Here is a 57,193-nt window from a genome sequence, read left to right as displayed (position 1 = left end):
CTGCGCAGTCTTCCCGTGGCCCTGCTGGGTGCGATGATGATGACCGGTACCGCTCAGGCGGTCGATCCCGAGGACGCGATCGAGTATCGCCAGGGCGTGTTCAAGGCCTTCAGCTGGAATTTCGGCCCGATGGCGGGCATGGCCCAGGGCGAGATCCCGTTCAACGAGGAGATGTTCCTGGAGCGTGCCGATCAGCTGGCGCGCCTGGCCGACATGCCGTGGCAGGGCTTTACCGAGGGCTCCGATCTCGGTGAAACCGATGCCATGATGGAGGTCTGGGAAGATCAGGAGACCTGGGAACAGAAGATCGCGGACTTCGAAGAAGAGGTTTCGCGCATGACGGCCCTGATCGATGAAGGGGCCGATGAAATGCAGCTGCGCCGTCAGGCCGGCGAGATCGGCCAGTCCTGCAAGGCCTGCCACGACAGCTTCCGCGCTGACTGATCGGCAGGCGGGGCCACCCGGCGGTATACGCCGCCGGGTCGGCCCGTGCCGAACGGAGACATACCGGGGCCGGTCGCTGCTGCGGCGGGCCTTTCTGGTTGGGGGCGCGAACCGTGCCCGGGCCGGACGCGACTTCAGCGTAACCCGGGGGTCGTGGTGTCCTCCGCCGGGTCCACCCGGATCTCCAGCGATACGTCATTCCGGGCGCGGGTAGTGCGGCGGCGAACGGGCGGGTGAACGTCGCGGGCGTCGCTTTCCAGCCGCGAACGGATTCCGGCAAAATCGTGCCAGCTCCCGGGCTCCAGGGTGATCTCCGTTGCGACCCGTTCGTGCTCGGCGCCGCGCTGCAGGGGTGTCTGATGGAGATGGGTGATCGCCACACGCACGCGGCCATCGGGTTGCATGCGGGGTTCCACGGCGAAGCCGCGCGCCGTGTCGCGATAGATGGGTTCGATGGCTACGCCGGCACGACCGGCAAACAGGCGGTAACCGGCGGGCAGCGTCTCCCCGACCATCAGAACGGCGCGCCCTCCGTCGCGCAGCCGCAGGAACTGCTCGCGGTCCTCGTCTCGCCGGGTGGTAAAGCGCCGGATACGGCCGGCGGTTTCGTCGTCGTGGTCGTGGCGGCGGCGCACGCGCAGGATCAGATCGGGGGACGCCCGGTCGAGCTCCGCCACCATCTGGCGGATCTCCTCGATCTCGTGCGCCGGCGCGCGCACCAGAAGGCGGAAGCCATCCGGCTGCAGGGTGGCGCCGGGGAACAGTTCGCGCAGGTCGTGCACCACGGCTTCGGCCCGGCGATTCTGCAAGTCGATGACCGTGACACGGTCGGCCGCGTCGCGAGCCGTGGAACGGAGAGGCAGGGCGAGGAGGCAGGCGGCCGCGCTCGCCCGCAGGAACCGTCGGCGTCGGTCAGAGATGGACACGTCGCAGTTCGTCCGAATCCCGGCCGGCTTCCCAGCTCGCTTCGAATTCCTCGGCGCGGCGCCGGGTCCGGCCTCGATGATCGGTTTCACCCCGCAGGATGCGCTGGCTGCCCGAACGCGTGAACTGCATCCAGCCGGACTGATCGGCGATGACCGTCATCACCAGAGGTGCGTTTTCGTCGGGGTCCAGCACCCGCACGGAGACCGCGGTGGTCAGGCGCTTGAGCGTGCCGACCAGTTCGGGCAGACGGTCCTTGAGTGCCAGGTCGTCGTCCACCAGCAGGCGAATGTCGGTGGAGCGGTGGCGCTGGGCCATGCGCGCGAGGGTACGGGGGAGGTCGTCGTCCGCGACTTCTTCCAGCAGCGGTACCGGAGCGTGGATCCACAGGATCCGCCCGGCGTTTTCGCTCATCTCCCGCAGCATTTCGCGGGCCTGCTCGCGCGGGTCTTCCGTGTTCATGCCTTCTCCTTTGTCATCCGGCCCGCCTCATCCGGCGCGGGCCATGGAATTCCGGATGCGCCGCAGCATGCGCCGGTGGGGGATGCCGGCATCCTCGAACGTGTCACTGATGATAAAGAAATCGTGACGGGCATAGAATCCCAGGCGAGTCGCCTGGGCGTTCAGCCAGACTTCGCGCCAGCCGTGGCGGATCGCCGCGTTCAGGGCGCATTCGAGCAGATGCGATCCGATGCCGTGACCGCGCCAGGGCCGGCGCACGGCCATGCGTCCGATCTGGCCGCTGGGCAGCAGGCGCAGGGTGCCGATGGGTTCGCCCCCGGGTTCCTCCGCCAGCCAGTGCAGGGCCCCGGCGTCGAGGCCATCGAATTCAAGGTCTTCGGGCACCTGCTGTTCCTCCACGAAGACTTCGCGGCGAATCAGGGACAGTGCCTTCCGGTCGGCAGGCCAGCTGGCCTCCCGAAAGTTGATGCGCTGGGACATAACCACCTCCTCCTCGTGGCCGGTTACCCAAAGGCCACGCCGGACAGACGAGTCTAGTTCAGACTCGCGTTCCCTGCCCGTGAGGCAGTCCGCGTTCCGGGCGTTCCATGACGGTCTGCATCAGGTCGACCCGAGCGGAACTGAAACCGATTTCGCAGTACGCCAGGTAGTAACGCCACATGCGCAGAAAAGCCGGCGAATAACCGAGCGCCTCGATCGCCCCCCGGGTGCGCATGACCTCGCGGTACCAGTGCACCAGGGTGCGGGCGTAGTCGGCACCGAAGAACGCGCGCTCGGTGACCTGCAGGCCGGCAGCGGCCGCCGCGTCGCCGAAGCGCGCCGGGGTCGGGAGCATGCCGCCGGGAAACACGTACAGCTGGATGAAGTCCGCGTTGTGGCGGTAATAGTCGAACGCGGCTTCCTCGATGGTAATGACCTGAACCGCGGCTCGCCCGCCGGGCCGCAGGCAGCGGTGCACCTGCTCGAACCAGGTGGACCACCAGCGTTCGCCGACGGCCTCGAACATCTCGATGGACACGACGTGGTCGAAGGCCTCGTTCAGTTCGCGGTAGTCCTGCAGACGCAGGTCGACCCGGTCCGCCAGTCCCGCCTGCCGGATTCGTTCGCGGGCGTACGCCAGCTGCTCGTCGGACAGGGTGACGCCGGTCACCCGGTAGCCGCGCCGGGCAGCGAACTCCGCAAAGCCGCCCCAGCCACAGCCGATCTCGAGGATGTGGGCGCCGGGTTCCGGAGCCAGGCGCGTCAGCAGACGTTCGTATTTCTGCTCCTGGGCGCGCTCCAGGGATTCGTCGCCGCGACAGAACAGCGCGGCGGAGTAGCCCATGCCGCGATCCAGCCACAGGCGGTAGAAGTCGTTGCCGAGATCGTAATGGAAACGGATATTGGCGCGGCTGCCCCGGCGCGAGTTCCGTCGCAGCCAGTGGCGCAGGGCATCCACTCCGCGTTGCCAGGCGGGGCGCTGGTAGACGCGGCCGAGCCGCTGCTCGTTCTCCATCGCCAGACGCAGCAGGGCATGCAGATCGGGCGTGGTCCATTCGCCGTTGATGAACCCCTCGGCGAAGCCGATGTCGCCGTGGCGGGCCAGTCGCACAAGCGTGGCCCACGGCCGCCGCAGGTGCCAGACCGCCTCGCTGCCCGGGCCCTGCCCGGCGATCTCGCGGCGTTCGCCATGCGGACCGATCAGGGTCAGGTGACCGTGGTCCAGTCCATGGATACGCCGCGCCAGCAGGTCCAGGGCCCGGCCCGCCGCGGACCGGGACATGGCCGGAAGCCGTTCGCTGCGTTGCAGTTCCATCAGCTCATCTCCTTTTCGGGCGGGTCGGGGCGCGGGTGGTAGCGCCCGCCGCGCCACCAGATCTTCAGGGCCTGCCAGTGGATCAGGAACAGGACCTGGAGGGTCATCCAGGGCATGCGGGCCCACTGGCGCAGCAGGGCCGCGTCGGTCATCGGCCGGACATGGCCGTGCTGGGTGGCGACCAGCAGCAGCCGGTCGTCCTGGTACTCGCGGATCGCCACGCGCATCGAGCTGCCTTCGCGCAGTTCGGGCGCGGTCACGGCGAACGCGTAGCGTGCGTCCATATCGATGAACGGCGAGACGTGAAACACCTTGTCCTTCTCCGCGCGCAGCATGCCCCCCGCGCTGTCTCCGGCCGGCAGCAGATAATGGTGATGCTGGCCGAAGGTGTTGCGGACTTCCAGCAAAACGGCCTGCAGATGCCCGTCGATGTGATGGCAGTACCAGATGCTCAGGGGGTTGAAGGCATGGCCGAGGACCCGGGGCGTGGCCTGCAGAAGAATCGCGCCGCCATCAGGTTCCAGTCCGCCCTCGCGCAGCCGGGCCTCGACCCACGGCCGCCAGGGCGTGCCGTCGCGGCGGCCGTGGTCACGGGTGTGCAGGCTGAACAGGTTGAAGCGATCCAGCGAGAACCAGCGGCGGTTGCGCGCCAGATCCTCGACGCGGTCGATGTCGAACAGCGCGCTCACCAGCCGGTAGCGAAAACGATAGTCCGGCCCGTGCAGGCGACGGTGCATGACATGGCCGGGAAGCAGGGCGGCATCCATCAGGTTTGTCCCGTCACGGTGCGGACGGAGGTTCCCGCGGGTTGCCTGGTGTCCGCCCGGGGAGCAGCCAGGGGTTCGGAACCCGCCGTCCAGGGCATTTCCAGTCCCAGTGCGCGCCCCACGCTCCGTGCCGAACGCAGGCCATCCTCGTGAAAGCCGTCGCCCATCCACGCCCCGGCGAAATACAGGCCGTCCTCGCCCTGGTGTTCGGCCAGTGCGGCACGCGCCCGTTCGGCCGGTGCGTCCATCACCGGGTGTTCCCACAGGAACTCGCCCAGGGTCAGCGACGGATGCGGGTCGTGCAGGGGATTGAGGCTGACGATGTAGTTCTCGCGACGCTGCAGCCGGTGCAGGGCGTTCATCCAGTAGGATACCGAGACACCGCGTTCGCCGGTTGCGCGTGCGCGAGAGAGGTAGTTCCACGAAGACCAGACCCGCCGGGAGCGCGGCATTAACCGGACGTCGGTATGCAGCAGGGCGCGGTTTTCCTGAAACTGGCAGGCGGCCAGGCGAGCGCGGGTGGCTTCGGGGCCGCCGTCGAGCAGCCGGCGGGCATCGCCCGCGTGGCAGGCGAACACCACGCGGTCGAACTCCTCGGGTTCGCCGGATCCGTGCACCCGCCACTGCGAGGCGCGAGCCTCCACCGCGGATACCGCGCCGTGCGCCACCGAGCCGGGGACCAGACGCTGCGCCAGACGCCGGACGTAGCTGCGCGAACCGCCGACCACCGTGCGCCACTGCGGGCGATCGCGCAGATCCAGCAGACCATGATTGAGGAAGAAGCGCAGGAAGCTGGCCGCCGGGAATTCGCGGATGCGCGCCGGCGGACACGACCAGATGGCCGCGCCCATCGGCAGCAGATAGTCTTCGGTGAAGCCGCGCCCCAGGCGATGACGGGCCAGGAACTCGCCCAGCGTGCCCTCCGGCATCTCCTGACGTGCATTCAGTTCGTGGCCCAGGCGGTTGAAGCGCAGGATATCGGCAACCATCCGCAGGAACCGCGGACGCAACAGATTGGTGCGCTGGGCGAACAGCGTGTTCAGGTTGTTCCCGGCATATTCGATGCCGGCGGGTTGTTGCGAACAGGCAAAGCTCATGTCCGTGGGACGGGTCTCGACGGCCAGCTCCGCGAACAGGCGGGTGAGCAGCGGATAGTTGCGTTGGTTATAGACCACGAACCCGGTGTCGATGGCGGTCGGCCCCTCGGGGTCGGCCACATCCACGGTATGCGCATGGCCCCCGAGCTGCGGCGCCTGTTCGAACAGCCGAACGTCGTGGTGCTGCTGCAGGATCCAGGCCGAGGCGAGTCCGGAAATACCGCCGCCGATGACGGCGATGCGCTGTCTTTGCATGTCCGGGCTCTCCAGCGGCCGGGGTTGATATCTATCTTATACAATACCTGTACAATGGCTGTAAATGATGCCGAAGGAGACGAGCATGGCGGAGACCAACCCCGACTGGCCCGAACCGGTGCGCCGCGCACTCGACGAATACCCGATCGTACTGGTGACCTCCGGTCTCAGCGACACCCGCGAAGCGGAAGCCCTGCTGGACCAGCAGCGGCCCGGCGAGTGGACCCGCCTGGAATGGGGCATGGGGTCGGCCGGGAACCGCGCGGCGTTCCACCAGTTGCAGCAGGCCACCGGCATGCGCATGCTGCCCCTGGTGGTCACGCGGGAAGGCGCCCTGGGCGGGGTGCCCGAACTGCGCGCCTGGCTGGGCGAAGCCACGCCGGACACGCCGCGGACCGACGCGCGGGACCCGGTCCTGACCGTACTGGGCGCCGGCGGATTGATCCCGTTCGTGTTCTTCGGGGCAGGGGCATGGATCGCCCATCCGGAATGGCAGGCTTTCGCACTCAACGCGCTGGCGCTATATGGTGCGGTCATTCTGGCGTTTCTGGGGGCGATTCACTGGGGCATCCACCTGGCGGACCGTTCCCATCGCGTGGGGCCGCTTTCGGGCCCTGCCTGGGCGGTCATCCCGCCCGTGCTGGCCTGGCTGGCGGTCCTGCAACCGTTGCCCGAGGCGATCATGACCCTGGCGGTCCTGTTCCTGGGCGTGTTGTGGGTGGACCGGCTGAGCCTGCGTGACCGGCGACTGCCGCCGGGCTATCTGACCCTGCGCATGGTGCTGACCACCGGCGCGATCCTCTCCCTGGCCGCGGGCCTGGGGGCGGTCACGGTCGGTTGATCCGATCCGCTCTGATCCAAGGAGAACATGATGGACGCCGCTTCGCACAGCGACGAGGAACCCGATAACCGCACGCCGGCCAGCGAACTGGCCGGGCACTACCGCGAGATCCTGGCCGGGCTCGGCGAGGACCCGGAACGCGAGGGCCTGAAGGACACCCCGCTGCGTGCCGCGAAAGCCATGCAGTACCTGACCCGCGGCTACGAACAGGACCTGGACACCATCGTGAACGGGGCTCTGTTCACCTCGGACAACGACGAGATGGTCCTGCTGCGCGACATCGAGCTGTATTCGCTGTGCGAACACCACGTGCTGCCGATCATCGGCAAGGTGCACGTGGCCTACCTGCCGGACGGCAAGGTGATCGGCCTGTCCAAGATCGCACGCATCGTCGACATGTTCGCCGCCCGCCTGCAGATCCAGGAGAACCTGACGCGTCAGATCGCCGAGGCCCTGCAGCAGGTCACCCAGGCCAAGGGCGTGGGCGTGGTGGTGGATGCCCGCCACATGTGCATGACCATGCGCGGCGTGGAAAAGCAGCACTCCTCGATGGCCACCTCGGTCATGCTCGGCGCCTTCCGCGAGGACTCGCGCACCCGGCGCGAATTCCTCAACCTGATCGGTCGCAGCTGACAGTTACCCGCAGCCCGCCCGGTTCGGGGGCAGGCACTACGGGGCAAGGGGCTCCGGTTCTCCGCCCGGGGCCTCGATCCCGCGGTGGTGCAGCAGGGTCCCGGAGGCCTGCAGCAGGGCGGTGCGGGCCTGGCGGAAGGCCACGATGCTGTCGGTGCGCTCCAGGCGACTTTCCAGCAGGTCACGCTGCGCCCGGGCCAGGGCGAGGGCGGTGCCGGTGCCGGCACGGAAACGGGCCTTCTCCACGCGCAGCTGTTCCTCCTGAAGCTTCACCGTCTCCTCGCGGGCGTTGATCTGCTCGCGCAGGCGCGCGGCCTCGAACCAGGCCGCGCGCACGTCCTCCACCGCCAGCTGCTCCAGGTTGGCCAGGGTCTCGTGGACCTGCTGGCGGGTCAGCCGCGCGCGGCGATGCTCGGCCTGCGCCGCGCGCTGCCCGATCGGCAGCTCGAACTCCAGACCGGCGGCCAGATCGTAGCCGGAGCCGCCATCGCCGGTGGCACTGGAGGCAAGGCTGTCGGCATAGCCCGACTGGCCCAGGGTCACGAAAAAATCCAGCCGTGGGAGCAGGCCGTTGCGGGTACGCACCAGTTCCAGCTCGTCGCGACGGGCCCGCACCCGCGTCTCGTTGAGGTCGGGCCGGTGGTGCCGGGCCAGGGCCACCCAGGTCTCCATAGGCTCCAGGGAATAACGCTCCAGCTCGGGCTCGGAGACCGGCTCCAGCCGGGTATCCCACAACCCGCCCTGGCCGTGAATGCGGCGCGCGAGCGCGTCCTGTGCCACCGCGCGATCGCTGCGGGCGTCGATCAGCCCCTGGCGGCGCAGCGCGACCTCGGCGCGCGCCGACACCTCCTCGGTCTCCGGCAGGTCGCCGGCGCGGATCCGGCCGCGGGTCTCTGCCAGCTGGCGTTCGGCCACCTCCAGCGCCTCCTCGAAGATCCCGACCCGCTGGCCGGCGAGGACCAGATCCCAGTAGCGCGCCTCCACGTCGTTCAGCAGTTCTTCCACGTAGCCGCGCAGCTCGTGTTCCGAGGCGCGCACGTCCAGCCCCGCCTGTTCCAGCCGGACCCGGTTGGATTCGATGCGTCCGCCGCGCAGCAGCGCCTGGGTCAGGGTGACCCCGCCGCGCGCGGTGTACTGCGCCTGGTCCACGCGGTTGCTGTCGCTGCGCTGACTACGCACGGACAGGGTGAGTTCGGTGCCGGTCGGCAGCTCCTGGCGCAGCCCGACCTCGCCACTGCGGCGGGTCGAGACCACCTCGTCGGTGACCCCGATCTGGTCGAGCTGGCGCACGCTGCGGTCGCGGCCGGTCTCCACCTCGGCGAACAGTGCGGGGTCGAACACCGCCTGCTCCTGGGCGACAAAGGTGTCCTGGATCGCCGGCTGCAGGCGTTCCGCGCGCAGCCCGGCGTGGTTCTCCAGCGCCGAGGTCACCGCTTCCTCCAGCGTCAAAAGAAGCTGGTTCCCGGTATCGCCGGCGGGAGTCCCGCCCGACGGGGCGACGCCTTCGGGCACCGCCAGTACCTCGTCCGGCAGATCGAGCTCCAGCGCGGAGGCGGCGGGTGCGGCCAGCAGCCCGGCCAGGCCCGCACCCGCGAGCAAGGCGACCATCGTGGACGGTGAGCGGCGATCAGTCATGGGCATCCACCATGCGGTAAACGGGCGGTCGTTGCTGCGAGCGGCGGTAGAACAGCAGATAAAGGGCCGGAATCAGGAACAGCGTGATCAGCGCGGAGGACAGCAGGCCGCCGATCACCACCCGCGCCATCGGTGCCTGCGCCTCGCCGCCTTCGCCCGCGCCAATGGCCAGCGGGAGCAGGGCGAGGATGGTGGTCAGGGTGGTCATCAGGATCGGTCGCAGGCGTTCCCCGGCGGCGGTGATGACGGCCTGCACGAGCTCCATGCCGTCCGCGCGGTGGCGCCGGGCCATGCGGTCCACCAGCAGGATGGCATTGTTCACCACGATCCCCACCAGCAGCAGGATACCGATCAGCGACTGCACGTTCAGGGTGGTGCCGGTGACCCGCAGCGCGAGGACCACCCCGATGATGGCCAGCGGCACCGAGAACATCACGATCAGCGGGTCACGCAGCGATTCGTACAGGCTGGCCATCACCATGTAGACCAGCAGCACCGCCAGCAGGGTGCCCAGCAGCAGCTCCGAGAACGCGGCTTCCTGTTCCTCGATGTCGCCGGTGACCGAGTAGTCGATCTCCGCCGGCAGCGGGATCCCCTCCAGCGCCGCACGCACGTCCGCGGCCACCTCGCCCAGGGAACGCCCGCCGATGTTGGCGTGCAGGGTGCTGATCCGCGCCTGTTCGCGGCGCTCGATCGAGTCCGGCCCGATCGCCCGGTCGAAGTCGACCACGCTGCGCAGGGCCACGCGGTCGCCGTCATCGTTGCGCAGGGTCAGGTCGCGCAGGTCATCCAGGGTGGCGGTGACCGCGTCGCGCAGCTGCACCCGCACCGGGACCTCGTCTCCGGCCGTGCGCAGGGCCCCGGCACGGGTACCACCCAGGGCGGTCTCCAGGGTCTGCGCAATGGCCTCGACTTCCACGCCGAGGTCGGCGGCCCGGTTGCGGTCGATGCGGGTGGCGAACTCCGGCTGGCCACCGTCCTCGGCGACCCGTGTGTCGGTGATGCCGGGGACGTCGTCCAGTGCCTGTTCGAAGCGTTCGGTAACCGCGCGCATGGTGTCGAGATCGAAGCCGCGCACCTCGACCGCCAGGCTCTCCTCGTCGTCGCCACCAAAGCCGCGGAAGAAGATTCCGCCGCGCGCCCGCACGCGGATCTCCGCGCCGGGGGGATCGCCCAGCGCACTGCGCAGGGCATCGGCAATCTCTTCGGACGAGCGCTCGCGGGCATCGCGCGGGCCGACATTGATGCGCATGTTGGCGGCCGCCGGCGACGAGGCGCGGAAGGCCGAGGCGCCGATACTGTTCACCAGGTGCTGCAGTTCGGGTACCTCGTCACGGACCTGCTCTTCCAGATCGAGCATCACCGTCTGCAGGTCGTCCAGTGGCGTGCCCGGCTCCATCGACAGGTTCACGCGGATCTCGCCCTCGTCGGTGGCGGGCATGAACTCGGTGCCGACTCCGCGCAGCCCCGCCAGCGCGATGATCAACAGCGCCAGGCTGATGCCCACCACCGACCACGGATTATCCAGCGCCGGACGCAGCGCCCGCGCATAGGCCCGTTCCATGCGCTCGCGCATGCGCGGCGCGGACGCGGGGCGGCGCATGCGCGCCATCAGCATCGGCACCAGGGTCAGCGCGACGATCAGGGAGGCGAACAGGGCAAAGGCCACCACCACCGCCAGGGGCCGGAACAGATGGCCGGCCAGCTCCTCCGCAAAGAACAGCGGCAGGAAGATCGCCAGGGTGGTCAGGGTGGAGGCGACGATCGCCGGTGCCACGCGCCCGGTGCCCTCGGCCGCCGCGGTGGTGGGCGCGAGGTCGGGAACCTGTTCGCGTCGCCGCGCGATGCTCTCCATCACCACGATGGAGTTGTCCACGATCAGGCCCACGCCCAGCGCCAGCCCGCCCAGGGTCATCAGGTTCAGGCTGTGGCCGCCGAAATGGATCAGCGCGAAGGTCGAGATCACCGCCAGCGGGATCGCGGTCGCGGCCACCAGGGTATAGCGCAGGTTGCGCAGGAACAGCAGCAGCACCAGCATCGCCAGCGCCGAGCCGTAGAGGATCGCCTGGCCGACGTTGGCGATGGAATTGCGGATGAATCCCGACTCGTCGCTGACCGCGCTGATGCTTGCCTGCGGGAAATCACGGTTGATCGCGCGCAGTTCGGCGTGCACCCGGTCGGCGACCTCGACGGTGTTGGCGTCGGTCAGCTTGCGGATCGCCAGCACCACGCCGTCCTCGAAATCCACCCGGAAGCGGCGGGTCTCGCGTTCGTGGGTGTCGAGCACCCGGGCCACCTGGTGCAGGCGGGTGCGGCCGTCCTCGTCGCGGTGGACCACTACCTCGCCGATCTCGTCCAGCGCCTCGAACTGGGCCGGGGTGCGCAGGTTGAACTCGCGGCGGCCATCCCGGATCGGCCCGCCCGGCGCGATCACGCTGGCCCCGGTCAGGCGCGAGCGGATGTCGTCCAGCCCCAGATCCAGCGCGCGCAGGCGGTCCGGCTCGACCTCCACCCGGACCTCGCGCTCAAGTCCTCCGCGCACGTCCACCGCGGCCACCCCCGGCAGGCGCTCCAGGCGCGGGCCGATGCGGTCGTCGATCAGCCCGTGCAGGTGGATCGCGTCCAGTCCGCTGGCCACGCCCAGCAGCATGATGGGCGAATCTGCGGTATCGAACTGGCGCACGCGCGGGCGCTCCGCGTCGTCCGGCAGGCTGCTTTCGATGCGCGCGATGCGGTCGCGCAGGTCATCCATCGCCGCGCGCAGGTCGCTGCCCCAGGCGAGGGTGATGCGCACCCGCGAGTTGCCCTCGGCCGAGGTCGAGCGGATCTCCTCGACCCCGGTGACCGCGGCCGCGGCCTGTTCGATCGGCCGGGTCACCAGCTGTTCCACTTCCTCCGCGCCGGCGTTCGACCACGAGGTGTTCACGGTCATCACCGGCAGGGCGATGTCCGGCAGCAGGGCGACCGGCAACCGGGTGAGGGCGGACAGCCCCAGCACCAGCACGATCAGCGCCACCATGCTGGTCAGCACGGGGCGGTGAACCGTCAACTGCGCCGGATTCACTGGCCGGACCCCGTCGCGTCGTCGCGGATCCGCAGCGGGGTGCCGTCACTCAGCAGATGCTGGCCCAGCACCACCACCCGGGTCCCGGGTTCCAGTTCGGGTTCGCGCAGTTCGATCAAATCGCCGTCGCGTACCCCGGTGGTGACCGTGTGGCGGCGGGCGACCGGTCCGTCATCCCCGTCTTCCCCGACATCCTCGACCACGAAGATGACCGCGCCGGCCTCGCGGTGCATGACCGCGTCGCGGGGGATGGCGAGCCTTTCCGCATGCCGGTCGAGTTCCACCGACAGCTCCGCGAACATCCCCGGCCGCAGGCGTTCGTCGTCATTGGGCAGCTCCACCTCCACCCGGGCCTGACGCGAACCCGGACGGAACTCCGGCGCGATGCGCGAGATTTCCCCGTCGAAGCGTTCCCCCGGCCAGGCCGGCGTGGTCACCTCCACGGGCATGCCCCGCTGCAGCCGGGCGTAGTCGCCCTCGGTGACGGACAGCACCGCGCGCATGGGGGTCAGCCGGACCAGCGTCAGCAGTGTGTCGCCGGTGCCCACCAGCGCGCCACGATCGACCTGGCGTTCGGCCACGTAGCGGGTGGCTCCGGGTTCTCCGTCGTCGTTGCGATCGGCGTGAATCCGGGTGTATTCCAGCTGGATGGCCGCCGAACGCACGGCGGAGCGGTTCTGCCGCAGGCGCGACTCGGCCAGCGCCACCGCGGTGACCGCCAGCTCCCGTTCGGTCTCGGCCGCCTCCAGCTCGGAGGACGATGCAATCCCCTGTTCCCGCAGGTCGCGGGTGCGAGCCAGCTCCCGACGCGCGGCCGCCTCGCCGGCGCGAGCCTCGGCCAGCCCGGATTCGGCCACCGCCAGCTCGGCCTCGGCACGCTCCAGTTCCTGTTCGAACTCCTCGGCATCCAGGCGCAGCAGCAGATCCCCGGGTTCCACCCGGTCGCCCAGTGCCACCGCCACCTCGCGCACGTGGCCGGTGACCCGGGGCGTGATCTCGATCCGGTCACCGCCTTCCAGCGAGCCGGTGAAGCGCCGGCGCTCGACCAGCTCGCGGCGCTCGGCCTCGGCGGTCACCACCGCTACCGGCCGTGCGTCACCCCCGCTACGCCGCTCGGAGCCGTCGGGATCGCCGCCGCCGGGCCACCACCACACGGCCACGGCCAGCACGGCCAGGGCCACGAACAGAACAGGGATCACGGACAGACGACGCATGGCAACCCGGGCAGGGACGAGGACGAGGCAGGATTGTACCTTGCCCGCCACCCCCTGAACGTCCCGTGAATGCCCGATGAGTGCGGGGATCGACGTAACGCCGACGTGGCCCCGCGTGCCGCGATCAATCCGTCACGATCGATGGATGCCCGTGCAGGCGAATCTCAGGCTCGGGCACAAGCGGCGAGGGGGCGGGGCTCGCAGCCTGTGCCCGACGGTCCGGTCGCGACGCGCGTCAGCGCCGGTCGCCGGTGGCTTCGGCGGCCATCTGTTCGTAGCTGGTGTGGCGCACGTTCTTGCCCTTGACGAAGTAGACGACGTATTCGCAGATGTTGCGGGCGCGGTCGCCGATGCGTTCCAGGGAGCGGGTGGCCCAGACGATGTCCATCAGGCGGGGGACCGCGTCGGGGGCGGCGGTCATCTGTTTCATCAGTTTGTGGGTGACGGATTCGTACAGGCTGTCGATCTGGATGTCCTGCTGGGCGACCCGCACCGCCTGCTCGGTGTCCATGCGGGCGAAGGCGTCCAGCGCGCCACGGGTCATGTGGCGCACGTGTTCCCCCATTTCCGCGAGATCGCTCATCGGGGCGGTCTGGCGGTCGGCTTCGAGCAGATGCAGGCCCATGCGGCCGATGCGCTCGGCCTCGTCGCCCATGCGCTCGAGGTCGGTGATGGTCTTGATTACGGCTATCACCAGGCGCAGGTCGGAGGCAGTGGGCTGGCGTCGGGCGAGGATGTGCGTGCACTGCTCGTCGATTTCCACCTCCATCGCGTTGATGCGGTAGTCGGTGGTAATCACGGTCTCGGCCTGTTCGGTGTCACCCTCGACCATGGCGTTCACGGCATCGGCCAGCTGCTGTTCCACCAGTCCGCCCATTTCCATCACGCGCTTGATGATGTCTTCCAGCTCCTCGTTGAACTGCTGGGAGATGTGCTGCTTGAAGAAACTCTTGTCCATGGCGTGGGGCTCCTCAGCCGAAGCGGCCGGTGATGTAGTCCTCGGTCTGCTTATTCGCGGGCGAGGTGAACAGGGTGTCGGTGTCGGCGTATTCGATCAGTTCGCCCATGTACATGAAGGCGGTGTAGTCTGATACGCGCGCGGCCTGCTGCATGTTGTGGGTGACGATGACCAGCGTGTAGTCCTTCTTGAGCTCGATCATGAGCTCTTCGATCTTCAGCGTGGCCAGCGGGTCCAGCGCCGAGCAGGGCTCGTCCAGCAGCAGTACCTCGGGATCGATGGCGATGGCGCGGGCGATCACCAGGCGCTGTTGCTGGCCGCCGGACAGGCCGAAGGCGTTCTCGTGCAGGCGGTCCTTGACCTCGTCCCACAGGGCCGCGCGGCGCAGCGACTTTTCCACCACGTCGTCGAGCCGGCGCCGGTTCTTCACGCCCTGCAGGCGCAGGCCGTAGGCCACGTTCTCGTAGATCGACTTGGGGAAGGGGTTGGGTTTCTGGAACACCATGCCCACGCGGCGGCGCAGCTCGGGCACGTCGACATCGGCGCCGTAGATGTCCTCGCCGTCGAGGCGAATGGTGCCCTCGATGCGGGCGGCGTCGATCAGGTCGTTCATGCGGTTGAAGCAGCGCAGGAAGGTGGATTTGCCACAGCCGGACGGGCCGATAAAGGCGGTGATCCGGTTCTTCGGGATGCGGATGTCGATCCCCTTGAGCGCCTGGTCGTCGCCGTAGTACAGCTTCAGGTCTTCTGCGGTCAGGCAGATGTCTTCGCGATCGATGTTCAGGTCGCGCGGGGCCTGCTCCTGGGGCAGGTTGACGGCGTGGGTCCGGGTGTCACTCATTTCGGGTACTCCATGGGGAATGGGGTTCGACACATCGCGTCGGCGCGAAGCGTGCGGCAGCGGTCCGGAAAAGCACCGTCATCGCGAGCGCCGCAGGCGCGTGGCGATCTCCGGGGCGGACGCCGCAGGCGACTGGAGCGAACGTCGGGGTTGCGTCGCGAGGTTGCCGCGGCCCCTGCGGGGCCTCGCAATGACGGGGAAAGCCAGGCGTCATCGCGAGGCGCGCAGCGCCGTGGCGATCTCCGGGGCGGACGCCGCCGCAGGCGACTGGAGCGAACGTCGGGGTTGCGTCGCGAGGTTGCCGCGGCCCCTGCGGGGCCTCGCAATGACGGGGAAAGCCAGGCGTCATCGCGAGGCGCGCAGCGCCGTGGCGATCTCCGGGGCGGACGCCGCAGGCGACTGGAGCGAACGTCGGGGTTGCGTCACGAGGTTGCCGCGGCCCCTGCGGGGCCTCGCAATGACGGTGCCTGAGAGAGACGTTGAACATGGCCCGTCTCAGTCGCTTTCCGCGCGGTATTTCTCGCGCAGATGGTTGCGGATGGAGATGGCGGTCAGGTTAAGGACGACGATCAGCAGCACCAGGATCAGGGCCGTGGCGTACACCAGCGGTCGGCCGGCCTCGACGTTCGGGCTTTTGAAGCCCACGTCGTAGATGTGGTAGCCGAGGTGCATGAAGGCACGGTCCAGGTGCAGATAGGGGAAGGTGCCGTCCACCGGCAGGTTGGGCGCGAGCTTGACCACGCCCACCAGCATCAGCGGTGCGACCTCGCCGGCGGCGCGCGCCACCGCGAGGATCAGGCCGGTCATCATGGCCGGCGCGGACAGCGGCACGATCAGCCGCCACAGGGTCTCGGCCTTGGTGGCGCCCAACGACAGGGAACCGTGGCGTATGCTGCTGCCGATCCGCGTCAGGCCCTCCTCGGTAGAGACGATCACCACCGGCAGGGTCAGCAGGGCGAGCGTCAGCGATGCCCAGATGATCGCCGGCGAGCCGAACGTGGGCGAGGGCAGGGCATCCTGGAAGAAGATCTGGTCGATGTTGCCGCCGATCAGGTACACGAAGAAGCCCAGGCCGAACACCCCGAACACGATCGACGGTACCCCCGCCAGGTTGTTCACCGAGATGCGGATGATGCGCACCAGCGGGCCCTGTTTCGCGTATTCGCGCAGGTAGATCGCGGCGAGCACGCCGAACGGGGTCACCACGATCGACATCAGGATTACCATCAGCACGGTGCCGAAGATCGCCGGGAGAATGCCGCCCTCGGTATTCGCCTCGCGCGGGTAGCCGGTCATGAAGTCCCAGAAGCTGCCGACGTAGTGGCGCAGCTTGGCGGCCGTGCTCATGTCGTTCGGCCACCAGGCGTTCACGATCTGCGACAGTGCGATGGTGGTGCGCTGGCCATCGGCGGTCTCCAGCACGATGGCGTAGCGGGCGACTTCTTCGCGCAGGGCGTTGCGTTCGGATTCCAGCTCGGCGTATTGGGCGTCCAGGGCCGCCTGTTCCTCGTCGAGTTCCTGGTGGCGCTGCGCGCGTTGTTCCTCCGTCAGCGAGGTATCCCGCTCGAGGCCGCGACGGTCGAGCCGCACCCGTTCCATCTGATGGTTGACCTGACCGATCTCGACCCGCTCGATGCGTTCGAGCTGCTGCACCAGATCGCGGGTCTCCCGGATGCGTTGTTCGAAGGCGGTGCGTGCCGCTTCGCCTTCGGCCACGGTCTCGCCGTCCTCGCGGTATTCCCGGATGAAGCCGAAGAAGTCACCCCATTGCAGGCGTTCCAGCACCACGGCGTCGCGCGGGGTGCGGCGTTCGGACATCGCGTCTTCGAGATACCACCGGAAGTCGCGTGAACCCAGGTCGCGGTTGCCGCGCTTGATCAGGTGGCGCACGACGATTTCCTGACCCTCCGGTACCTGAAAGCCGGCTTCCCGCGCGGCTTGGGCGGTCATGGTCTCCGAGCGTGCGAGCTCGCCCATCACCCCCCGGGGCTCGCTGTCATCCGCGGGCTGGTATTCGAACTCGATGACCTCGGACGGCCAGAAGAACGACAGGCCATTCACCGCGATCATGGTGATCAGCCCGAAGACCATCACCAGTGAGGCGGCGATTGCCCCGGCATTCAGCCAGATCCACGGAGTGCCGGACTGGAACCAGTGTTTCATCGTTGTTCCTTACAGGGTGCTGTATTTGTTCCGCAGGCGCTGGCGCACGATCTCGGCGATGGTGTTCACCGTGAAGGTGAGGGCGAACAGGACCAGCGCGGCCAGGAACAGGATGCGGTAATGGGTGCCGCCCACCGCGGTCTCGGGCATCTCCACCGCGATGTTCGCGGAGAGCGTGCGCATGCCCTCGAAGATGTTGAAGTTGACCACCGGCGAGTTGCCGGTCGCCATCAGCACGATCATGGTCTCGCCGACGGCGCGGCCGAAGCCGATCATCACCGCCGAGAAGATCCCCGGGCTGGCGGTCAGCAGCACCACGCGCACCACCGTCTGCCAGGGGGTGGCGCCCAGGGCGAGCGAGCCCTGGGTGAGGTGCTTGGGCACGTTGAAGACCGCATCCTCGGAGATCGAGTAGATGGTCGGGATTACCGCGAAACCCATCGCGATGCCGATCACCAGGGCGTTACGCTGGTCGTAGGTGTAGCCGGCGTCGGTCAGCCACTGGCGGGCATCCCCGTTGAACATCCAGATTTCCAGATGCGGGCTGATGAACACCGCGAACCAGCCCACCAGCAGGATCACCGGGATCAGAATCGCGGCTTCCCAGCCTGCGGGGATCGCACGGCGTACGCCCTCCGGCAGGACCCGCGTCCAGACGAAGGCCATCACCAGCATGGCCAGCGGGAGCAGGATCAGGATGCTGGCTACCGCGGGCAGGTTGGCCTCGATGAACGGGGCCAGCCACAGGCCCGCCAGAAAGCCCAGGATGACGGTTGGCAGGGCCTCCATCAGTTCGATACTGGGCTTGGTCAGGCTGCGCATGCGGCTCGACATGAAATATGCGCTGTAGATCGCCCCCATGATGGCCAGCGGGGTGGCGAACAGCATGGCGTAGAAGGCGGCCTTGACCGTGCCGAGGGTCAGCGGCACCAGCGAGAACTTGGGCTCGAATTCGTCGGTGGCGGATGACGACTGCCACACGTAGTCGCCCCCAGAACGGCCCTCGTACCAGACCTTTTGCCACAGCACGTGGAAGGAGACTTCCGGGTGCGGGTTGGACAGGTCGTTCACGAACCAGGTCTCGGCATCGTCGATCGCAATCAGCATCCGATTGCGCGGGTCGATGTACGCGCGGTAAAGGGGACGGTCGCTGATCGTTTGCTGGAGCAGGGTGCGCTGCGAGGTCGGGTAATGGACCGCCAGGGCGCCCGAGGCATCGGTGGTGGCGAACCCCTTGCGGATGTATTCCGGCTGGGTGTTGGTGACCGCATCGGCATGTTGCGGGAAGTCGCGGACGCGGGTGATGCGGTTCACGTTGTCCTCGTCGCGCACCAGCATGTACTGGGCGACCGAGCCATCCGAGCCCCCGACCACGACGGAGACCGTCCCCAGGATGTATTCCAGCGAGGTCACCTCGGCATCGTCCCCGCGCACCACGCGCTTGCTGTCGATGAGCCGGGCGTTGCGCGGGGTGCTGATGTCAAAGAAATGCAGCCGGCCCCGGTCGTCACCTACCATCAGGTTGCGCCCGGTGATGTCGACCAGGATGCGGGTCGGCGTCGCGCCCTCGGGCAGGGAGGGCAGGTCGTGGGCTGAACGGGTGACCTCGGTCTCGCCGGTCATCATCGAGGTGCGTTCCTCGAAGTTGACCAGCCGCAGGTCGCCGTCCTCGGTGGCTGCGGCCACCCGCACGCCGCTGGAGCCTCGCTGGATGCCGACCACGTCGATGGCCCGGCCCTCGGAGTCCACGTCCAGCAGCGCCGAATCCTCGTCCCCCAGGGGGTACACCAGGCCCGGATCGTATTCGCGACCCTGCGGCGTAAAGCGTTCGTTGTATTCGTATTCGATGGCCAGCACCTGGCCGTTGTCCAGACCGGCCGCGACCAGGCGCGTGCGCGGTTCGGCCATGCTGAAACTGGTGACCCGTACGTCATCCGGGATCGGCAGCGGCTGTTCGCTTACCACCTCGCCGCTGTACGGGCGGAAGAAGACCGCCCGACGGTCTTCGGTCAGACGCACGGCCATTTCGCGATGCCGATTGACCGCCAGGTGGATGGTCCCCGTGTCGGCCCCGCCGGGCGCATCGTAGGCCGCGCGTTCCTCCAGCGAGGCGCCCTGGAACATCGGGAGGGTTTCGCTCAGGAGGTAGACGAACATCAGGGTCAGGGCGCCGATCACGGCCAGACCGAAGAATCCGATCAGGTAGCGGGCCGAGGTGTCCTTGGCGCGGCGCCAGCGCTGGAAGCGGTCGAGAGTGGTGTTCGCGATGGTGCCGGGCATTCGGTTCCCCTGAAATATCGACGGGCGCGTGACGGTCGTTGGCATGGATCCTAAGGGCGGGTTGTGACAGTCCGATGACACTGCGGTGACAGGCATTTGAACGCGCAGCGGCTCGAGGAGAGAGGCATAAACGAAAAAGGCCCGGACAGTGTCCGGGCCCTGATGCCTCCCCATTGCGGGAGGTGCACCGGTTATTCGAGGCCGAGGGCCTCGCGCTGGCGCTTGGCGACCGTCTCGGGCAGCGGGACGAAGCCGTCACGCACGACCACCTCCTGGCCTTCCTGCGACAGCACCATCTTCAGGAACTCCGCCTGGCGCGGGGCGAGGCCGTCTTCCGGGTGGTTGTTGACCGCGACGTAGAGGAAGCGCGACAGCGGGTAGTCGCCGGAAGCGGCGTTCTCGGCAGTCGGCTCGTACAGGGCATCCTCGCTCTCGCCGAGGGCGATGGCGCGGACACCGGAGGTGTTGTACCCGATACCGGAGTAGCCGATGCCGTTGAAGGACTCGGCAACACCCTGGACGACCGAGGCGGAACCCGGCTGTTCGTTCACGGCATTCTTGAAGTCACCGTCGCACAGGGCGTGCTGGCGGAAGTACCCGTAGGTGCCGGAGACCGCGTTACGCCCGTAGATGGTGATGTCGCGGTTGGCCCAGGAGCCTTCCAGGCCGAGCTGGCCCCAGCGGTTGATGTCCTCGGCACCGCCGCAGCGGCGGGTGGACGAGAACGCCGCGTCCACCTGTTCGATCGACATCCCCTTGATCGGGTTGTCGCGGTTCACGAACACGGCGATGGAGTCGATGGCCACCGGCACCAGGGTCATCTCGTAGCCGTGGCGCTCTTCAAACGAGGCCTGCTCGCTGTCACGCGGCTGGCGGGACATCGGGCCGAAGTCGGCGGTGCCCTCGGTCAGGGCGGGCGGGGCGGTGGAGGTGCCGGCACCCTGGATCTGGATGTTCACGTTGGGGTAGAAGTCCTGGAACTCCTCGGCCCACAGTGCCATCAGGTTGTTCAGGGTGTCCGAGCCTTCGCTGGACAGGTTGCCGGAGATGCCGCTGACGGTCTGGTAGGCCGGCAGGTCCGGGTCAACATCGGCCATCGCCGGTGTGACGGCAAGGGCGGCGGCCGCGGCGGCGGCCAGAACGGTACGCTTGAACAGCATGGGTCACTCCCTCGTGCTTGCTTGACGGTGCGTCGGACCGGTGGGTCCTTGATGCCGGATTATCGGGAGCCATGCTTGCAGTTTGGTGACGGCAACGTGACAGAAGCATGACAGGGGGCTGTAACGGGATTGTCATCGGCGCTTCATACAGTGCACCCATGAAAGCTGATCGTCCCCTTCGCGTCTGGCCCCTGGCCGCCCGTGTCCTGGTTCGTCCGGGACCGGTGCTGCGCTCGCTCGCCGCTCACGGTCCGCTGCCTTCGTGGCAGGCCGTGTTCCTGCGTTTCTCGCTGCCCCTGGTGCTGACCAGCGTCATCCTCAGTCAATGGCTTTACGGGCTGATGCCACCCGCGCTGCCCCCGGAGTCCGTTCCGGATCCGGTGGGCTTCGGCGTCTACAGCGTGCTGGCCATGACGGTGGGGGTCGCGGGGCTGACCCTGTCGGCTCACTATCTGGTGGAGCTGTTCCAGGGGCCGGCGGGTCCCGAGCGGGCCGCCATGGCCGTGACCCTGGGGCTGGTCCCGGCATGGCTGGGCAACGTGGTCGCGGCGTTCCCCTGGCCCTGGGGCAACGGCCTCGCGCTGGCCCTGATCCTGTACAGCCTTGCGCTGCTGTATGTGGCACTGCGCGAACTGCTGGGACTGAAACCCGGCAACCGGATCGGCCTGTGGGCGGCCACGCTGTTCTCCGGGGCGTTCATCACGCTGGTCTTTGGCTGGGCGTTGATGGACCTGATCCCCGGGGCTGCCCCGGAGCTGCGTCTCGGCACGACCTGGTTGATCTGAGTTCAGTTTTCGCAGCGCCGCACCGCATGCGGCGGGAAATGGCAACTGAAGCGGCTGCCGACGCCCAGTTCGCTGTCGATCTGCAGCTGTCCCTGGTGGCGCAGCAGCACATGCTTGACGATGGCCAGGCCCAGGCCGGTGCCGCCGCGATCCTGGCTGCGGGCGTCATCCACGCGGTAGAAACGCTCGGTCAGCCTCTCCAGATGGTGGCTGGCGATGCCGGGACCGTTGTCGTCCACGGCGAGGGTGGCGCCGCCGTCGTCGGTTGCGGACCAGCTCAGGGTGACCCGGGTGCCTGCCGGAGTGTACTTGATCGCATTGAACAGCAGGTTGGCAAAGGCCGATCGCAACTCGGTCTCGGTGCCGAGGATCTCCAGATCGGGCGCGGCATCCAGTGCCAGGTGGTGGCCGCGGTCGCCGGACAGCAGTTCGGCCTCGTCGATCAGATTGCGCAGCATCTTGGTCGGATTGAACCAGGTCTGCTCGCCCTGTTCCGACCCGGTCTCCAGGCGCGAGAGCATCAGCAGGTCGTCCACCAGCAGTTTCATGCGCTCGGACTGTTCGCGCAGCAAGCGTACCGAATCCATCAGTTCCGGCTGGTCGACCAGTTCGTCCTCGAGGGTTTCGGCCACGCCGTAGAGTACGGTCAGCGGGGTGCGCAGTTCATGGGACACGTTGGCGATGAAATCCCGGCGCATCACTTCCAGACGGTGCAGGTGCGTGGTGTCGCGCGCCAGCAGCAGGTACTGGTGCTCGCCGTAGGGCACCAGACGGATCTCCAGCCGCCGGTTCGCATCCAGCGGCGACGGCATGTTGAGGCTCTCCTGCGGCGGGCTGGCGGGGTCCATGAAACGCAGGAAATCCGGATGGCGCACCAGGTGGGTAATGCGGCGGCCCTCGTCGGCCGGCCATTCCAGATCCAGCAGGCGCGCGGCGGTGGGGTTCGCCCATTCGATCCGGTGCTCGGGGTTGAGGACCACCACCGCGTCGGGAAGGGCGCTGGCCGAGTCGCGGTAGCGTTCCAGCGTGCGCCGCAGACCGGCCACCCGGCGCAGTCGCCGCTGGCGGCGCTGGTGCAGGTTGGTGAAGATCTCGCCCCATATGCCGCGGGCATCCGGGGGCTCGCTGCGGCCGCCGCGACGGGCCCAGTTTTCCAGACGGTAGAGCTGCAGGAGGTTCCAGCCCAGCGCGGCGGTCAGCAGGCCCGTCGCGGTGATCCACGGGTAGCCGAGGGCCCATCCGGTGCCGAGAATGATCAGGCCGGCGAGCAGGTTGCGGGCAATAACCCGTGGCCAGGGATTGAAGGGGGGCTGCAAGGGGCGGATCCGGTCAGGGCTGGTCGGAGAAACGGTAACCGGAGCCCCGCACCGTCTGCACCAGGTCGTCGTGTCCGGTTTCGGCCAGCGCCTTGCGCAGGCGACGGATGTGGACATCCACGGTGCGTTCCTCCACGTAGACGTTGGTGCCCCAGACCTTGTCCAGCAGCAGCTCGCGGGTGAAGACCCGGTCGGGGTGGGTCATGAAGAAATGCAGCAGGTTGTATTCGGTGGGGCCAAGGCTGACCGGTTGCCCGTTGCCGCTGACCCGGTGCGAGACCGGATCGAGCGCCAGACCGCGGACCTCCACCGGCTCCTCCGAGCTGGTGGGCGTGGTGCGCCGGAGCACGGCCTTGATCCGCGCCACCAGCTCGCGCGGCGAAAACGGTTTGACGATGTAGTCATCGGCGCCGACGTCCAGCCCGCGGACGCGGTCTTCCTCCTCGCCGCGCGCGGTCAGCATGATCACCGGAATGTCCTTGGTGACGGGGCTGGCCTTGAGTTCCCGGGCCCAGTCGAGCCCGCTGATGTCCGGCAGCATCCAGTCCAGCAGGACCAGATCGGGCGGGTCCTGGAGCAGGTCGGTGCGCGCGCTGCGGACGTCGCCTGCCTCGCGCAGATCGTAGCCGGCCCGGTTGAGGGGCAGGCGGAGCATCTCGCGAATGGCGAGGTCATCCTCCACAAGCAGGATCGAAACAGCCATGTCGGCCTCCGGTTGCGTGATGACCGCATTGCATAACAGGCGTGTTACAGACGTGTGAACACGGCATCATGCGACGGGAATCCTGCTCGCCGTCATTGGCGCCCGTCCTCGCCGTGAGTGGCGGTGATGCGCGCGCGCATGCGGCGCAGGGCATACCACACCCCGCCGACCACCACCGGGACGGTGGCACCGATGGCGATGTTGACCGGGATCGGGAGCGTGCCGGCTTCGTCCATCCCGCGCAGGAAATAGGCCAGCAGGCTGGTCAGGTAGTAGGAGATCACCACCACCGACAGTCCCTCGACGGTCTCCTGCAGGCGCAGCTGCAGATGGGCCCGCCGGTTCATGGAGCGCAGCAGGTCGCGGTTCTGGTTTTCCACGGCGACGTCCACCCGGGTGCGCAGCATGGAGGTGGTCCGGTGAATCCGGGTCGCGAGGTTGTTGAGCCGTTCGTCCTGCGAGCGGCAGGTGCGCATGGCCGGGTCCAGGCGCCGGCCGAGGTATTCGCACAGGGTCTGCAGGCCCGGGATACGCACCGGGCGCAGTTCCTCGGCGCGCTTGTCCACCATGGAGGCGTAGGCGCGTGCGGCGTGGAAGCGAGTCGCCGTGTGGCTGCCCATGCGCTCGACATCGGCGGCCAGATCGGACAACGCGGCCAGCAGCCGCTGTTCGCGGTCGGTGCCGCCGAAGCGATCGGAGATGCCGGCCATCTCGTCGTTGATGTCGTTGAGGCGGCCCTCCAGTTCGTTGAGCTCGGGCATCAGCTCGCGGGCCAGCGGCAGGGCGAGCAGGGCCATCAGGCGATAGGTCTCCAGCTCGAGTACGCGCTGCACCAGGCGCCCGGCCTGACGGGGTGACAGATCCACGTCGCGGACCAGGAAACGCTCGAAGCCGTCCTCGCGTACCCGGAAATCGGTGAACACCCGGCCATCGCCTCCGGAGACCCCGTTGCCGGCGAACGAATAGGGCGCGAACAGCTCCCCCAGATCCCGCATGCTGCGCACGGGGGCCTCGCGCGGTTCCAGCTCCAGGTGGATGGCGGCAATGGTCTCCCCCGGCAGGCCGGTCAGCCAGTCGATGGGCACCCGATGAATGGCGGGATGGGTAAACGGTTCCTGCCGGGGTTCGTTCACAACGAAGAACGCCCAGGTGGAGAATTCGTTGTGGCGTTCCCAGCGCAGGCGGAACTCGTCCAGGTCCACGGCCACGAAGTTCTCGCCGTTCAGCGGGGGCTCGATTCCGTACCGCCGGCACAGGTCGGCCACACATTCGCGTTCCCGGTCGATGGCTTCGCGCGGGCTCAGCAGGGTCAGCCAGGACACCCGCGCCGGCGGCTCCAGCGGTTCGTAAAAACGGGTGTGGACCTCCTCCTGGATGGACTCGCGCAGGGGGTGGTTGCCGGGCAGCAGCGGGTTGGTTTGCATGTCAGTAGCCGGGTGATGGTTCGGAGTCGGGATCGGGTCGGGGTGGACGTTCAGCTACCGCGTCCCCGTCGGCGCGGCCGCAGACTGTGCCACAGGACCACCGCCATATCGCGCGCGCCCAGGCGGGGGCGGGCGAAGGCATCGTTCTCCTGGCGCAGGCGCCAGAGCACGCGCGCGCCGCCATTGACGATGGCACGGATCTCGAGACCGAGCCGCCCGCGCAGGGTTCCGCCCAGGGGGGCGCCGGCGCGCAGCAGGCGGTCGGCGCGGGCGTACTGGAACTGCATCAGGTTCTGCAGGGGCAGGGTGTTGAGCCGCTCGCGCAGCATCACCTCGGTCACGCCGTAGCGGGCCATCTCGTCCTGCGGGAGATAGATGCGGTCGTTCTCGCGGATGTCCTGGTGCAGGTCCTGATAGAAGTTGATCAGCTGGAGCGCGGTGCAGATGGCATCTGACTGGCCCAGCATGGCGTCGTCGGGGTCGCCCTGCAGGTGCAGGATCAGCCGGCCGACGGGGTTGGCCGAACGCCGGCAGTATTCCATGACCTCGCCGATGTCCGCATAGCGGGTCTTTTCCAGGTCCTGGATGAACGCGTCCGCGAGGTCGACGAAGGGTTCAACGGGCAGGTCGAAGCGCTTCTTCGCATCCGCGAGCGCGATCCATTCGGGGGTGCTCTCCGCAGCCGGGTCGTCCAGTGCCCGAACGTGCTCCTGCATCGCCTGCAGATCGGCGCGGCGGGCCTCGACCGGGCGCGAATCCTCGTCGGCGAGATCGTCGGCGTCGCGCGCATAGCAGTAGATCGCGGCCACCGGGTCGCGCATCTTGCGTGGCAGCAGGCGCGAGGCGACGGGGAAGTTCTCGTAGTGCGACCGGGCACGCAGGCGGCAATGCCGATAGGCAGCGGCGATGTCGGGGCGGGCCATGTCAGCTCCAGTCGGGGGTCTTGGTGCACCCATTATGCCGGTTTTGTCCTGTGTGGGAGGCCGGCCCTCCGGCCGATGGGACGGGCGGCGGGCGATCGTCGAGGGGCTCGGCTCCTGCAAGGCGGGGCCCGTGACTCAGCCGGCTGCGCGGGTGAACGTCTCGCGCCAGCCCCAGAAGTCGCCGGGATGGTCCAGTATACCGTCGGCGCCCCAGCCGTCGGTGTCCTGAGCGGCGTCTATGTAGCCCCAGGCGGCGATCAGCGTGCTCATGCCGGCGGCACGGCCGGCGGCGATGTCGCGCTCGGCATCGCCCCAGTAGCAGTGGTGTGCGGGCTCGAGCCCGGTCTGGCGGGCGGCCAGCCACATGGGATCGGGGTCCGGCTTGCGCCGATTGAGGCTGTCGCCGGAGACGATCGCGCTCATGCGCGGGGCGAGGCCCAGGGCCTCCAGCAGCGGTTCGGTCAGCCACGCGGGCTTGTTGGTGACCACGCCCCAGTGCCAGCCGCGCGCCTCGATCTCGTTCAGCAGGACATCCATGCCGGGGAACAGCCCGGTCGCGATGCACAGGTCGCGCGCATAGATCTCCAGATAGCGCTTCTTCAGAGCCTCGGTCCGGTCTTCCGGCGCGTCGGGGAAGGCCAGGGTGACCAGGGCATGCGAGCCGTGTGATACATGGTTGCGCACGGCATCGAAGGGCAGGGGCGCGCGGTCGTTCTCGGCCAGCAGCCGGTTGAGCGCGGCGTGCATGTCGGGTGCGGTGTCGAGGAGGGTCCCGTCCAGATCGAACAGGACCGCGCCCGGTTCGTGGCTCATGCGCGTGCGGCCATCAGGTAGTTGACGTCGGTGTTCGGGGTCAGACGGTAGCGTCCGGACAGCGGCGACCACGTGAGCCCGGTCAGGTAGGCCACCTCCACGTGATGCCGGCGCAGTTGCGCGGCCAGTTCCGACGGACGAATGAAACGGCCGTACTCGTGGGTACCGGCCGGCAGCAGGCGCATCACGTATTCGGCGCCCACGATGGCCTCGGCAAACGCGCGCGGCGTGCGGTTGATGGTGGAGAGGAAGATCCAGCCGCCGGGACGGACCAGCCGGCACAGGGCGTCGATCACGTTCTCCGGGTCCGGCACGTGTTCCAGCATTTCCATGCAGGTCACCACGTCGTATTCGCCCGGGTGTTTTTCCGCGTGCTCCTCGGCCGTTACGTGCAGGTAGCGCACGGAAACACCGCTGTCGTGGGCGTGTTCGCGCGCGACTTCCAGGTGTTCGGCTCCGGCGTCCAGTCCGGTGACCTCGGCGCCGCGCACGGCCATCGCTTCGGACAGGATCCCGGCGCCACAGCCGACATCCAGCACCTTCTTGCCGGCCAGGTCGGCGTGGCCGTCGATCCATTCCAGGCGCAGGGGGTTGATCGCGTGGAGGGTGGCGAAGGCCCCGTTGGGGTCCCACCATTCGTGCGCGCGATCCGTGAATTTGTGGATCTCGGCCGGATCGACGTTGGAGTGCGTCTGGGTCATGGGCAGTTCAGCTCTCGCAGGCTTGCAGGGTCTCGGCCACGCGGCCCTGCCACCGAACGGCGCTGGCGTGGATGGCCTCAAGGTCCAGCGTAAGCAGTTCGCGGTCGGCGAGCAACGCCCGGCCGTCGACCCACACGTCGCGCACGGCCTCGCGGGTGGCGGCATAGACGATGCGTGCGTGCGGATCGTGTTCGGGCTGCAGCTCCGGGGAGGTCAGGTCGAGGCTGATCAGATCGGCGCGCTTGCCCGCTTCCAGCGAGCCGATCTCGTGGTCCAGCCCCAGGGCGCGAGCGCTGCCCAGGGTCGCCATCTCCAGCACACGCTCGGCCGGCAGCGCGGCCGCATCGCCGCTCACGCCCTTGGCCAGCAGGGCCGCGGTGCGCATCTCGCCGATCATGTCGAGGTCGTTGTTGGAGGCGGTCCCGTCGGTGCCCAGCGCGAGGTTGATCCCGGCCTCGTCCAGGCGCGCCACCGGGCAGAAGCCGGACGCCAGCTTGAGGTTGGATTCCGGACAGTGCGTGATCGACACCGGCCGGTTCTCCAGCAGGGCCAGGTCTTCGTCGCTGACCTGGGTCATGTGCACCGCCATGAACGGCTGGTCCAGCAGACCGAGGCGGGCGAGGCGGGCCAGCGGGCGTTCACCGCCGTTGCTCACCGCCTCTTCCACCTCGCCGGCGGTCTCGTGCACGTGGGTGTGCACCGGCACGCCCAGCTCCCGGGCACGCTCGCCCACCCGCTGCATGCTTTCGTCACCCACGGTGTAGGGCGCGTGGGGGGCGACGGTGAAGCGGATGCGGGAGTGATCGCCCCAGGTGTCCACGACCTCGCGCCCGCGCTGGAAGTATTCGTCCGGGGTCTGCGCCCAGGGGGTGGGGAAATCGAACACCGTCAGGCCCATCACCCCGCGGATCCCGCTGGCATCCACCGCGGCGGCCGCGTCCCCCACGAACAGATACATGTCGGAGAAGCAGGTGGTGCCGCCGCGCAGCATCTCCGCGGCAGCCAGACGGGTGCCGTCGTAGACGAACTCCGGCGAAAGCAGCCGGCCTTCCACCGGCCATACGTAGCGCTTCAGCCACTCCATCAGCGGCTGGTCGCTGCCGATGCCGCGCAACAGGGTCATCCCGGCGTGGGTGTGGGCGTTCACCAGCCCCGGCATCAGGGCGTGCCCCTCGCGATGTTCGTGGCGGGCCTCGGGATGCTCGGCGAGGGCCTGCTCGCGGGGCCTTACGGCCAGGATCGCACCGTCGCGAACGACTACCGCATGGTCTTCCAGGACGGCCCCCCGTGGAACCACGGGCAGCACCCAGGAGGCGCTCAGGATCAGCGTGGCTGCTTCGGACATCGGTACTCCGAGATGACGGTTTGAAGATCGGGTTTCGGAATCCGCGCATGGTAAGGAAACGTGGATCAATGTACACGTTCGCGGTCCGGCCGAGGGACCGCTCCGATACTCGGAAAGGATGGGGCCGGAACTGTGGAACATGCCCGCACCGAGCTGTATCCTTGCGGCTTTCAGAGATCGCCAAACCCGGGTGCAGTTGCCAATGATCGCAGTAGGAAGCTGGAAAACCGCGGTGCCTCTCGTGGTCGCCGTCGCCCTGTCGGGCTGCGGGTTTGCGCCGGGTGGTTTCATTCAGGAGCGCGCCGAGAGCGAACCACTGCACGACATGGTGGAAGTGAAGCCGATCACCCGCGGTCTGGTTCGTCAGGAGGCCGAGGATCCCGTCCAGCCGGATCTGGAACAGGCACGCGAGGAGCTCGAGGCGGATGACACGCGGTACGACTACCGGATCGGTCGCGGCGACGTGCTCAGCATCATCGTTTATGACCATCCCGAACTGACGATCCCGGCCGGTTCGGAACGCTCGGCGGCCGAATCCGGCAATACGGTGCATTCCGACGGGACCATCTTCTATCCGTTCGTCGGCCGTGTGGAGGTCGAGGGTCGAACGGTAGCCGAAGTGCGGGACATCCTCGCGGAAGAACTCGCCGCGGTCATCAATGATCCGCAGGTAGAAGTGCTGGTGGCGGATTACCGCTCGCAGCAGGTACACGTGACCGGCGAGGTGCGCGAACCGGGGCGCCAGCCGGTGACCAACGTTCCGCTGACGGTGCTGGACGCGATCAACGATGCCGGTGGACTGACCGAGGAGGCGAACTGGCACAACGTACGTCTGACACGCGATGGTGAAGAAGTGCCGCTGTCGATGTACGCGATGCTGAGCGAGGGCGATCTGTCCGAGAACCGCGTGCTCCGGGATGGCGACGTGCTGCACGTGCCGGACACCACAGACCAGAAGGCGTATGTGCTGGGCGAGGTGGGCGAACCGCGCAGTATCCCGATGGGACGCGGACGGATCTCGCTGACCGACGCACTTACCGATTCCGGTGGCTTCAACGAGGCGACGGCGGATGCCAGCGGCATCTTTGTGGTCCGTCAGGCGCCGCCGGACAGTGACCTGCTGGCGACGGTTTACCAGCTGGACGCCCGGGATGCCACGGCCCTGGTGCTGGGGACGGAGTTCGAGCTCGAACCCATGGATATCGTCTATGTGACGACGACACCCCTGGGGCGCTGGAACCGTGTGATCAATCAGTTGCTGCCGACTGTTAACGCTGTTTATCGTGCCTCCCAGGCGACGCGCGACGTGCGCGAGCTGCGCGACGACTTCTGACCGGGCAGGGTGGAACGGATGTTTGAACGGATCCTGGTGGTATGTACGGGCAACATCTGTCGCAGTCCGGTGGCCGAGGCGATGCTGCGCCGGCATGCCCCGGAGCGCACCATTGGCTCGGCCGGTCTGGGCGCGCTGGTCGGCGAGGGTGTCGCGCCGCAGGCCCGGGCACTGGCGGAGGCCGATGGCCTGGACGTGTCCGGTCACCAGGCCCGGCAACTGACCACCGGCATGCTCGAGCAATCGGATCTGGTGCTGGTGATGAGCGACGGGCAGCGCCAGGCAATCGGTCGCAACCACCCCCGTGCCCTGGGCAAGACCATGCGTTTCGGCCACTGGCTGGATGACGGTCGCGGGCGCGATATTCCCGATCCCTATGGCAAGAGCGACGAGGCATTTCGGCAAGTGCACGCGCTGCTGACCGAAGCCGCACAGAGCTGGGCGGAGCGACTGGGCTGATCTCCCGGCCGCGCCACGACAGGAACAGGTAACCCATGACGCAGACCCCCGCTTCCCCGCCGCCGGCGGATGACGAGATCGACCTTGGCCGGCTGCTCGGACTGCTGCTCGATCACAAGTGGTGGATCGTCGGCATCACGTTCCTGTTCATGCTGGGCGGTGGGGCGTATGCGACCCTGTCGACGCCGGTTTACCAGGCGGATGCGCTGGTCCAGGTGGAGGATACCGGCGGTGTCAGTGCGCCACTGAACGACATGCGCGAGATGCTGGGGCGCGAGCCGCGTGCGTCGGCGGAGCTGGAGATCCTGCGTTCGCGCATGGTGCTGGGTCAGGCGGTGGATCGCGAGCGCCTGGACCTGATCGTGCGTCCGGTGCGCCTGCCGGTGATCGGAGATTTTCTGGTCCGCCAGGACTGGGACCGGAGCCGGGCCGCCATGTTGGGCGGCGTCGCCGAGCGCTATGCGTGGTCCGGAGAATCGCTGACGGTGGGCGATCTGCGGGTCACGCCCGCGATGGAAGGGGAAACCCTGACACTGCAGGTCACCGGCGAGGATCAGTTCCGCCTGTCCCACGACGATCGGGTCCTCGGAGAAGGCCGAACCGGGGAGGAGGCGAGCTTCCTCGACGGGCAGATCATCCTGTTTGTGGAGGACATCTCGGCCGGGGCCGGGGCCCGCTTCGAACTCCAGCGCCGCGCTCGGCTGGCCGCGATACGCGATCTGCGCAACCGTTTCCAGGCCACGGAACAGGGCAATGAGAGCGGTGTCTTCAGCCTGACGTTCACCCATACCGATTCGGAACAGGCTCGGCGCGCCCTGAACGCGATCAGTGACATCTATCGCCGCCAGAATGTCGAACGGCAGGCCGCGGAGGCGGAACAGAGTCTGGAGTTCCTGGAAGAACAGGTACCCCAGGTGCGAGCACGGCTGCGGGAAGCGGAAGACGCCCTGAACGAGTATCAGGTGGAGCAGGAAAGCGTCGACATGTCGATGGAGACGCAGGCGGTCCTCGATCGGCTGGTGGACCTGGAGCGCCAGATCACCGAGCTGGAATTCGAGGAGGCGGAGATCTCCCGTCGGTACACGCAGAACCATCCGACCTACGTCACCCTGCTGGAAAAGCGCGAGCAACTGGAGAACGAGCGCCGGGAACTGCAGCAGGAGATCGGTGGGCTGCCGGAAACCCAGCAGCAGGTGCTCCGCCTGCAGCGCGATGTCGAAGTGAACCAGGAAGTCTATGTCCAGCTGCTCAATCGCATGCAGGAGATGGACATCACGCGAGCCAGCACGGTGGGGAATGTTCGCATCCTGGACGATGCCGCCGTTCTGCCGTCACCGGTGGAGCCACAGCGGGGGCTGATCGTGGCGCTGGCGACGGTCCTTGGCGGCATGCTTTCGGTGGCGCTGGTGCTGCTGCGCGGGATGCTCAACCGGGGCGTTGAATCACAGGAGCAGATCGAGGAACTGGATCTACCGGTCTATGCGACCGTACCGCTGTCGGACGTGCAGCAGAAACTCGTCAAGCGGCTGCGGCGGCGGCGTGATCTGAAAAGCGGGCGTCGACGCGGGGCCACCGGGGAAGAAGGGGTCGTGACGGGGGTGCTGGCCTCGTATTCCCCGACGGACGGGGCCATCGAGGCGCTGCGTGGGCTGCGCAGCAGCCTGCATTTCGCGATGCTCGAGGCGGCGGACAACCGGCTGGTAATCACCGGTCCGAGTCCGGGTGTCGGCAAGAGTTTCATCTCGGTGAATCTGGCGGCCGTGTGTGCGCAGGCAGGCCAGAAGGTCCTGGTGGTCGACGCCGACATGCGCAAGGGCCACGTCCACCATGCTTTCGGCGAGGGCAGCGCGGGCGGGCTGTCCGATCTGTTGTCGGAGAAGCTGACGCCGGGAGAAGCCATCCGGGAGACCGATATCGAGGGGCTGGACTACATGGCCAGGGGCTCGGCACCCCCGAATCCCGCCGAGCTGCTGATGAACGAGCGTTTTACCCGGTTCCTCGATCAGGCGAGCGGGCAGTACGACCTGGTGCTGATCGATACGCCGCCGATCCTCGCGGTGACGGACGCCTCCGTGGTGGCGCGCCACTGCTCGACCACCCTGATGGTGGTGCGTTTCCAGCTCAACCCGCCGCGCGAGATCGAGGCGGCGCGGCGTCGTCTGGAGAGTGCGGGCGTGGAGACGCGGGGTGCGATCCTGAATTCCATGGAAGCCACCGCCAGTGCCAGTTACGGCTACGGCTACTACCACTACTCGTACAAGTAACGGAAGCCCCGGTTCACCCGGCGGGACGATATTCGGGAACGATCTCCCGCAGACATGCGCGGGTCGCCGCGGCATCCATGGCCTGGTCGGCGCGTTCCAGAGCCTCCAGTGCCTCGCTCAGGGCATCCGCCGGTGCCCGGTCTTCGCGGGCCTGCATGATGCGGGGGTGGCGCGTGCTCTCCACGTTGTCGCCAATGAGCAGTTCTTCGTAGAGCTTTTCGCCCGGGCGCAGCCCGGTGAACTGGATGGCAATGCCGTCGGGCGGGTTGCCGTTGTCATCCCGGACCTGGCGGCCGTGCAGGCGGATCATGCGTCGGGCGAGATCCTGGATTCGTACGGGCTCGCCCATGTCCAGAACAAAGACCTCACCGCCGCCGGCCATGGTGCCGGCCTGGATCACCAGCTCGGCGGCCTCCGGGATGGACATGAAGTAGCGCGTGATCTCGGGGTGGGTCACCGTGACGGGGCCGCCCTCCCGGATCTGGCGATGGAACAGGGGCACTACGGAACCTGACGATCCGAGGACGTTGCCAAAGCGCACCATGGAGAACAGGGTAGCCGGGGCGCCGGCTGCCCGGTCCTGCAGGATCATTTCCGCCAGCCGCTTGCTCGCGCCCATGACGTTGGTGGGGCGCACGGCCTTGTCGGTACTGATGAGGATGAATCGTTCCACGCCGGCCGCGATCGCGGCGTCGGCCAGCACCCGCGTGCCGAGGACATTGTTGCGCACTCCCTCGACGGCATTCTCCTCGACGATGGGTACGTGCTTGTAGGCGGCCGCATGGTAAAGGGTCTGGATTCGGTGCCGGTCGAGGACGGATTCCACCCGCCGGGGCAGGGTGACCGACCCCAGAACGGCATGGATCGGGCAGTCCACGCGGAGCTCGTCGCGCAGGGCCTGCATCTCCTGTTCGATACGGTAGAGCGCGAATTCGTTGCGTTCGAACAGGACGAGTTCGGCCGGTCCCTGGCGGAGGATGCGCCGGCACAGCTCCGAGCCGATGGAGCCGCCGGCACCGGTGACCATTACGCGGCGATCCACAATGCTGCATTGCAGCAGGTCCGGCTGAGGCGGGATCGGGTCGCGTCCCAGGAGATCCGCCACGTCGATATCCTCGAGCTGGTCCAGGCGTGCCTGGCCGGAGACGACGGCCTCCATGGAGGGTACCGACTGCACGTGCAGTGGATAGGGCTCCAGGCGCTCCAGGATGGCCTTGCGCGCCGAGCGCGAGGCCGAAGGAACGGCCAGCAGGATGCGCCGGATGCCGTACTGGTGCATCAGCGTGCCGATCATCCGCGGGGGGTGGACCCGAATGCCGTTGATCGCCTGCCCCTGCAGGGCGGGGTTGTCGTCGATGAAGGCGACGATGCGGAACTGCCCGGTGGTGCCGAGGCCGGCCGCGAGCTGCATCCCGGCGGCACCGGCGCCATAGACCAGTACGGGTTCCGCGTGGCGGCGCAGTTCGTTCACGTTCTGGTACCAGCTGCGCACGAGAAAACGGCTGCCGCCCACGTAGATGAAGGCCAGGAGGGCGAAGGCCACCGGGACCAGGCGAGGGAAGTCGTCCAGCCGCCCAATCGCCGCGGCCGCCCAGAGGAATCCGGCGAGCAGGACGACCCCGGTGGCCACGGACCATACCGCGCGGGTGCCCATGAAACGAACCACGGCACGGTAGAGGCCCAGCCGGGCGAAGATGAACACACCGACCACCGGCAGCAGTGGAAACAGCCACCAGGCATTGATCAGGGCTTCGGGCAGGGGTTCGGCCAGCCGGAGGGCGAAGGCCGTCCACAGGGCGAGCGGGAGCATGACCACATCGGCCGCGACCATCAGCCAGCGCTTGGTTCGGCGCGGCAGGTTGACGAGGGAGCCCAGCCAGCGGGTGCGGTGGTCGCCCGGTTGATCCTTGGGGTTGCCCATTCTTCCCTGGTCCCGGCGCGGGGTGCGCGCCTTACGCGGAGCCGATGTAAAAAAAGGGCCGCGAGGGCCCTTTTTTGCCGAATTCCGGCGTTGCCCCCTCTGCGGGCGCCGGAATACCCCCTGAAATCTGGCGGAGAGGGAGGGATTACTCGCCACGCTGTGGCTCGCCCTCCGGGCCATCGCCTGCGGCGATGTTCGGGTGCCGCGGTGCGGCACCCGTCGAACCCGGTTTGCTCGATTCCTCGGGTTCGAAATCCCTCGTCCGACCGGGATTTACATGGAACCAGGGGCCCGGTTGCCCCTGGTTCAAGAATCTGGCGGAGAGGGAGGGATTCGAACCCTCGATACGGGGTTACCGTATACACACTTTCCAGGCGTGCGCCTTCGACCGCTCGGCCACCTCTCCGTAAGCTGCGAAAGGTTAAACGACATCGGCGCCTTGTGCAATCGACGAAACCGCGCGCTCCCGAAGGGAGGCCCCCGCCGGAGTGTGCCGGCATTACTCGTTGATCTGCATCACGAAATCGCCATGTGCGGACGCTACACTCGAACTGTCCGCTTTCTGCGGTGGTGGTCGCCGGCAGGGTCTCTGTCCCGGTCCGGGCACCGTTGAGTGGTGTATGTCGCGTGTTGGCCCCTTCAGGACGAAGGGGCCTTTTTTGTGTCCCCTTCCTGTGTGGGCGTTTTGCGACGCAGGCGGCGTTACGCGTCACGCTGTAGCCATGGTCCGTGTCCGGACGGAATAACCGATGTCGGGCCGACGTCTTTTGGTTCACCAGGGCGTCTGTCGGCGTGATCCGGCAGACGGCTTTCTTCATTCAGGTCCTAACACTCAGGAGTGGTATATGAACCTCACGCGGAGGGAATTCCTCGAAGTCATGGTGGCCGCCAGCGCGGCCGGCCTCGCCACCAATGCCTGGGCGGGCGAGAGCATCGACTGGCAGCGCGCGCCGTCGGATTTCTACGACATTTCTCCGTTCGGGAACGTGTCTCTGCTGCACTACACCGACTGCCACGCGCAGCTGCGCCCGGTCTATTTCCGTGAGCCGGACGTGAACATCGGCGTGGGGGACATGCAGGGCAAGCCGCCGGTGCTGGCCGGCGAGGCGCTGCTCGACCATTTCGGGGTGGAAAAGGGCACGCCCGAGGCGCATGCGCTGACCTTCCTCGATTTCGCCGAGGCGGCCGAGAAATACGGTCGGGTCGGCGGCTTCTCGCATCTGTCGACGCTGGTGAAGCGCCTGCGTGCGGACCGGCCGAACTCCCTGCTGCTGGACGGTGGCGACACCTGGCAGGGTTCGGCGACCTCGCTGTGGACCGGCGGGCAGGACATGGTCGACGCGCAGAAGCTGCTGGGCGTGGACGTGATGACCGGTCACTGGGAATTCACCTTCGGTGACGAGCGCGTCAAGGAAGTCATCGAGAACGACTTCAAGCCCAACGGCATCGACTTCGTCGCGCAGAACGTCGAGGATCGCGACTGGGGTGACCGGATCTTCGAGCCCTACACCATCCGCGAGATGAACGGCGTCCCGGTGGCCGTGATCGGGCAGGCCTTCCCGTACACCTCGGTGGCCAATCCGGATTACATGTTCCCGGAATGGTCGTTCGGCATCCGTGACGACAAGATGCAGCAGATGATCGACGAGGTGCGTCAGAAGGGCGCGAAGGTCGTGGCGATCCTGTCGCACAACGGCATGGTGACGGACATCGAAATGGCCCGCCGGCTGCGTGACGTCGACGTGATCATGGGCGGCCACACTCACGACGCGATCCCGGGTGCGCTGGAGATCGAGAACGCCGCGGGCGAGCGCACGCTGGTGACCAACGCCGGTTCCAACGGCAAGTTCCTGGGTGTGCTGGACCTGGATGTGAACGACAGCGGCATCAAGGACTACCGCTTCAAGATGCTGCCGGTGTTCGCCAACATGCTGGACGCGGATCCGGAGATGGAGGCGCACATCGAAGAGGTGCGCAAGCCGTTCGAGGACCAGCTGCGGGAAGAACTGGCGGTGACCGACGACGTCCTCTACCGCCGCGGCAACTTCAACGGTACCTTCGACGAGGTCATCGTCCAGGCGATGATGGAAGAGATGGACGCCGAAGTCGCGCTGTCGCCGGGTTTCCGCTGGGGCGTGAGCGTGCTGCCGGGCCAGCCGATCACTTTCGAAGAGCTGATGACCCAGACCGCGACGACGTACTCCGAGACCACGCGCAACGAGATGACCGGCGCGGACCTCAAGCACGCGATGGAAGACGTGGCCAACTCGATCTTCAACGAAGACCCGTATCGTCATCGCGGCGGCGACATGGTGCGCACCGGTGGTGTCCGCTACACCATCGACCCACACAAGCCGATGGGCCAGCGCATCACCGACATGGAGATCAATGGCGAACCCATGGATCCGGAGCGGCGCTATGTCGTGGCGGGCTGGGCCGACGTGCATCAGCGGCATGACACGCCCCCGGTCTGGGAAGTGGTGGGTAACTGGCTGCGCAACCAGGATACGGTCAACGTGGGCGAGCCCTACCTGCCGAAGCTGAAGAACGTGGAGGGCGATCCCGGCCTGGCTCGCTAAGGCCGCCGCATGCCCCGGATCCTCGCGATCCGGAGCCGGATCGTGAAGGGCCGTCCCGCGAGGGGCGGCCTTTTTTGTTGCCCTTGAGAGGCCCCGGGTGAGAGGCCCCGGGAACGCTCTCGGGGTGGCTTCGGAGTAACCTTGGTGGGAGCGTGCTTGTACGCGAACGACGCGGGGTGTCGATTGGCGCCGCGATTCGCGGCCGGGGCCGCTCCACAGGGCGCCTCAGGGGCGCGTAATTACTTGGGGAGAATCATGGAAGAACTGCTTTTTTATTGCCGGGCGGGGTTCGAAAAGGACCTGGCCGGCGACCTGGCCGCGGAAGCCGCGCGGGAAGGCCTGGCCGTCTATCCACGGTTCGCTGAAGGGGCGGCCTTCGTCCGCTTGTTGCCGGCCGATGGCGATCCGGCACCGCTGCGCGACGCGTTTTCCCTGGATGAGCGGATCTTCGCGCGCCAGCGCCTCCCGGCGCTGCATCCGATGGAGGGCCTGTCACGCGAAGATCGGGTGAGCCCGGTCGTGGAACGGGTCCGGGCGAGTGGCTGGTCGTTCGAGGCCATCTGGCACGAGACACCGGATACCAATGAGGGCAAGGAGCTTCGACGCCTGGGAAAGGCACTGGAGCGCCCGCTGGATTCGGCACTGCGCAAGGCCGGCGCGCTGCGCGGGCAGGGCGAGGCGCAGGGTCGTCGTCTGCATTGTTTCTGGACTGCCGGCGACCGTGTGCAGCTGGGTCTGGCCGCGCCGGAGAGCAGCAGCGACCGTCCGGGGGGCATCCTGCGGCTGAAGGCCCCGCGCGCAGCGCCCAGCCGTTCCGCACTGAAACTCGAGGAAGCCTGGTTCCACTTCCTGACTCCCGAGGAGCGCGAACAGCGACTGGCGGAGGGCATGACGGCGGTGGACCTGGGGGCGGCGCCGGGGGGCTGGACCTGGCAGCTGGTGCGGCACGGCCTGCATGTCCAGGCCGTGGATAACGGTCCGATGGATGCCGACCTGATGGCCGGGGGACAGGTGGAGCATATCCGCGAGGATGCGTTCACCTGGATGCCCCCGCGTCCGGTGCACTGGCTGGTGTGCGACATCGTGGACCGGCCCGGACGCGTCGCGGACCGCATAGGCGACTGGCTGGAGGCGGGATGGGCCGAAGAGGCGATCTTTAACCTCAAGCTCCCGATGAAGAAGCGCTACGAGACCGTGCGGGAATGTCTTGATCGGCTGGAGGGCCGGCTGGCCGGGCACGGATTTCGCGTGCACGCCCGCCAGCTGTATCACGATCGCGAGGAAATCACCGTGCATGCCCGTCCGGCCGGTGGTGCGGCCGGCTGAAGAAAACCGGGTTATTCGCCCTGCACGGTCACGGTGATACGCCGGTCGTGTCCGGCGTAACGGTGTTCCCAGAGGAAGACCCCCTGCCAGGTGCCCAGAGCGGGGCGGCCGCGGGTCACCGGTAGAGTCAGGTCATTGTGGGTCAGCATGGCCCGGGCATGGGCGGCCATGTCGTCGTCGCCTTCCATGTCGTGGCGGTAGGCGGGGTCGCCGTCCGGGGCCAGCCGGGCCAGGATCGTCTCCAGATCGCGGCGGACGTCCGGGTCGGCGTTCTCGGTGATCAGCAGCGAGGCACTGGTGTGGTGCTGGAAGACGTGGCAGGTGCCGGTGGTGATGCCCGAACGACGGATGATGTCGCGCACGGCATCGGTGACGGCGATGCTGCCGCGGCCCCGCGTGGTGATCGTCAGATCTTCCTGGTAAACGCTCATAAGTAACAAAAAAAGGCGCCCTCAGGCGCCTGATTGTCTTCAGAATGTGGTGGAGGCGGCGGGAATCGAACCCGCGTCCGCAGGCCCTCCGCCCTCGGCTCTACATGCTTATCCTGTCTTTGCGTTTAACCAGCCGCTACCCGACAGGCAGGGAAGACGTCTGGCGATCCCGGTTGAGTTTTAACGGATCCGCGCCGGGCACGCTTCACCGCGAGCTTGTGAGAGTCGACGCCCGATACTGGACGCACAAGCACGGCTCCAGTCGGACGGCACCCTACCGGGTTTTAAGCGGCGAGTGCGTAGTTGTCGTCGTTGGCAACTATTTTTTTGCAGTGATTTTTACGAGGCTCACTACATCCTCGGCATGCACCTCAGGTTTCGCGACCCGCGTCGAATCCAGGTCGCCCCCTTTGCAACTACTGGGACAGGGTACCGCAGTCGGAGTTCCCGTGCACCTCCAACATTCTCCCGGAGGTGGCGGTGCTCCGGTACAATGCGCGGCTCGAAACAGGTCCAACCACGGCACACCGGGTGAAGATGATGCGGGTTTTTGAAGGCGGCACGGCGGTTTCCTCCTTTCGACTGCGGACGCTGGAAACGGCGCTGGAGGAGCGTACCGGGGTGCCGGTTCGTCTGGCGGCGCGTCATCTGTATTTCGTCCAGCTGCACCGCCGGCTCCATGCGGACGAGGAGAAGCGTCTGGCTGCGCTGCTGGACGAAGGCGAGGCCTGGTCCGCTCCTGCATTCGAGGCGGTGCGCGAACCCGTGGTGATCCCGCGCCCGGGCACGATCAGCGCCTGGTCATCCAAGGCCACCGAGATTGCCCATCATGCGGGACTGGAATCCGCCGTCGAGCGGATCGAACGGGGTACCCACTGGTACGTGGGTGGTGAGCTGCCGCAGGGGCTGGAACTGGTGGACATGGCTGCGCCGCTGTTCGACCGCATGACCGAGGCGGTCATCGAGGATCCCGCGGACGCGGGCGCCCTGTTCCGCGCGGAGACGCCGCGTTCGCTGCAACGGGTGAGCCTGGAGCCGGATGCCCGGACCGCGCTGGCGCGCGCCAACGGGGAGCTGGGGCTGGCGCTGTCGGAAGAGGAGATCGATTACCTGGCCGAAGGCTATCGAGCGCTGGGACGGGCCCCGACCGACGCCGAGCTGATGATGTTCGCACAGGCGAACTCCGAACACTGCCGGCACAAGATCTTCAACGCCCGCTGGGTGGTGGATGGCGAGGAGCAGGACCGTACGCTGTTCGGGATGATCCGCGAGACCCATCGGCTCCATCCGGACGGGGTGCTGTCCGCCTACAGCGACAATGCCTCGGTGATCGAAGGCCACCGGGGGGTGCGGCTGATGCCCGGGCCCGATGGCGAGTACCGTCGCGAGGACCTGGATCTTCCGGTGCTGATGAAGGTGGAAACCCACAACCACCCGACCGCGATCTCGCCGTGGCCGGGGGCGGCCACGGGCTCCGGTGGCGAGATCCGCGACGAGGGCGCCACCGGGCGCGGATCGAAGCCCAAGGCCGGGCTGACCGGTTTTACCGTGTCCAACCTGCGCATCCCGGCGCATCCTCAGCCCTGGGAGCGGGATTTCGGAGGGCCCGATCGGATCGAGAGCGCGCTGAACATCATGCTGGAGGGGCCGATCGGCGCCGCGGCCTTCAACAACGAATTCGGGCGACCGGCGCTGTGCGGGTATTTCCGCACGCTGGAGTCCGCGTTGCCGCAACCGGACGGTAGTGAGGTCCTGTACGGTTACCACAAGCCCGTGATGCTGGCCGGCGGCGTGGGGTCGATGCGTGCCGAGCACGTGCACAAGGGCGAGGTGCCCGCACAGACGCCCATCGTGGTGCTGGGCGGTCCCGCCATGCTGATCGGACTGGGCGGCGGGGCCGCGTCTTCGATGGCCAGCGGCTCGAGCAGCGAGGCACTGGACTATGCCTCGGTGCAGCGCGGCAACCCCGAGATCCAGCGGCGCTGCCAGGAGGTGATCGATCGCTGCACCGCGCTGGGCGAGGGCAACCCCATCCGCTCCATCCACGACGTCGGGGCCGGCGGACTGTCCAATGCGATCCCGGAGATCCTGGATGATGCCGGGCGCGGCGGGCGCATGGAACTGCGCGAAGTGCCCACCGCCGAGCCGGGCCTGTCGCCGATGGAGCTGTGGTGCAACGAGGCGCAGGAGCGCTACGTGCTGGCGGTGGACGCCGCGGCCCTCGAAACCTTCCGCGCGATCTGCGAGCGCGAGTGCGCGCCGTTCGCGGTCGTCGGGCAGGCGACCGATGACGGCCACCTGCGGGTGGATGACCGGCTGTTCAACGAGCCGGCAGTGGACATGCCGATGGGCATGCTGCTGGGCGCCACGCCGAAGATGACGCGCGAGGACGCGCGCCGGGCCGCGCCGGTCACGACGCTGAAGACGGCCGGTACGGATCTGGCGGAGGCGCTGGAGCGAGTCCTCAATCTGCCGGCGGTGGCCGCCAAGCACTTCCTGATCAGCATCGGTGACCGCTCGGTGGGCGGCCTGGTGGCGCGGGATCCCATGGTCGGCCCCTGGCAGGTGCCGGTGGCCGACTGCGCCGTGACGCTGACGGACTTCGACGGGTATACCGGCGAGGCCATGGCCATGGGCGAACGTTCGCCGGTGGCGATCCTCTCGGGACCGGCCTCCGGACGCATGGCGATCGGCGAGGTGGTGACCAACCTGGCCGCCGCGGACATCGAAGGCACCCGGACGATCCGCCTGTCGGCGAACTGGATGGCCGCTGCGGGGGTGTCGGGCGAGGAGGCCGCACTGTTCGATACCGTTCGGGCGGTTGCCGAAGATCTGTGCCCGCAGCTCGGCATCAGCATCCCGGTAGGCAAGGATTCGCTGTCGATGCGCACGGTCTGGCAGGACGCCGACGGTCACGAGCGCCACATGCATGCGCCGGTAACCCTGGTGGTATCGGGCTTCGCGCCGGTGACGGACGCGCGCCGGACCCTGACCCCGGAGCCGGATGCCCGCGAGGGGGGCAGCCTGTGGTTCGTGGATCTGGCGGCCGGCCGGATTCGGCTGGGCGGCTCGGCCCTGGCGCAGACGGCGGGTGGCATCGGTGAAGTGCCCCCGGATGTGGAAGATCCGGCGGCGCTGCGCGCATTCGTGGACGCGGTCGGCCACCTGCGCCGCGAGGGGCTGCTGTGCGCCTACCACGACCGCTCGGACGGAGGCCTGATCACGACCCTGCTGGAGATGGGCTTTGCCGGGCGTCTCGGCCTGGACATCGACGTGCCGGCGGGGATGGACCCGGCTGCCTGGCTGTTCAACGAGGAACTGGGGGCGGTCCTGCAGGTGCGGGCCGGGGCGGAGGAGGCCCTGCGCGAGACGATGCAACAGGCCGGTCTCGGCGCGCATCTGCACGAGGTGGCCCGTCTGCGCAGAGACGAGACGGTCACGGTCGCGCAGGCCGGGCGGAACCTGCTGGAGTCGACGCGCGCAGGGCTCCAGCGCCAGTGGCAGGCGACCACCCGACACATGCAGCGGTTGCGCGACAATCCCGAATGCGCCGACGAGGAATACGCACGCATCGACGCCGATGACGGACTTACCGAACGCCTGCATTTCGATCCGTCGGAAGATATCGCGGCGCCGTTCATCGCCAGCGGGGCGCGGCCACGCGTGGCGATCCTGCGCGAGCAGGGGGTCAACGGTCAGCTCGAGATGGCGGCGGCCTTCGAGCGCGCCGGTTTCCAGCCGGTGGACGTGCACATGACGGACCTGCTCGAGGGCCGGCGGGATCTGGCCGACATGCAGGGCCTGGCGGCCTGCGGCGGGTTTTCCTACGGTGACGTGCTGGGCGCCGGCGGGGGCTGGGCCCGCACGATTCTCAATCACGAAGGGCTGCGCACGCAGTTTGCGTCCTTTTTCGAGCGCAACGATACCTTCAGTCTCGGCGTGTGCAATGGCTGCCAGATGCTGTCGCGGCTGGCGCCGCTGATCCCGGGGGCCGGGCACTGGCCCCGCTTCGTGCGCAATCGTTCGGAACAGTTCGAGGCGCGCCTGTCGCTGGTACGGGTGGAGCCGGGGCCGTCGGTGCTGCTGGACGGGATGGGGGGCTCGGTGCTGCCGGTGGTGGTGTCGCACGGAGAAGGGCGCGTGGAATATCCCGGCGAGGCCCCGGTGTACGATCAGGCGGCGCTGCGCTACGTGGAGGCCGACGACTCCCCGGCCGAGGCCTACCCGGCCAACCCCAACGGTTCGCCGCGCGGGGCGACCGCCTTTACCAGCGAGGATGGCCGCGCGACCATCATGATGCCGCATCCCGAACGGGTGTTCCGCACCGTGCAGCACAGCTGGCACCCCGCGGAGTGGGGCGAGGACGGTCCGTGGATGCGTCTGTTCCGCAACGCCCGGGCATTCGTTGGCTGACCGACGGCCGCACAGGGGGAAATAATGAGCGAACAGGACTGGAGCGACTGGCTGGGGGAGACCCTGACAGTGAACACATCGCTGGCGGTGGGCCCGACCAGCCGTCCGCTCACCCACGGCGAACTGGCCGAGCGTCTGGTGGACGGTATCGAACTGTTCGAGGCCGGCGGTGGACGCAACCACGCCGCCCACGGGGTGGCGGACGAGACCGCCCAGGAACTGCAGCGGCTGGAACGCAAGCTGGACCTGCTGGTGCATCTGCTGGCCGAATCGCTGGAGCCCGAACGCCCGTCGGTCCGGCCGGTCGTCATCAGCCGTGGCGGGATCGTGCTGCCGGAGGGCACGCTGCCCGAAGATGCCGATCGTCTGGCGTTGTATTTGAGCGACTTTCTGCCTCAGCCCCTGGTGCTGGGTGTCGAACCCCCGACACGTCGTAACGAGGCCCAGTTGATCCGCTGGACCCCGCATGATGACCGCATGCACGACGCCCTGGGGCGGTGGATTTTCCGTCTGCATCGACGCGACGTCGCGGAGAAACGACAGAAAGTTGACGGGGGCGGGTGATCGCTATAATACTGTGATCGGCTTCACGTATGAGGCCACTCATACCCTGACCGGAGCCCTCACGGCATGGCGACACCCGAGGAAGACGACACCGGCCTTCACATCGCCCTGGGTGGCGAGCCCGATGCCGCCCGCGACACGCGGGCCGTTCTGGCCTCCATGGGGTGCGAGGCCGAGACGCGCATCGACGCGAACGGACTCACCGATGGCCCTCGCGAACCTGCCGCCATCTGGTTGTGCGGCCCGGCATCCACGGTCGCGGCCCAGGCGGATGCCGCACCCGACAGCCTGCCAGTGGTGGCCCAGCCGACCGACGGCGGCAAGGTTGAGCACCAGGCCGTGGACTGGGTGGTGGAACACCCGGTGTCGGTTTCCCGGGTGACCCAGATCCTGCAGTGGTTGCGGTTCGGCGGTCAGCGCGTGCATGACGACGTACCCGGGCTGGTCGGTCACCATCCGACCATGGTCGGGGTCAAGCGGCTGGTGGCGCAGGTTGCGCGAACCGATGCCACCGCGCTTATCCTGGGCGAGACCGGTTCCGGCAAGGAGGTGGTCGCCCGGGCGATCCATGATGCCTCGGATCGCGCCGACAAGCCGTTCGTCGCGGTCAACTGCGGCGCGATTCCCCCGGATCTTCTGGAAAGCGAGCTTTTCGGTCACGAGAAGGGTGCGTTCACCGGGGCCTTCACCGCGCGCACCGGACGTTTCGAACTGGCGCAGGACGGCACGCTGTTCCTCGACGAAATCGGCGATATGCCCCTGCCCATGCAGGTCAAGCTGCTGCGGGTGCTGCAGGAACGGGTGTTCGAACGCGTGGGCTCGAACAAGTCGATCACCACCCACGCGCGCATCATTGCGGCGACCCATCGCAACCTCGACGAAGCCGTGGCGGAGGGGAATTTCCGTCAGGACCTGTTCTTCCGCCTCAACGTCTTCCCCATTGAACTGCCGCCGTTGCGCGAACGCGCCAGTGACATTCCGCAGCTGATCACGGCGCTGGAGGAGCGGCTGCGCGAACAGGGGGGCAGCCCCGCGCACCTGACGCCGGCGGTGGTGGCTCACCTGGAACGTCTGGACTGGACCGGCAACATCCGCGAACTGGGCAATCTGCTGGAACAGCTGTCCATCATGTACCCCGATCTGCCGGTGGACCTGGGGCAGCTGCCGCCGCGCGTGCGTCCGGAAGGGGTGGAGGATCGCAGCGGTGCGGCGCCCGAACCGGGCGGGACATCGGCCGGGTCGTTGGCCTCGGCCACCGGCCCGAACATGCCGGGACCGGATGGCCTGCCACCGGAAGGCGTCGATCTGCGTGATTATCTCAACGACCTGGAACGCTCGATGATCGAAGCGGCGCTGGCCGATACCGGTCATGTGGTGGCGCGGGCCGCGCGGCGGCTCGGCATGCGGCGGACGACGCTGGTTGAGCGCATGCGCAAGTTCGGATTGGGACGGGATTCTGACGGCTGAGCCTCCGTGGCAAGGCGTTGCCGCTGTCGAGATCCCGACGAAAACCGGCAACCTTGTTTGCAGGCCCCTGAATAACCGGGGTTTATTCATAGTGGCACACTAACTGCTTGAGGCAGTCCGAATCCCATCGACAGGACTGCACCGATGCCTCGAGCGACCCTTCTTCTGGTCAATGCCGACGCCGCCCTGCGTGAACGCGTGGTGCAGGTACTGGCCACCATCCCGCGGGTTCGCCTCCAGGACTGCAGCGAAGGGGAGCTCGAACGCTCTCTGGAAGCGCAGCGCCCCGAGGTCGTCCTGATCGCCCATCCCGCGACCGCCGCGCTGCGTGAACGGATCCCGGCACGGTTGCCGGTCGCGGTGATCAGCCCGGATGCGACCCATGACAACGAGATCGCCGCCATGCGCGCCGGCGTGGATGCCCATTTCGGCCTCCCGGACATGGCGGCGCCGCTGGCGCAGTGGCTGCGCGATCAGCTCCCCGGCCCCGGCTCCCGGGCGCGGATCCCGGAAATGGTGGCGCACAGCGAGCGCATGCGTTCGCTGGATGCCTTTGCCGAACGGATTGCGCAAACCGCTGCGACGGTCTTCATTACTGGCGAGTCGGGGGTCGGCAAGGAGGTGCTGGCGCGGCAGATCCATGCGCGCTCGGCCCGTGCTCAGGGGCCGTTCGAGGCGATCAACTGCGCCGCTCTGCCCGAGGCCATGCTGGAGGCCCTGCTGTTCGGGCACGCGAAGGGGGCCTTTACCGGCGCGATCGAGGCGCGGCCCGGCAAGTTCGTACAGGCGGACGGGGGCACGCTGCTGCTGGATGAGGTGACGGAAATCCCCGTGCATCTGCAGCCCAAGCTGCTGCGTGTGCTGCAGGAACGGGAAGTGGAACCGCTGGGCGGCCGGCGCACCCGTCCGGTCGACGTGCGGGTGATCGCAACCTCCAATCGTGATTTGCGCGAGGCGGTGGCCGAGGGGGTACTCCGCGAAGACCTGTATTACCGCCTGAGCGTGTTCCCGGTGCGGATCCCGCCGCTGCGCGAGCGGCCGGAGGACATCCCGTCGCTGGCGCGGGCGCTGCTGACCCGCGCAAGCCAGGGCCGGCTGGTGGAACTGGCACCGGAGGCCGAATCGCGGCTGATGGGGCATGACTGGCCCGGGAATGCCCGCGAACTGGCCAACGTGATGGAGCGGGCGGCCACTCTGGCCGGCGAGCGCAGCGACGGGCGGGTCACGGCCGAGTCCATCTGGCTGGATGCCGACATGCTGGAGCATGGCGAAGGTGTCAGTGCGGCTGGCGCTCCTTCCGTTCCGGCGGCTTCGGATGACGACATCCCGTCGGCCCCTCTGCTGGAACAGACCCTGCATACCCAGGAAAGCCGGGTGATCCTCAACGTGCTGCGAGAAGCGGGAGGGCGACGCAAGGAGGCCGCGGAACGGCTGGGAATCAGCCCGCGCACCCTGCGCTACAAGCTCGCGCGACTGCGCGAATCGGGCATCCATGTCCCCCGCACCGGAGTGGTCTGAGAGCTGGCCCGGCATTTGCTTGGGATTGGTTTGAGCGGGGGCGAGGCACCGTCGTCCCGTGTGGAAGCCGGAGGTAACGCATGAGTGAAATGCAGATCCAGAACGTGTTGCAGCAGATGCGGCAGCTCTCGGAAAGCGGGAGCGTCGAGGCTCCTGCGTCCGGAGGTGAAACCGGTCAGGCCGGTGGCGCCGACTTCCAGAACGTCCTGCGTGACTCGCTGCGCAACGTGAACGAGGTGCAGCAGGAGGCGACCGATCTGCAGACCCGTTTTGAACTGGGCGATGAAAACGTGTCCCTGCCGCAGGTGATGGTGGCGATGAACAAGTCCAGCCTGGCGTTCGAGGCCACCAATCAGGTGCGCAACCGCCTGCTGGATGCCTATCAGGAAATCATGCGGATGCAGGTGTAGGCCTGTAATCCCTCCGGAGAGACGTGATCATGGCCGCAGCACAGCAAAGTCTGCCCGCCGTCGTTAGCGGTGGCATCAAGGATTTCGGCACCATGCCGGCTGGCCGACAGCTGGCCCTGATCGGCATGCTGGCCGGCGCGCTGGCCGTGATCGCGGGGATCGTTTTCTGGGCGACGAGTCCCACCTTCGTCCCGCTGTATTCGTCGCTCGAGCAGGACGAGGCCGCGGAGGTGGTGACCGCGCTGGACGGGGCCGGCATCCGCTACCGCATTGATACGAATACCGGTCAGATCAAGGTGCCGCGCGGCGATGTGGGTGAAGCCCGCCTGCATCTGGCCGGTGAAGGGCTGCCGCGCTCCGGGGATGTCGGCTTCGAGCTCCTGCAGGAGGACACCGGGATCGGCACCAGCCGGATGATGGAAAGCGCGCGCCATCGCCGGGCGATGGAAGGCGAGCTGGGCCGTACCGTCTCCTCGCTGGACGCGGTCGAGCGTGCCCGCGTGCACATCGCCGAAGGACAGGATTCGGTCTTCGTGCGTGAACGCACGCCGGCGACCGCCTCGGTCACCGTGCACCTGCACGGGGGCCGCTCCCTCAGCGAATCCCAGGTCCGGGCCATCGTCCACATGGTGGCCTCCAGTACCTCGGACCTGTCGCCCGAAAACGTGACCGTGGTCGACCAGCAGGGCCGGCTGCTGACCGAGGACGGGCTGGAAGAGGGCGGCATGCGCAGCAGCGGCGACCGTCTGTCGTTCCAGGGTCAGGTGGAGCGCCGTTATGCCGAGGCGATCCGGGACCTGCTGTCGCCGCTCGTGGGCGGCGACCGCGTGCGGGTCCAGGTATCGGCGGACATCGATTTTTCGGAAATCGAACGTACCGAAGAACTCTACGACCCCGACACCATCGCGCTGCGCTCGGAGCAGATCTCCGAGGATGTCCGCGGGGACGCGGGCGAAGGACCGATGGGCGTGCCGGGCGCGCTGACCAATCAGCCGCCTGCCGGGGGTGCCGTGGGCGAAGAAGAAGGCGAAGGTGCCGAGAACGCGGAGAACGGGGCGACCGGTGAACGTTCGGGCTCGGCGACGCGCAATTACGAAGTCGACCGCCGCATCGCTCACATCCGCGAAATGCCCGGCGGCGTCGAGCGGTTGTCGACCGCCGTGGTGGTCGATTTCCGCGAGGAAGTGGGCGAGGATGGCGAGGTCCAGCGCGTCGCACGAGACGCCGAGGAGATCGAGCGTCTGGAGAACCTGGTCCGCCAGGCAGTGGGCTTCAGCGAGCAGCGCGGGGATTCGATCAACGTGGTCAGTGCTCCGTTCGAGGCGCCGGTGGAAGAAGAAATCGTCGAGGAAGAACGCCCGTTCTGGACGCAGGCCTGGTTCATGGAGCTGGCCAGGCTCATCGGGGCGCTGCTGCTGGCCCTGATCATCCTGCTGACCGTGATCCGTCCGGCCCTGAAACATCTGATGAGCGGTGCAACCGCGCGCCCGGCACAGCAGCCGCAGGCGGAATCGGACGAGAATCTGGCTCTGACCGACCAGAGCGGGGAATCCGCGGCCGGGGGTAGTGGTCCCAGCGGTGAGGGCTCCGCAGTGGCTTCGCTGACCGCACCCGAAGAGGATCAGCAGGAAATGGACCTCGAGGCCGTGCGGGGCATGGTGAAGGAAGATCCCAAGCGTGTGGCGCAGGTAATGAAGACCTGGTTGAACGAAGATGGCCGATAGCAAGAAGTCCAAACTGGATGGCGCGGAACGGGCGGCCGTGTTCATGATGAGCCTCGGTGAGGATTCCGCCGCCGAGGTCATGCGCCACATGGGGCCCAAGGAGGTCCAGAAGATCGGCGCGGCCATGGCCAACATGGAGCGCATCTCGCGCACCGACGTGAACGCGGTGCTGGAGGACTTCTCCGGGCACGTGCGCGAGCAGACCGCGCTGGGTATTGGCGCCGATGATTATGTACGCAGCGTGCTGCAGAACGCGCTGGGCGAGGACAAGGCCGAGGGCCTGATCGATCGCATCCTGCTGGGGCGCAATTCCAAGGGCATCGACGCGCTGAAGTGGCTGGACCCGCGCGCGATCGCCGACATGCTGCGCAACGAGCACCCGCAGATCGTGGCGATCGTGATGTCGCATCTGGATGCCGACCAGGCCGCCGAGACCCTGAGCTACCTGCCCAAGCGGGTGCAGTCCGACGTGGTGATGCGCATCGCGACCCTGGACGGGGTGCAGCCCTCCGCGCTGCAGGAGCTGGATGACATCCTCGACCGTCAGCTTTCCGGCAACAACACGGCCAAGACCTCGATGGTCGGCGGGGTCAAGACCGCCGCGGACATCATGAACCTGATGGACGGGTCGCGCGAGGCGGAGATCATGGATACGGTCAGCGAGATGGACCAGGACCTGGCCGGGCGTATCGAAGAGCTGATGTTCGTCTTCGACAATCTGATCGACGTCGACGACCGCGGGATCCAGACCCTGCTGCGGGAGGTGTCCACCGAGTCCCTGGTGCTGGCGATGAAGGGTGCCGACGACGACCTGAAAGACAAGATCTTCAGCAACATGTCCAAACGCGCCGCCGAAATGCTGCGCGAGGACCTGGAAGCCAAGGGGCCGGTGCGCGTGTCCGAGGTCGAGGGGGCGCAGAAGGAGATCCTGCAGGTCGCTCGCCGCCTGGCGGAGAACGGTGAGATCGTGCTTGGCGGCAAGGGCGGGGAGCAGATGCTGTGAGCGTGCACGACGCCGGGTCCGCCAGCGCGGCCTCCCTGTGGGAGCCGCCGGAGTTCGACGAGAACGGCAACGAGCCGGAACAGCGGCGCCTGCCCACCGCCGCCGAGATCGAGGCGATCGAGGAAGAGGCGCGCCAGAACGGTTTCGAGCGGGGCTACGCCGAGGGCCATGAACTGGGCAAGCAGGAGGCCGAAAAGGCGGCGCGGGCGCGCGAGGAAAAGAAGCTGCGCGAGGCCGTGGCGGCCCTGGAGTCGGTGGGTCAGGGCCTCAGTGATCCACTCGCCGAGGCTGCCGATGCACTGGAACCGGAACTGCTGTCGCTGGTGACCGCGCTGGCGCGCCAGGTAATCCGGGTGGAGCTGCAGACCCGACCGGAGATCATCCGCGAGGTGCTGGACGAGGCGATGCAGCAGTTGCCGGGACGCAACCGCAGCGTGCGGGTGCACCTGCATCCCGAGGATCAGGCCCTGGTGGAGCAATGGGGGTCCGCGCAGGCGGGCGAGATCACCTGGATCCCGGACCCGGAACTGGCGCGCGGAGGCTGTCGGGTCGAGGCGGGTGCGTCCGAAGTGGATGCCAGTCTGGAGCGCCGCCTGCGGCAGGCCGTGGAGGCCACCTGGGACGGCCACGCGAGCGTGCCGGACACGGATCCGGAGCCGCGCGAGGCGGTCGCGACGCCGGCGCATGACGGGCCGGGTACGGAGAAGCGAGAGGAAGGTCCCGGCGCCGGGTCCGCGTCCCACACCGAAGAGGAACCCGGCGACGATGCGTCGGCCCGTGATGAGGAGGATCCGGCATGACCGCCAGTATTCGCGATGCCCATACACGCCAGCGCGAAGGGCTCACCGCGGGGCTGCGCGAACGGCTGGAGCAGTCGCGCGGGCGGGTCGAACGGGTGGCGGCCCCGCAGTCGCAGGGGATCCTGTCGCGCGTGACCGGTCTGACCCTCGAGGCCGAGGGCCTGCGTCTGCCGCTGGGCGGCCGCGCCCTGATCCATGGCGAACGCGGCGAAACCGTGCCCGCCGAGGTCGTCGGATTCCAGAACGACCGGACGTTCCTGATGCCGGAGGAGGCGGCCGCCGGGCTGGTGCCCGGGGCCCGCATCGAGCCGGTGGACACCCAGCGTTCGATCCCGGTGGGCAATAGCCTGCTGGGGCGGGTGATCGACGCCCGTGGCGAGCCTCTGGACGGCCTCGGGCCGATCCGCACGCATGATCGTGCCACGCTCAACGGACAGCCGATCAACCCGCTGTCGCGCGCCCCGGTGCGCGAGCCTCTGGACACCGGCGTACGCGCGATCAACGCCCTGCTGTCGGTCGGGCGCGGCCAGCGGCTGGGCCTGTTCGCCGGTTCCGGCGTGGGCAAGAGCGTGCTGCTGGGGATGATGACCCGCCACACCAGCGCCGACGTGATCGTGGTCGGGCTGATCGGTGAACGCGGGCGCGAGGTCAACGATTTCATCCACGAGATCCTCGACGAGGAATCCCGCCGGCGTACGGTGGTGGTGGCGGTGCCGGCGGATCAGTCGCCGCTGCTGCGCCAGCACGGGGCCTGGGTGGCGACCACGGTGGCGGAACAGTTCCGCGATCAGGGGCTGAACGTGCTGCTGCTGATGGACTCGCTGACCCGCTTCGCCCAGGGCGCGCGCGAGATCGCGATGGCCATCGGCGAGCCGCCGGCCTCCAAGGGCTATGCGGCCTCGGTGTTCGCGCGCCTGCCGCAGCTGGTGGAGCGTGCCGGCAATGGCGACGTGGGCGGGGGCTCGATCACCGGATTCTATACGGTGCTGGCCGAGGGAGATGATCCGAACGATCCGATCGTGGACGCCGCGCGGGCGATCCTTGACGGGCATGTGGTGCTCTCGCGCGAGATCGCCGAGACCGGTCGCTACCCGGCCATCGACGTCGGTGCATCGATCTCGCGCGTGATGAGTGCCCTGACGACCCCGGAGCACGAGAAGGCGGCACGGCGGTTCCGTGATCTGGCCGCCACCTATCAGCGCAACCGTGACCTGGTCTCGGTGGGGGCCTACCGCAAGGGTGCCGATCCGCACCTCGACCAGGCCGTGGCGATGCATGACCGGCTGGAGCAGTTCCTGGCGCAGGGCACGACCGAGGCGGTGGATTTTGCCACCGCGCGGGATCAGCTGATCGCACTCACCGGGAGCGGGGCATGAATCCGCAGCGCATCGAACGGCTGTTGCGTATCCGCCAGATCGGCGAGACCGAGGCGACTCGCGAACTGGGCGAACGCATCGCTCAGCTGAACGCCGCCGAGGCCCAGCGCGAGCAGCTGGAAACCTTCCAGCAGGAATACCTGGCGGCCTCCATGCCGCAGGACCCCAACACCCTCAAGTGGCTGGCCGGCATGCGGCAGAAGCTGCGCGAGGCGCTGGAACAGCAGGCCCTGCGCATCCAGGCGGCCGAAAGCCAGGTGGAGACGGCGCGCGAGCAATGGCTGGAACACCATCGCGACTGCATGTCGCTGGAAAAGCTGCTGGAACGCACGCGAGCCGAAGACCAGCGTCATCAGGCCCGGCGGCAGCAGGTGGAACAGGACATGTGGGCGACCCGCCAGGCCTTCGCACGGGAACCGGAATCCGGCGAACGCACGGTGAACTGGCAGGAATCTTGAAAGGTATGGATACGCAGACCCCGCAGGGGCAGACGCGCGCGGTGCGCGCAACAGGCGAGGACGGGACATGATCGCAGCACAGGCATCGGGACAGGGGCTGGGAGCGCTGGCACAGCTGCTCGACGGCGGCGAGGGCATGGATCGGCTCAAGGAATTGAAAGACAAGGGAAAAGGCGGGGAAGACGGTTTCCTGAAGGCACTCCGCCCGCAGCTGGAAGCGATGCTGGGCGCGCTCGGGGTGGATGATTCCGAGCTGGCCGAGCTGGATCTGGAAGGACTGATCCAGCGCTTCCAGGATCTCCTGCAAGGGCAGGATCTGACCGCTGTGGACGGCATGCAATTGCCGCCCGGCTGGCTGACCGGCGAGGAAGGTGACGGAGAGATCGACGGCCGCGAGCTGCGCAGTCTGCTGGAAGACGGGCCCGGGTCCGGAGCGGCGGGCGACGGCATCCCGGTTTCCCTGATGCGTCTGTTCCTGCAGGCCGGTCCGGAAGGGCAGAACCCGGGGTCGCGGCTGCAGGAACTGGCTCCCGGGGCGCTGACCGGCGGTGGCTCGCGTGAAGGGACCACCGAGGTCCTGGCCCAGTGGCTGACGCAGGCCTCGGAATCGGCGCGCAGCGGCCGTGAGAATGCCCAGGCACTGGCCCAGCCGGCAGCCCAGGCCTCCGATGCCGAGGGTGCGCGGGGCGGCGGGATGCGGCTGGATCTGACCCGCCTGCTGCAGACTTCGGGTGATCGCCAGCTTGCGGAGCAGATCCAGATGATGGCGCAGGCCCGCGGCGGGCGCACCGAGATGAAACTGCATCCGCCTCAGCTGGGGGTCCTGGATGTGCGGGTCAGCATGGAGGGGGACCGTGCCAGTGTACAGTTCTTCAGTACCAACCCCGTGACCCGTGAGGTGCTGGAAGCGGCAATGCCGCGCCTGCGTGACAGTCTCGCCGACAGCGGGCTCGAGCTCGCCGATGCCTCGGTGTCGGATGAACCGCCGGACGATTCCGCGGATACCGAGATGGCCGGCGACGGTTACGGAAGCGGGGATGAACCCGGCGTCGCCACGGGTGCGGAGGGCGAAGGGAGCGAGGACGATGAAGGTCCCGTCGCTCCCGGCAGCACCCTTTCCTTCCTCAACCGTCGGGTGGACCTGTTTGCCTGAGGCCCGTTCCGGCAGACCGGCCGCCAGAATCTCGACTTCTCGCTCGATGGAGCGTCCGGTTCGTTGACGCATACGCCGGGCGCTCGACCCTCGGGATGACGAACGACACCCCTAAAGTGGGTTCAACTCTCTGTTTATAAAGTAGTAATGATTCATGGCACCGCGCTTGCTTGGGTTCCGTCAGCGAATCCACGCAATGCGGGTGTGTCATGGCGGAGAAGGAAGTCGAACTGGAGAACAAGGGGGGCGGCGGCAGGAAATGGATGATCATCATCCTCCTGGTCGTTGCGGTTCTGCTCGCCGGCGGCGGGGGCGCGGCCGCCTGGTTCCTGCTGTCGCAGGACGCTGACGAAATGGCGGAAGATCAGCCGCCCGAGCGCCACTATTCGTCGCTCGATCCCATGACGGTGAACATCGATGCCCCGGGAAGCGTGCAGTTCCTGCGCGTGCAGATCGGTCTGGTGTCCACCGACCCGGCGGTCCTGGAAGCCGTGGAAGATCACCTGCCCGTAGTCCGGAACGACATCCTCGGCGTCCTCTCGGATCAGGAATATACCGAGCTGAACACGCGGGAAGGCAAGGAAGCGCTGGCGGAGGATCTGACGGCCACTGTCCGTGCGATCCTGGAGTCGCGCGAAGCGCCCTCCGATCTGGAGCGCGTGGTGTTCACCGAACTGGTCATGCAGTAAGGCGCGCGTCATGGCACAGCAAACCGACATCCTGAGCCAGGACGAGATCGACGCGCTGCTGCACGGCGTCGATGCCGGTGACGTCGAGACCGAGGAGGAAGAGTTCCCCAGCGACGGTCAGGCGCGCGAGTTCAATTTCGCCACCCAGGACCGGATCGTGCGCGGGCGCATGCCCACGCTCGAGATGATCAACGAGCGTTTTGCGCGGCATCTGCGCGTGCGACTGTTCAACATGCTGCGGCGTTCGGCCGAGATCTCGGTCAGCGGCACCCGGCTGACCAAGTTTTCCGAGTACATGCACTCGCTGTTCGTGCCCACCAGCCTGAACCTGGTGCGTGCGCATCCGCTGCACGGCACCGGGCTGTTCGTGTTCGACCCCAAGCTGGTGTTCATCCTGGTGGACAACTTCTTCGGCGGCGACGGGCGCTTCTATACCCGCATCGAGGGCCGTGACTTCACCCCGATGGAGATGCGGGTGGTGCACAGCATCCTCGAGGGCGCGTTTGAGGACATGACCAAGGCCTGGGAACCGGTCATGGACATCGACTTCGAGTTCCTCAACTCCGAGGTCAATCCCCAGTTCGCGAACATCGTGAGTCCCACCGAGATCGTGGTGATCAACGAATTCCACATCGAACTGGATGGCGGCGGCGGCAATCTCCACGTGACGCTGCCGTATTCAATGATCGAACCGATCCGCGAGCAGCTGGATACCGGTATCCAGTCGGATCGCTCCGATGTCGATCAGCGCTGGATGAATGCCCTGCGGGAAGAGGTGCAGGACGCGGACGTGGAGATCGCCTCGGTGCTCACCGAGGCGGAGGTCACCGTGCAGGAACTGCTGGACATCAAGCCGGGCGACATCATCCCGGTCGACATTCCCGAAGAGGTCACTCTGAAGGTCGAGGATATCCCGCTGCTGCGCGGCAAGTTCGGGGTCTCGAACGGCCAGAACGCGATCAAGATCAACGGTCGCGCACAACGATAGGCAAGAGGACAGGACGATGGCAGACGACGACAAGCGTCCGGATCAGGAAACCGAACAGGGCGACGGCGAGGAATCGGTGGATCAGGATGCCCTGGCCGATGAATGGGCCGCGGCCCTGGCGGAGCAGGATGACAGCTCCGAGGCCGAGGCGGAGGACCCCGACGCGCTGCTGGCCCAGGCGCAGTCCAATTCGCACGAGAGCGATGCGGCCAACGCCGCCTCCACTGGCACCGGCGGCCGCAGCAAGGCGGCTGCCGGGGGCGAGCGGGAACGCAAGCACAAGCCGGATCCGAATGCGCAGCCGCTGGAACCGGATGAACTCACCGATTCCGGGGGCGGCGAAGAAGAAGACGTGAATCTGGACATGGTGCTGGACGTGCCGGTGACCATCTCCATGGAGATCGGCCGCACCCGCATCCCGATTCGTAACCTGCTCCAGCTCAACCAGGGTTCGGTGGTGGAACTGGAACGCCTGGCCGGGGAGCCGCTGGACGTGCTGGTCAACGGGACCCTGATCGCGCACGGCGAGGTCGTGGTGGTGAACGAGAAATTCGGGATCCGCCTGACCGACGTGATCAGCCCCAGCGAACGCATCCGGAAGCTGAAATAGTCATGTGCTCGCGTGTTCTTTCCGGATCGCTCTGGCTGCTGGCGCTGCTGCCGGCCGGCGCCCTGGCCGACGAGGACGGCGGCGCAATGAACGCCGCGGCCTACCTGACGCAGCTGATTGGCGGGCTGATGATCGTGATCGTGGCGATCGTGGTGCTGGCCTGGGTGCTCCGGCGCACCCAGGGGAGCGTGGGCCACGGTCGGCAGATGATCGATGTCCAGTCGGTCCGCTCGGTGGGTGCCCGTGAACGGCTGATGCTGGTTCGCGTGGGTGATGAACAGGTGCTGATCGGCGTGGCGCCCTCGGGGATCCGGACGCTGCACACCATGGAGACGCCGGTCGAGGTGCCCGCCGGCGGCGAAGGCCCCGATTTTTCCGGCGTGCTCAAACGCGCGGTACGTTCGCGCCGCGCCGGCGGGGGAGGTCAGGAGTCGTGAGTCTGCGGAGCTATTTCCCCTGGCTGCTGCTGGGGCTGTGGCTGCTGCCCGGCCTGGCCGGCGCTCAGGTGGGGCAGGGCATCGAGGCGGTGACCATCACCACGGACGAGGATGGCGGCGAGACCTGGTCGGTGACCCTGCAGATCCTCGTGCTGATGACGCTGCTGACCCTGCTGCCGGCAGCGCTGATCATGATGACCGCCTTCACCCGGATCCTGATCGTGCTGGCGATCCTGCGCCAGGGCCTGGGCACGTCCCAGACACCGTCCAACCAGATCCTGATCGGGCTGGCGTTCTTTCTCACGCTGTTCGTGATGGCGCCGGTGTTCGAAGAGATCCACGAGGTGGCGGTGGAGCCCTACCTGGCCGAGGAGATCGGCACCGAAGAGGCCCTGGAAACGGGTATCCAGCCGCTGCGGGGTTTCATGCTGGAGCAGACCCGCGAAAGCGATCTGCGCATGTTCGCGGAGATCAACGGCATCGACGGCTTCGAGGATCCGGACGACATCCCGCTGTCGCTGCTGGTGCCGTCGTTCGTGACCAGTGAGCTGAAGACGGCGTTCCAGATCGGCTTCCTGATCCTGATCCCGTTCCTGATCATCGATCTGGTGGTGGCCTCGGTGCTGATGTCGATGGGCATGGTGATGCTGTCGCCGCTGATCATCTCGCTGCCGTTCAAGGTGATGCTGTTCGTGCTGGTGGACGGCTGGGCCCTGCTGATGAACAC

The 57,193-nt window shown here is 67.6% G+C and carries 48 protein-coding genes, 1 tRNA gene and 1 other RNA gene (2 of these 50 cut by a window edge); 25 read left to right on the top strand and 25 right to left on the bottom strand.

The genetic code is table 11. The features are described 5' to 3' along the window. Window positions 1–444, top strand: partial view of a cytochrome c gene (locus F573_RS0108070; protein ID WP_019022146.1) — the 3' portion only. It extends 72 nt beyond the left edge of the window; only the last 444 of its 516 coding nucleotides appear in the window; its start codon lies beyond the left edge, outside the window; it ends in the stop codon at window positions 442–444. A gap of 134 nt (window positions 445–578) precedes the next feature. Here the strand turns inward: F573_RS0108070 and F573_RS0108065 are convergent, their stop codons facing one another. From F573_RS0108065 to F573_RS0108040, 6 genes are read right to left on the bottom strand one after another with little or no spacing between them, the layout of a single operon-like run. Next, window positions 579–1,370 (bottom strand): secretin N-terminal domain-containing protein, encoded by a 792-nt coding sequence (locus F573_RS0108065; RefSeq protein WP_038033249.1) that lies wholly within the window; start codon window positions 1,368–1,370, stop codon window positions 579–581. Next, entirely contained in the window at window positions 1,357–1,830 is a 474-nt protein-coding gene (locus F573_RS0108060) for a hypothetical protein (protein ID WP_019022144.1), read from the bottom strand. The genes F573_RS0108065 and F573_RS0108060 overlap by 14 nt, the downstream gene beginning before the upstream one ends. Before the next feature lie 27 nt (window positions 1,831–1,857). Continuing rightward, entirely contained in the window at window positions 1,858–2,310 is a 453-nt protein-coding gene (locus F573_RS0108055; RefSeq protein WP_018869565.1) for a GNAT family N-acetyltransferase, read from the bottom strand. A 58-nt stretch (window positions 2,311–2,368) separates the two neighbouring features. Beyond that, window positions 2,369–3,625 carry a cyclopropane-fatty-acyl-phospholipid synthase family protein gene (locus F573_RS0108050; protein WP_019022143.1) on the bottom strand — a complete coding sequence of 419 codons (1,257 nt, stop codon included), beginning with the start codon at window positions 3,623–3,625 and terminating at the stop codon, window positions 2,369–2,371. Next, window positions 3,625–4,392: a DUF1365 domain-containing protein gene (locus F573_RS0108045; protein WP_019022142.1), complete on the bottom strand. Its 768-nt coding sequence runs from the start codon at window positions 4,390–4,392 to the stop codon at window positions 3,625–3,627. Before F573_RS0108045 ends, F573_RS0108050 begins: the two co-directional genes overlap by 1 nt. Beyond that, on the bottom strand, window positions 4,392–5,744 hold the full coding sequence (locus F573_RS0108040) for an NAD(P)/FAD-dependent oxidoreductase (RefSeq protein WP_019022141.1): 1,353 nt from the start codon (window positions 5,742–5,744) through the stop codon (window positions 4,392–4,394). Before F573_RS0108040 ends, F573_RS0108045 begins: the two co-directional genes overlap by 1 nt. 85 nt (window positions 5,745–5,829) lie before the next feature. Here F573_RS0108040 and F573_RS0108035 point away from each other — a divergent pair, with 85 nt between their 5' ends. Both F573_RS0108035 and folE read left to right on the top strand, forming a co-directional pair. Continuing rightward, window positions 5,830–6,585, top strand: a complete 756-nt coding sequence (locus tag F573_RS0108035; RefSeq protein WP_019022140.1) for a DUF3429 domain-containing protein — start codon at window positions 5,830–5,832, stop codon at window positions 6,583–6,585. A gap of 30 nt (window positions 6,586–6,615) precedes the next feature. Further along, window positions 6,616–7,218: a GTP cyclohydrolase I FolE gene (gene folE, locus F573_RS0108030; RefSeq protein ID WP_019022139.1), complete on the top strand. Its 603-nt coding sequence runs from the start codon at window positions 6,616–6,618 to the stop codon at window positions 7,216–7,218. A 36-nt stretch (window positions 7,219–7,254) separates the two neighbouring features. Here folE and F573_RS0108025 read toward each other — a convergent pair whose 3' ends face one another. The 8 genes from F573_RS0108025 to F573_RS0107990 all read right to left on the bottom strand — a co-directional run bounded on the left by F573_RS0108025 (window position 7,255) and on the right by F573_RS0107990 (window position 20,533). Then, on the bottom strand, window positions 7,255–8,859 hold the full coding sequence (locus tag F573_RS0108025) for a TolC family protein (protein WP_369773036.1): 1,605 nt from the start codon (window positions 8,857–8,859) through the stop codon (window positions 7,255–7,257). Continuing rightward, the gene (locus F573_RS0108020; protein ID WP_019022137.1) at window positions 8,846–11,917 is read right to left on the bottom strand and encodes an efflux RND transporter permease subunit; all 3,072 of its coding nucleotides are present in this window, start codon (window positions 11,915–11,917) and stop codon (window positions 8,846–8,848) included. Before F573_RS0108020 ends, F573_RS0108025 begins: the two co-directional genes overlap by 14 nt. Continuing rightward, complete coding sequence (locus tag F573_RS0108015; protein WP_019022136.1) at window positions 11,914–13,131, bottom strand: efflux RND transporter periplasmic adaptor subunit; 1,218 nt, start codon at window positions 13,129–13,131, stop codon at window positions 11,914–11,916. Before F573_RS0108015 ends, F573_RS0108020 begins: the two co-directional genes overlap by 4 nt. A 235-nt stretch (window positions 13,132–13,366) precedes the next feature. Beyond that, window positions 13,367–14,089, bottom strand: coding sequence for a phosphate signaling complex protein PhoU (gene phoU, locus F573_RS0108010; protein WP_019022135.1), 723 nt, complete (start codon window positions 14,087–14,089; stop codon window positions 13,367–13,369). A gap of 13 nt (window positions 14,090–14,102) precedes the next feature. Beyond that, on the bottom strand, window positions 14,103–14,930 hold the full coding sequence (gene pstB / locus F573_RS0108005) for a phosphate ABC transporter ATP-binding protein PstB (protein WP_018869558.1): 828 nt from the start codon (window positions 14,928–14,930) through the stop codon (window positions 14,103–14,105). A 495-nt stretch (window positions 14,931–15,425) separates the two neighbouring features. Continuing rightward, entirely contained in the window at window positions 15,426–17,093 is a 1,668-nt protein-coding gene (gene pstA / locus F573_RS0108000) for a phosphate ABC transporter permease PstA (RefSeq protein ID WP_019022134.1), read from the bottom strand. 9 nt (window positions 17,094–17,102) lie between these two features. After that, complete coding sequence (locus tag F573_RS0107995; protein ID WP_018869556.1) at window positions 17,103–19,373, bottom strand: ABC transporter permease subunit; 2,271 nt, start codon at window positions 19,371–19,373, stop codon at window positions 17,103–17,105. A gap of 191 nt (window positions 19,374–19,564) precedes the next feature. Beyond that, complete coding sequence (locus F573_RS0107990) at window positions 19,565–20,533, bottom strand: PstS family phosphate ABC transporter substrate-binding protein (RefSeq protein ID WP_019022133.1); 969 nt, start codon at window positions 20,531–20,533, stop codon at window positions 19,565–19,567. Between the two features lie 158 nt (window positions 20,534–20,691). Here F573_RS0107990 and F573_RS0107985 point away from each other — a divergent pair, with 158 nt between their 5' ends. Then, entirely contained in the window at window positions 20,692–21,318 is a 627-nt protein-coding gene (locus F573_RS0107985; RefSeq protein ID WP_019022132.1) for a YIP1 family protein, read from the top strand. 2 nt (window positions 21,319–21,320) lie between these two features. Here F573_RS0107985 and phoR read toward each other — a convergent pair whose 3' ends face one another. From phoR to F573_RS0107950, 7 genes are all read right to left on the bottom strand, one after another. Further along, the gene (gene phoR / locus F573_RS0107980) at window positions 21,321–22,634 is read right to left on the bottom strand and encodes a phosphate regulon sensor histidine kinase PhoR (protein ID WP_019022131.1); all 1,314 of its coding nucleotides are present in this window, start codon (window positions 22,632–22,634) and stop codon (window positions 21,321–21,323) included. Window positions 22,635–22,647: 13 nt separating this feature from the next. Continuing rightward, window positions 22,648–23,337: a phosphate regulon transcriptional regulator PhoB gene (gene phoB / locus F573_RS0107975; protein WP_019022130.1), complete on the bottom strand. Its 690-nt coding sequence runs from the start codon at window positions 23,335–23,337 to the stop codon at window positions 22,648–22,650. A gap of 92 nt (window positions 23,338–23,429) precedes the next feature. Further along, on the bottom strand, window positions 23,430–24,761 hold the full coding sequence (locus tag F573_RS0107970; RefSeq protein ID WP_019022129.1) for a DUF3422 family protein: 1,332 nt from the start codon (window positions 24,759–24,761) through the stop codon (window positions 23,430–23,432). Window positions 24,762–24,811: 50 nt separating this feature from the next. Next, complete coding sequence (gene hpnC, locus F573_RS0107965; protein ID WP_019022128.1) at window positions 24,812–25,684, bottom strand: squalene synthase HpnC; 873 nt, start codon at window positions 25,682–25,684, stop codon at window positions 24,812–24,814. Window positions 25,685–25,819: 135 nt separating this feature from the next. Further along, window positions 25,820–26,497 (bottom strand): phosphoglycolate phosphatase, encoded by a 678-nt coding sequence (gph, locus tag F573_RS0107960; protein ID WP_019022127.1) that lies wholly within the window; start codon window positions 26,495–26,497, stop codon window positions 25,820–25,822. Next, window positions 26,494–27,198 (bottom strand): bifunctional 2-polyprenyl-6-hydroxyphenol methylase/3-demethylubiquinol 3-O-methyltransferase UbiG, encoded by a 705-nt coding sequence (gene ubiG, locus F573_RS0107955; RefSeq protein WP_019022126.1) that lies wholly within the window; start codon window positions 27,196–27,198, stop codon window positions 26,494–26,496. The genes gph and ubiG overlap by 4 nt, the downstream gene beginning before the upstream one ends. A gap of 7 nt (window positions 27,199–27,205) precedes the next feature. Next, a complete protein-coding gene (locus tag F573_RS0107950) occupies window positions 27,206–28,543 on the bottom strand; it encodes a TRZ/ATZ family hydrolase (protein ID WP_019022125.1) in 1,338 nt (445 codons plus the stop codon). Between the two features lie 202 nt (window positions 28,544–28,745). Between F573_RS0107950 and F573_RS0107945 the strand changes: the two genes are divergently transcribed. Genes F573_RS0107945 through F573_RS0107935 form a run of 3 tightly spaced genes read left to right on the top strand, consistent with a single transcriptional unit; the run spans window position 28,746 to window position 32,599 of the window. Continuing rightward, a complete protein-coding gene (locus F573_RS0107945) occupies window positions 28,746–29,876 on the top strand; it encodes a polysaccharide export protein (protein WP_026300855.1) in 1,131 nt (376 codons plus the stop codon). Between the two features lie 18 nt (window positions 29,877–29,894). Further along, entirely contained in the window at window positions 29,895–30,335 is a 441-nt protein-coding gene (locus F573_RS0107940) for a low molecular weight protein-tyrosine-phosphatase (RefSeq protein ID WP_019022123.1), read from the top strand. Between the two features lie 35 nt (window positions 30,336–30,370). Continuing rightward, complete coding sequence (locus F573_RS0107935) at window positions 30,371–32,599, top strand: polysaccharide biosynthesis tyrosine autokinase (RefSeq protein ID WP_019022122.1); 2,229 nt, start codon at window positions 30,371–30,373, stop codon at window positions 32,597–32,599. Window positions 32,600–32,612: 13 nt separating this feature from the next. On the opposite strand, the gene F573_RS0107930 is transcribed toward F573_RS0107935, so the two are convergent. Continuing rightward, window positions 32,613–34,520 (bottom strand): nucleoside-diphosphate sugar epimerase/dehydratase, encoded by a 1,908-nt coding sequence (locus F573_RS0107930; RefSeq protein ID WP_019022121.1) that lies wholly within the window; start codon window positions 34,518–34,520, stop codon window positions 32,613–32,615. A gap of 315 nt (window positions 34,521–34,835) precedes the next feature. After that, window positions 34,836–34,926: transfer RNA gene (locus tag F573_RS0107925), tRNA-Ser, on the bottom strand. A gap of 439 nt (window positions 34,927–35,365) precedes the next feature. On the opposite strand from F573_RS0107925, the gene soxB reads away from it, so the two are divergent. Both soxB and rlmM read left to right on the top strand, forming a co-directional pair. Beyond that, the gene (gene soxB, locus F573_RS0107920; protein WP_019022120.1) at window positions 35,366–37,099 is read left to right on the top strand and encodes a thiosulfohydrolase SoxB; all 1,734 of its coding nucleotides are present in this window, start codon (window positions 35,366–35,368) and stop codon (window positions 37,097–37,099) included. Between the two features lie 255 nt (window positions 37,100–37,354). Further along, window positions 37,355–38,425, top strand: coding sequence for a 23S rRNA (cytidine(2498)-2'-O)-methyltransferase RlmM (gene rlmM, locus F573_RS0107915; RefSeq protein ID WP_019022119.1), 1,071 nt, complete (start codon window positions 37,355–37,357; stop codon window positions 38,423–38,425). Window positions 38,426–38,436: 11 nt separating this feature from the next. Here rlmM and F573_RS0107910 read toward each other — a convergent pair whose 3' ends face one another. Beyond that, complete coding sequence (locus F573_RS0107910) at window positions 38,437–38,856, bottom strand: secondary thiamine-phosphate synthase enzyme YjbQ (RefSeq protein WP_018869540.1); 420 nt, start codon at window positions 38,854–38,856, stop codon at window positions 38,437–38,439. 47 nt (window positions 38,857–38,903) lie between these two features. After that, window positions 38,904–39,265: a transfer-messenger RNA gene (gene ssrA / locus F573_RS14850) on the bottom strand. Between the two features lie 131 nt (window positions 39,266–39,396). Between ssrA and purL the strand changes: the two genes are divergently transcribed. The 16 genes from purL to fliP all read left to right on the top strand — a co-directional run. Beyond that, window positions 39,397–43,269 (top strand): phosphoribosylformylglycinamidine synthase, encoded by a 3,873-nt coding sequence (purL, locus tag F573_RS0107905; RefSeq protein WP_026300854.1) that lies wholly within the window; start codon window positions 39,397–39,399, stop codon window positions 43,267–43,269. Window positions 43,270–43,293: 24 nt separating this feature from the next. After that, window positions 43,294–43,833, top strand: a complete 540-nt coding sequence (locus tag F573_RS0107900) for a PilZ domain-containing protein (protein ID WP_018869495.1) — start codon at window positions 43,294–43,296, stop codon at window positions 43,831–43,833. A gap of 66 nt (window positions 43,834–43,899) precedes the next feature. Further along, the gene (locus F573_RS0107895; RefSeq protein WP_019022117.1) at window positions 43,900–45,300 is read left to right on the top strand and encodes a sigma-54-dependent Fis family transcriptional regulator; all 1,401 of its coding nucleotides are present in this window, start codon (window positions 43,900–43,902) and stop codon (window positions 45,298–45,300) included. 144 nt (window positions 45,301–45,444) lie between these two features. Beyond that, window positions 45,445–46,818 carry a sigma-54-dependent Fis family transcriptional regulator gene (locus tag F573_RS0107890; protein ID WP_019022116.1) on the top strand — a complete coding sequence of 458 codons (1,374 nt, stop codon included), beginning with the start codon at window positions 45,445–45,447 and terminating at the stop codon, window positions 46,816–46,818. Window positions 46,819–46,898: 80 nt separating this feature from the next. Continuing rightward, on the top strand, window positions 46,899–47,228 hold the full coding sequence (fliE, locus tag F573_RS0107885; protein ID WP_019022115.1) for a flagellar hook-basal body complex protein FliE: 330 nt from the start codon (window positions 46,899–46,901) through the stop codon (window positions 47,226–47,228). Window positions 47,229–47,257: 29 nt separating this feature from the next. Beyond that, the gene (gene fliF, locus F573_RS0107880; protein ID WP_026300853.1) at window positions 47,258–48,952 is read left to right on the top strand and encodes a flagellar basal-body MS-ring/collar protein FliF; all 1,695 of its coding nucleotides are present in this window, start codon (window positions 47,258–47,260) and stop codon (window positions 48,950–48,952) included. Further along, complete coding sequence (fliG, locus tag F573_RS0107875) at window positions 48,942–49,955, top strand: flagellar motor switch protein FliG (RefSeq protein ID WP_019022113.1); 1,014 nt, start codon at window positions 48,942–48,944, stop codon at window positions 49,953–49,955. Before fliF ends, fliG begins: the two co-directional genes overlap by 11 nt. Continuing rightward, entirely contained in the window at window positions 49,952–50,755 is an 804-nt protein-coding gene (locus tag F573_RS0107870; protein WP_019022112.1) for a FliH/SctL family protein, read from the top strand. Before fliG ends, F573_RS0107870 begins: the two co-directional genes overlap by 4 nt. After that, window positions 50,752–52,131: a FliI/YscN family ATPase gene (locus F573_RS0107865; RefSeq protein WP_019022111.1), complete on the top strand. Its 1,380-nt coding sequence runs from the start codon at window positions 50,752–50,754 to the stop codon at window positions 52,129–52,131. Before F573_RS0107870 ends, F573_RS0107865 begins: the two co-directional genes overlap by 4 nt. Next, window positions 52,128–52,589, top strand: coding sequence for a flagellar export protein FliJ (fliJ, locus tag F573_RS0107860; RefSeq protein ID WP_018945937.1), 462 nt, complete (start codon window positions 52,128–52,130; stop codon window positions 52,587–52,589). The genes F573_RS0107865 and fliJ overlap by 4 nt, the downstream gene beginning before the upstream one ends. Window positions 52,590–52,656: 67 nt before the next feature. Next, window positions 52,657–53,742 (top strand): flagellar hook-length control protein FliK, encoded by a 1,086-nt coding sequence (locus tag F573_RS0107855; protein ID WP_019022110.1) that lies wholly within the window; start codon window positions 52,657–52,659, stop codon window positions 53,740–53,742. A 209-nt stretch (window positions 53,743–53,951) separates the two neighbouring features. Beyond that, window positions 53,952–54,431: a flagellar basal body-associated protein FliL gene (fliL, locus tag F573_RS0107850; RefSeq protein ID WP_018869485.1), complete on the top strand. Its 480-nt coding sequence runs from the start codon at window positions 53,952–53,954 to the stop codon at window positions 54,429–54,431. A 10-nt stretch (window positions 54,432–54,441) separates the two neighbouring features. Next, complete coding sequence (gene fliM, locus F573_RS0107845) at window positions 54,442–55,419, top strand: flagellar motor switch protein FliM (protein ID WP_018869484.1); 978 nt, start codon at window positions 54,442–54,444, stop codon at window positions 55,417–55,419. A gap of 16 nt (window positions 55,420–55,435) precedes the next feature. Then, complete coding sequence (gene fliN, locus F573_RS0107840) at window positions 55,436–56,029, top strand: flagellar motor switch protein FliN (protein WP_019022109.1); 594 nt, start codon at window positions 55,436–55,438, stop codon at window positions 56,027–56,029. Window positions 56,030–56,031: 2 nt separating this feature from the next. Further along, window positions 56,032–56,466: a flagellar biosynthetic protein FliO gene (gene fliO / locus F573_RS0107835; protein ID WP_019022108.1), complete on the top strand. Its 435-nt coding sequence runs from the start codon at window positions 56,032–56,034 to the stop codon at window positions 56,464–56,466. Continuing rightward, on the top strand, window positions 56,463–57,193 hold the 5' portion of the coding sequence (gene fliP, locus F573_RS0107830) for a flagellar type III secretion system pore protein FliP (RefSeq protein ID WP_018869481.1). 25 nt of this gene lie beyond the right edge of the window; only the first 731 of its 756 coding nucleotides appear in the window; it begins with the start codon at window positions 56,463–56,465; its stop codon lies beyond the right edge, outside the window. The genes fliO and fliP overlap by 4 nt, the downstream gene beginning before the upstream one ends.

Source organism: Thioalkalivibrio sp. ALE23, from assembly GCF_000378545.1.
Taxonomy (GTDB): Bacteria; Pseudomonadota; Gammaproteobacteria; order Ectothiorhodospirales; family Ectothiorhodospiraceae; genus Thioalkalivibrio.
Note: the sequence above shows the minus strand (reverse complement) of the source record. Positions and strands in the feature narration are given on the sequence as shown.

Excerpts from the sequence above, each read along its gene's own strand:
- F573_RS0108060 (WP_019022144.1), bottom strand. The coding sequence starts at position 1,830 with ATGAACACGGAAGACCCGCGCGAGCAGGCCCGCGAAATGCTGCGGGAG.
- F573_RS0108055 (WP_018869565.1), bottom strand. The coding sequence starts at position 2,310 with ATGTCCCAGCGCATCAACTTTCGGGAGGCCAGCTGGCCTGCCGACCGG.
- F573_RS0108050 (WP_019022143.1), bottom strand. The coding sequence starts at position 3,625 with ATGGAACTGCAACGCAGCGAACGGCTTCCGGCCATGTCCCGGTCCGCG.
- F573_RS0108045 (WP_019022142.1), bottom strand. The coding sequence starts at position 4,392 with ATGGATGCCGCCCTGCTTCCCGGCCATGTCATGCACCGTCGCCTGCAC.
- F573_RS0108040 (WP_019022141.1), bottom strand. The coding sequence starts at position 5,744 with ATGCAAAGACAGCGCATCGCCGTCATCGGCGGCGGTATTTCCGGACTC.
- F573_RS0108035 (WP_019022140.1), top strand. The coding sequence starts at position 5,830 with ATGGCGGAGACCAACCCCGACTGGCCCGAACCGGTGCGCCGCGCACTC.
- folE (WP_019022139.1), top strand. The coding sequence starts at position 6,616 with ATGGACGCCGCTTCGCACAGCGACGAGGAACCCGATAACCGCACGCCG.
- F573_RS0108025 (WP_369773036.1), bottom strand. The coding sequence starts at position 8,859 with ATGCCCATGACTGATCGCCGCTCACCGTCCACGATGGTCGCCTTGCTC.
- F573_RS0108015 (WP_019022136.1), bottom strand. The coding sequence starts at position 13,131 with ATGCGTCGTCTGTCCGTGATCCCTGTTCTGTTCGTGGCCCTGGCCGTG.
- phoU (WP_019022135.1), bottom strand. The coding sequence starts at position 14,089 with ATGGACAAGAGTTTCTTCAAGCAGCACATCTCCCAGCAGTTCAACGAG.
- pstB (WP_018869558.1), bottom strand. The coding sequence starts at position 14,930 with ATGAGTGACACCCGGACCCACGCCGTCAACCTGCCCCAGGAGCAGGCC.
- pstA (WP_019022134.1), bottom strand. The coding sequence starts at position 17,093 with ATGAAACACTGGTTCCAGTCCGGCACTCCGTGGATCTGGCTGAATGCC.
- F573_RS0107995 (WP_018869556.1), bottom strand. The coding sequence starts at position 19,373 with ATGCCCGGCACCATCGCGAACACCACTCTCGACCGCTTCCAGCGCTGG.
- F573_RS0107990 (WP_019022133.1), bottom strand. The coding sequence starts at position 20,533 with ATGCTGTTCAAGCGTACCGTTCTGGCCGCCGCCGCGGCCGCCGCCCTT.
- F573_RS0107985 (WP_019022132.1), top strand. The coding sequence starts at position 20,692 with ATGAAAGCTGATCGTCCCCTTCGCGTCTGGCCCCTGGCCGCCCGTGTC.
- phoB (WP_019022130.1), bottom strand. The coding sequence starts at position 23,337 with ATGGCTGTTTCGATCCTGCTTGTGGAGGATGACCTCGCCATTCGCGAG.
- F573_RS0107970 (WP_019022129.1), bottom strand. The coding sequence starts at position 24,761 with ATGCAAACCAACCCGCTGCTGCCCGGCAACCACCCCCTGCGCGAGTCC.
- hpnC (WP_019022128.1), bottom strand. The coding sequence starts at position 25,684 with ATGGCCCGCCCCGACATCGCCGCTGCCTATCGGCATTGCCGCCTGCGT.
- gph (WP_019022127.1), bottom strand. The coding sequence starts at position 26,497 with ATGAGCCACGAACCGGGCGCGGTCCTGTTCGATCTGGACGGGACCCTC.
- ubiG (WP_019022126.1), bottom strand. The coding sequence starts at position 27,198 with ATGACCCAGACGCACTCCAACGTCGATCCGGCCGAGATCCACAAATTC.
- F573_RS0107950 (WP_019022125.1), bottom strand. The coding sequence starts at position 28,543 with ATGTCCGAAGCAGCCACGCTGATCCTGAGCGCCTCCTGGGTGCTGCCC.
- F573_RS0107945 (WP_026300855.1), top strand. The coding sequence starts at position 28,746 with ATGATCGCAGTAGGAAGCTGGAAAACCGCGGTGCCTCTCGTGGTCGCC.
- F573_RS0107940 (WP_019022123.1), top strand. The coding sequence starts at position 29,895 with ATGTTTGAACGGATCCTGGTGGTATGTACGGGCAACATCTGTCGCAGT.
- F573_RS0107935 (WP_019022122.1), top strand. The coding sequence starts at position 30,371 with ATGACGCAGACCCCCGCTTCCCCGCCGCCGGCGGATGACGAGATCGAC.
- F573_RS0107930 (WP_019022121.1), bottom strand. The coding sequence starts at position 34,520 with ATGGGCAACCCCAAGGATCAACCGGGCGACCACCGCACCCGCTGGCTG.
- soxB (WP_019022120.1), top strand. The coding sequence starts at position 35,366 with ATGAACCTCACGCGGAGGGAATTCCTCGAAGTCATGGTGGCCGCCAGC.
- rlmM (WP_019022119.1), top strand. The coding sequence starts at position 37,355 with ATGGAAGAACTGCTTTTTTATTGCCGGGCGGGGTTCGAAAAGGACCTG.
- F573_RS0107910 (WP_018869540.1), bottom strand. The coding sequence starts at position 38,856 with ATGAGCGTTTACCAGGAAGATCTGACGATCACCACGCGGGGCCGCGGC.
- purL (WP_026300854.1), top strand. The coding sequence starts at position 39,397 with ATGCGGGTTTTTGAAGGCGGCACGGCGGTTTCCTCCTTTCGACTGCGG.
- F573_RS0107900 (WP_018869495.1), top strand. The coding sequence starts at position 43,294 with ATGAGCGAACAGGACTGGAGCGACTGGCTGGGGGAGACCCTGACAGTG.
- F573_RS0107895 (WP_019022117.1), top strand. The coding sequence starts at position 43,900 with ATGGCGACACCCGAGGAAGACGACACCGGCCTTCACATCGCCCTGGGT.
- F573_RS0107890 (WP_019022116.1), top strand. The coding sequence starts at position 45,445 with ATGCCTCGAGCGACCCTTCTTCTGGTCAATGCCGACGCCGCCCTGCGT.
- fliE (WP_019022115.1), top strand. The coding sequence starts at position 46,899 with ATGAGTGAAATGCAGATCCAGAACGTGTTGCAGCAGATGCGGCAGCTC.
- fliF (WP_026300853.1), top strand. The coding sequence starts at position 47,258 with ATGGCCGCAGCACAGCAAAGTCTGCCCGCCGTCGTTAGCGGTGGCATC.
- fliG (WP_019022113.1), top strand. The coding sequence starts at position 48,942 with ATGGCCGATAGCAAGAAGTCCAAACTGGATGGCGCGGAACGGGCGGCC.
- F573_RS0107865 (WP_019022111.1), top strand. The coding sequence starts at position 50,752 with ATGACCGCCAGTATTCGCGATGCCCATACACGCCAGCGCGAAGGGCTC.
- fliJ (WP_018945937.1), top strand. The coding sequence starts at position 52,128 with ATGAATCCGCAGCGCATCGAACGGCTGTTGCGTATCCGCCAGATCGGC.
- F573_RS0107855 (WP_019022110.1), top strand. The coding sequence starts at position 52,657 with ATGATCGCAGCACAGGCATCGGGACAGGGGCTGGGAGCGCTGGCACAG.
- fliL (WP_018869485.1), top strand. The coding sequence starts at position 53,952 with ATGGCGGAGAAGGAAGTCGAACTGGAGAACAAGGGGGGCGGCGGCAGG.
- fliM (WP_018869484.1), top strand. The coding sequence starts at position 54,442 with ATGGCACAGCAAACCGACATCCTGAGCCAGGACGAGATCGACGCGCTG.
- fliN (WP_019022109.1), top strand. The coding sequence starts at position 55,436 with ATGGCAGACGACGACAAGCGTCCGGATCAGGAAACCGAACAGGGCGAC.
- fliO (WP_019022108.1), top strand. The coding sequence starts at position 56,032 with ATGTGCTCGCGTGTTCTTTCCGGATCGCTCTGGCTGCTGGCGCTGCTG.